The sequence below is a fragment of the Pseudomonas sp. GM48 genome (assembly GCF_000282335.1).
In the GTDB taxonomy this organism is placed as follows: Bacteria; Pseudomonadota; Gammaproteobacteria; order Pseudomonadales; family Pseudomonadaceae; genus Aquipseudomonas.
Map to the genome: position 1 here is coordinate 1 of NZ_AKJM01000109.1, position 53750 is coordinate 53750.

Annotated in this window: 47 protein-coding genes and 1 pseudogene; 28 read left to right on the forward strand and 20 right to left on the reverse strand. The window is 59.4% G+C overall.

Annotated elements, in window-relative coordinates:
* Positions 1–127 precede the first annotated feature (127 nt).
* Genes recC through recD form a run of 3 tightly spaced genes read left to right on the forward strand, consistent with a single transcriptional unit; the run spans position 128 to position 9356 of the window.
* Complete coding sequence (gene recC, locus PMI28_RS09770) at positions 128–3577, forward strand: exodeoxyribonuclease V subunit gamma (RefSeq protein WP_007988967.1); 3450 nt, start codon at positions 128–130, stop codon at positions 3575–3577.
* The gene (gene recB, locus PMI28_RS09765) at positions 3577–7266 is read left to right on the forward strand and encodes an exodeoxyribonuclease V subunit beta (protein WP_007988968.1); all 3690 of its coding nucleotides are present in this window, start codon (positions 3577–3579) and stop codon (positions 7264–7266) included. Before recC ends, recB begins: the two co-directional genes overlap by 1 nt.
* Positions 7263–9356: an exodeoxyribonuclease V subunit alpha gene (recD, locus tag PMI28_RS09760; protein WP_007988969.1), complete on the forward strand. Its 2094-nt coding sequence runs from the start codon at positions 7263–7265 to the stop codon at positions 9354–9356. Before recB ends, recD begins: the two co-directional genes overlap by 4 nt.
* On the opposite strand, the gene PMI28_RS09755 is transcribed toward recD, so the two are convergent.
* On the reverse strand, positions 9353–10300 hold the full coding sequence (locus PMI28_RS09755) for a LysR family transcriptional regulator (RefSeq protein WP_033063487.1): 948 nt from the start codon (positions 10298–10300) through the stop codon (positions 9353–9355). The two genes, recD and PMI28_RS09755, sit on opposite strands and share 4 nt — an antisense overlap.
* A 149-nt stretch (positions 10301–10449) precedes the next feature.
* Here PMI28_RS09755 and PMI28_RS09750 point away from each other — a divergent pair, with 149 nt between their 5' ends.
* Together PMI28_RS09750 and mmsB are read left to right on the forward strand one after the other, a co-directional pair.
* Positions 10450–11976, forward strand: coding sequence for a CoA-acylating methylmalonate-semialdehyde dehydrogenase (locus PMI28_RS09750; protein WP_007988972.1), 1527 nt, complete (start codon positions 10450–10452; stop codon positions 11974–11976).
* A gap of 10 nt (positions 11977–11986) precedes the next feature.
* Positions 11987–12874: a 3-hydroxyisobutyrate dehydrogenase gene (gene mmsB, locus PMI28_RS09745; protein ID WP_007988974.1), complete on the forward strand. Its 888-nt coding sequence runs from the start codon at positions 11987–11989 to the stop codon at positions 12872–12874.
* Positions 12875–13007: 133 nt separating this feature from the next.
* Here mmsB and PMI28_RS09740 read toward each other — a convergent pair whose 3' ends face one another.
* From PMI28_RS09740 to PMI28_RS09710, 7 genes are all read right to left on the reverse strand, one after another.
* On the reverse strand, positions 13008–14105 hold the full coding sequence (locus tag PMI28_RS09740; RefSeq protein ID WP_007988976.1) for a GlxA family transcriptional regulator: 1098 nt from the start codon (positions 14103–14105) through the stop codon (positions 13008–13010).
* A 109-nt stretch (positions 14106–14214) separates the two neighbouring features.
* Entirely contained in the window at positions 14215–15615 is a 1401-nt protein-coding gene (gene gabP / locus PMI28_RS09735) for a GABA permease (protein ID WP_007988979.1), read from the reverse strand.
* A gap of 480 nt (positions 15616–16095) precedes the next feature.
* Positions 16096–16440, reverse strand: a complete 345-nt coding sequence (locus PMI28_RS09730; RefSeq protein ID WP_007988984.1) for a cupin domain-containing protein — start codon at positions 16438–16440, stop codon at positions 16096–16098.
* Between the two features lie 106 nt (positions 16441–16546).
* The gene (locus PMI28_RS09725) at positions 16547–16918 is read right to left on the reverse strand and encodes a MerR family transcriptional regulator (RefSeq protein WP_007988986.1); all 372 of its coding nucleotides are present in this window, start codon (positions 16916–16918) and stop codon (positions 16547–16549) included.
* Between the two features lie 49 nt (positions 16919–16967).
* Positions 16968–17546: an NAD(P)H-dependent oxidoreductase gene (locus PMI28_RS09720; RefSeq protein ID WP_007988987.1), complete on the reverse strand. Its 579-nt coding sequence runs from the start codon at positions 17544–17546 to the stop codon at positions 16968–16970.
* A 42-nt stretch (positions 17547–17588) separates the two neighbouring features.
* Positions 17589–18473 carry a LysR family transcriptional regulator gene (locus PMI28_RS09715; RefSeq protein WP_007988989.1) on the reverse strand — a complete coding sequence of 295 codons (885 nt, stop codon included), beginning with the start codon at positions 18471–18473 and terminating at the stop codon, positions 17589–17591.
* Positions 18474–18707: 234 nt separating this feature from the next.
* On the reverse strand, positions 18708–19052 hold the full coding sequence (locus PMI28_RS09710) for a cupin domain-containing protein (RefSeq protein ID WP_007988991.1): 345 nt from the start codon (positions 19050–19052) through the stop codon (positions 18708–18710).
* 265 nt (positions 19053–19317) lie between these two features.
* Here PMI28_RS09710 and kynB point away from each other — a divergent pair, with 265 nt between their 5' ends.
* Both kynB and kynA read left to right on the forward strand, forming a co-directional pair.
* Complete coding sequence (gene kynB, locus PMI28_RS09705) at positions 19318–19983, forward strand: arylformamidase (RefSeq protein ID WP_007988993.1); 666 nt, start codon at positions 19318–19320, stop codon at positions 19981–19983.
* Positions 19980–20834, forward strand: a complete 855-nt coding sequence (gene kynA, locus PMI28_RS09700) for a tryptophan 2,3-dioxygenase (protein WP_007988995.1) — start codon at positions 19980–19982, stop codon at positions 20832–20834. The genes kynB and kynA overlap by 4 nt, the downstream gene beginning before the upstream one ends.
* A 63-nt stretch (positions 20835–20897) precedes the next feature.
* On the opposite strand, the gene PMI28_RS09695 is transcribed toward kynA, so the two are convergent.
* Genes PMI28_RS09695 through antA form a run of 4 tightly spaced genes read right to left on the reverse strand, consistent with a single transcriptional unit; the run spans position 20898 to position 25265 of the window.
* Positions 20898–22301, reverse strand: coding sequence for an amino acid permease (locus tag PMI28_RS09695; protein WP_007988997.1), 1404 nt, complete (start codon positions 22299–22301; stop codon positions 20898–20900).
* A 43-nt stretch (positions 22302–22344) separates the two neighbouring features.
* Positions 22345–23364, reverse strand: coding sequence for an anthranilate 1,2-dioxygenase electron transfer component AntC (gene antC / locus PMI28_RS09690; RefSeq protein ID WP_007988999.1), 1020 nt, complete (start codon positions 23362–23364; stop codon positions 22345–22347).
* A gap of 18 nt (positions 23365–23382) precedes the next feature.
* The gene (antB, locus tag PMI28_RS09685; protein ID WP_007989001.1) at positions 23383–23874 is read right to left on the reverse strand and encodes an anthranilate 1,2-dioxygenase small subunit; all 492 of its coding nucleotides are present in this window, start codon (positions 23872–23874) and stop codon (positions 23383–23385) included.
* Positions 23874–25265 carry an anthranilate 1,2-dioxygenase large subunit gene (gene antA, locus PMI28_RS09680; RefSeq protein WP_007989003.1) on the reverse strand — a complete coding sequence of 464 codons (1392 nt, stop codon included), beginning with the start codon at positions 25263–25265 and terminating at the stop codon, positions 23874–23876. Before antA ends, antB begins: the two co-directional genes overlap by 1 nt.
* A 385-nt stretch (positions 25266–25650) precedes the next feature.
* Here antA and PMI28_RS09675 point away from each other — a divergent pair, with 385 nt between their 5' ends.
* Complete coding sequence (locus PMI28_RS09675; protein WP_007989005.1) at positions 25651–26664, forward strand: AraC family transcriptional regulator; 1014 nt, start codon at positions 25651–25653, stop codon at positions 26662–26664.
* 14 nt (positions 26665–26678) lie between these two features.
* Here PMI28_RS09675 and PMI28_RS09670 read toward each other — a convergent pair whose 3' ends face one another.
* A complete protein-coding gene (locus tag PMI28_RS09670; protein WP_007989007.1) occupies positions 26679–27152 on the reverse strand; it encodes an Lrp/AsnC family transcriptional regulator in 474 nt (157 codons plus the stop codon).
* Between the two features lie 221 nt (positions 27153–27373).
* Between PMI28_RS09670 and kynU the strand changes: the two genes are divergently transcribed.
* The 3 genes from kynU to PMI28_RS09655 all read left to right on the forward strand — a co-directional run bounded on the left by kynU (position 27374) and on the right by PMI28_RS09655 (position 31540).
* A complete protein-coding gene (gene kynU / locus PMI28_RS09665) occupies positions 27374–28624 on the forward strand; it encodes a kynureninase (RefSeq protein ID WP_007989009.1) in 1251 nt (416 codons plus the stop codon).
* A gap of 104 nt (positions 28625–28728) precedes the next feature.
* Positions 28729–30042: an OprD family porin gene (locus PMI28_RS09660; protein WP_007989011.1), complete on the forward strand. Its 1314-nt coding sequence runs from the start codon at positions 28729–28731 to the stop codon at positions 30040–30042.
* A gap of 88 nt (positions 30043–30130) precedes the next feature.
* Entirely contained in the window at positions 30131–31540 is a 1410-nt protein-coding gene (locus PMI28_RS09655) for an amino acid permease (RefSeq protein ID WP_007989014.1), read from the forward strand.
* Between the two features lie 30 nt (positions 31541–31570).
* On the opposite strand, the gene PMI28_RS09650 is transcribed toward PMI28_RS09655, so the two are convergent.
* Entirely contained in the window at positions 31571–32461 is an 891-nt protein-coding gene (locus PMI28_RS09650; RefSeq protein ID WP_007989017.1) for a LysR substrate-binding domain-containing protein, read from the reverse strand.
* 206 nt (positions 32462–32667) lie between these two features.
* Here PMI28_RS09650 and PMI28_RS09645 point away from each other — a divergent pair, with 206 nt between their 5' ends.
* Complete coding sequence (locus PMI28_RS09645) at positions 32668–33432, forward strand: sulfite exporter TauE/SafE family protein (protein ID WP_007989020.1); 765 nt, start codon at positions 32668–32670, stop codon at positions 33430–33432.
* Here the strand turns inward: PMI28_RS09645 and PMI28_RS09640 are convergent.
* Complete coding sequence (locus PMI28_RS09640) at positions 33422–33736, reverse strand: putative quinol monooxygenase (protein ID WP_007989021.1); 315 nt, start codon at positions 33734–33736, stop codon at positions 33422–33424. The genes PMI28_RS09645 and PMI28_RS09640 overlap by 11 nt on opposite strands.
* A gap of 162 nt (positions 33737–33898) precedes the next feature.
* On the opposite strand from PMI28_RS09640, the gene PMI28_RS09635 reads away from it, so the two are divergent.
* From PMI28_RS09635 to PMI28_RS09595, 9 genes are all read left to right on the forward strand, one after another.
* Positions 33899–34489: an NAD(P)H-dependent oxidoreductase gene (locus tag PMI28_RS09635; RefSeq protein ID WP_007989024.1), complete on the forward strand. Its 591-nt coding sequence runs from the start codon at positions 33899–33901 to the stop codon at positions 34487–34489.
* Between the two features lie 241 nt (positions 34490–34730).
* Positions 34731–35642: a LysR family transcriptional regulator gene (locus tag PMI28_RS09630; RefSeq protein WP_007989026.1), complete on the forward strand. Its 912-nt coding sequence runs from the start codon at positions 34731–34733 to the stop codon at positions 35640–35642.
* A gap of 252 nt (positions 35643–35894) precedes the next feature.
* A complete protein-coding gene (locus tag PMI28_RS09625) occupies positions 35895–37340 on the forward strand; it encodes a SulP family inorganic anion transporter (protein WP_007989028.1) in 1446 nt (481 codons plus the stop codon).
* Positions 37341–37560: 220 nt separating this feature from the next.
* Positions 37561–38910, forward strand: a complete 1350-nt coding sequence (locus PMI28_RS09620; RefSeq protein ID WP_007989030.1) for a GntT/GntP/DsdX family permease — start codon at positions 37561–37563, stop codon at positions 38908–38910.
* A gap of 14 nt (positions 38911–38924) precedes the next feature.
* Positions 38925–39785 carry a MurR/RpiR family transcriptional regulator gene (locus PMI28_RS09615; RefSeq protein WP_007989032.1) on the forward strand — a complete coding sequence of 287 codons (861 nt, stop codon included), beginning with the start codon at positions 38925–38927 and terminating at the stop codon, positions 39783–39785.
* 1 nt (position 39786) lies between these two features.
* A complete protein-coding gene (locus tag PMI28_RS09610; protein WP_007989034.1) occupies positions 39787–41244 on the forward strand; it encodes an N-acyl-D-amino-acid deacylase family protein in 1458 nt (485 codons plus the stop codon).
* A gap of 237 nt (positions 41245–41481) precedes the next feature.
* Positions 41482–41850 (forward strand): glyoxalase superfamily protein, encoded by a 369-nt coding sequence (locus PMI28_RS09605; RefSeq protein ID WP_007989035.1) that lies wholly within the window; start codon positions 41482–41484, stop codon positions 41848–41850.
* A 254-nt stretch (positions 41851–42104) separates the two neighbouring features.
* Entirely contained in the window at positions 42105–42470 is a 366-nt protein-coding gene (locus tag PMI28_RS09600) for a type II toxin-antitoxin system RelE/ParE family toxin (RefSeq protein WP_007989038.1), read from the forward strand.
* Entirely contained in the window at positions 42463–42768 is a 306-nt protein-coding gene (locus tag PMI28_RS09595; protein WP_007989040.1) for an XRE family transcriptional regulator, read from the forward strand. The genes PMI28_RS09600 and PMI28_RS09595 overlap by 8 nt, the downstream gene beginning before the upstream one ends.
* 73 nt (positions 42769–42841) lie before the next feature.
* Here the strand turns inward: PMI28_RS09595 and PMI28_RS31630 are convergent, their stop codons facing one another.
* Positions 42842–43705 (reverse strand): methyl-accepting chemotaxis protein, encoded by an 864-nt coding sequence (locus tag PMI28_RS31630; protein ID WP_405046330.1) that lies wholly within the window; start codon positions 43703–43705, stop codon positions 42842–42844.
* Positions 43700–44761 (reverse strand): annotated as a pseudogene (locus tag PMI28_RS31635) (methyl-accepting chemotaxis protein); the annotation flags it as partial. The gene PMI28_RS31630 and the pseudogene PMI28_RS31635, both read right to left, overlap by 6 nt.
* Positions 44762–45021: 260 nt before the next feature.
* On the opposite strand from PMI28_RS31635, the gene PMI28_RS09585 reads away from it, so the two are divergent.
* The 3 genes from PMI28_RS09585 to PMI28_RS09575 all read left to right on the forward strand — a co-directional run bounded on the left by PMI28_RS09585 (position 45022) and on the right by PMI28_RS09575 (position 47824).
* Positions 45022–45693: a histidine phosphatase family protein gene (locus PMI28_RS09585; protein WP_007989045.1), complete on the forward strand. Its 672-nt coding sequence runs from the start codon at positions 45022–45024 to the stop codon at positions 45691–45693.
* A 34-nt stretch (positions 45694–45727) separates the two neighbouring features.
* On the forward strand, positions 45728–46561 hold the full coding sequence (locus PMI28_RS09580; protein WP_007989047.1) for a phosphatase PAP2 family protein: 834 nt from the start codon (positions 45728–45730) through the stop codon (positions 46559–46561).
* Positions 46562–46882: 321 nt separating this feature from the next.
* On the forward strand, positions 46883–47824 hold the full coding sequence (locus PMI28_RS09575) for a metallophosphoesterase (RefSeq protein WP_238540704.1): 942 nt from the start codon (positions 46883–46885) through the stop codon (positions 47822–47824).
* Positions 47825–48003: 179 nt separating this feature from the next.
* Here the strand turns inward: PMI28_RS09575 and PMI28_RS09570 are convergent, their stop codons facing one another.
* On the reverse strand, positions 48004–49410 hold the full coding sequence (locus PMI28_RS09570) for a DUF2252 domain-containing protein (protein ID WP_007989050.1): 1407 nt from the start codon (positions 49408–49410) through the stop codon (positions 48004–48006).
* Positions 49411–49552: 142 nt separating this feature from the next.
* Between PMI28_RS09570 and PMI28_RS09565 the strand changes: the two genes are divergently transcribed.
* Genes PMI28_RS09565 through PMI28_RS09555 form a run of 3 tightly spaced genes read left to right on the forward strand, consistent with a single transcriptional unit; the run spans position 49553 to position 51968 of the window.
* Positions 49553–50473, forward strand: coding sequence for a YeeE/YedE thiosulfate transporter family protein (locus PMI28_RS09565; protein WP_007989052.1), 921 nt, complete (start codon positions 49553–49555; stop codon positions 50471–50473).
* A gap of 47 nt (positions 50474–50520) precedes the next feature.
* Positions 50521–50772, forward strand: a complete 252-nt coding sequence (locus PMI28_RS09560; protein WP_007989054.1) for a helix-turn-helix domain-containing protein — start codon at positions 50521–50523, stop codon at positions 50770–50772.
* Positions 50769–51968 carry a type II toxin-antitoxin system HipA family toxin gene (locus tag PMI28_RS09555; protein ID WP_007989056.1) on the forward strand — a complete coding sequence of 400 codons (1200 nt, stop codon included), beginning with the start codon at positions 50769–50771 and terminating at the stop codon, positions 51966–51968. Before PMI28_RS09560 ends, PMI28_RS09555 begins: the two co-directional genes overlap by 4 nt.
* Before the next feature lie 65 nt (positions 51969–52033).
* On the opposite strand, the gene PMI28_RS09550 is transcribed toward PMI28_RS09555, so the two are convergent.
* Together PMI28_RS09550 and PMI28_RS09545 are read right to left on the reverse strand one after the other, a co-directional pair.
* On the reverse strand, positions 52034–52282 hold the full coding sequence (locus tag PMI28_RS09550) for a hypothetical protein (RefSeq protein WP_007989057.1): 249 nt from the start codon (positions 52280–52282) through the stop codon (positions 52034–52036).
* A 1-nt stretch (position 52283) separates the two neighbouring features.
* Positions 52284–52646, reverse strand: coding sequence for a DUF6124 family protein (locus PMI28_RS09545; protein ID WP_007989059.1), 363 nt, complete (start codon positions 52644–52646; stop codon positions 52284–52286).
* Between the two features lie 622 nt (positions 52647–53268).
* On the opposite strand from PMI28_RS09545, the gene PMI28_RS09540 reads away from it, so the two are divergent.
* Positions 53269–53532, forward strand: a complete 264-nt coding sequence (locus PMI28_RS09540) for a hypothetical protein (protein ID WP_007989062.1) — start codon at positions 53269–53271, stop codon at positions 53530–53532.
* The last annotated feature ends 218 nt before the right edge of the window (positions 53533–53750 follow it).

Here is a 53750-nt window from a genome sequence, read left to right on the forward strand (position 1 = left end):
GCAGTTGGGGTTTTGTTTTTGCCTGCAAGAAAGTTCGTACAGCAATACCGGACAGGTCCACGCTGTCACAGTCTCCCGACAATGCTAAGGTTTGGCCCTAGCGTTTGTATTTTCCAAGGAAGCCTTTATGCCGGACGCGACGTCCCTCAGTGCTGGTTTTATGGTGGTTCACGGCAACCGCCTGGACGAGTTGCGCAGCCTGGTGGTCAGCTGGATGCGGCGCTACCCGCTGGCTCCCCTGGAGAATGAAATCGCCTTGGTGCAAAGCAATGGCATCGCCCAATGGTTGAAGCTGGCACTGGCGGAAGACTCCGAGGACGACGACATGGGAGGCTGTGGCATCGCTGCCGCCATCGATGTCCAATTACCCGGCAGTTTCATGTGGCAGCTTTATCGCACGGTCCTTGGTCGTGACGAAATTCCGGTCAAGTCCCTGCTTGATAAAGCCCCGCTGACCTGGCGTCTGATGCGGCTGCTTCCGCAATTGATCAACCAGCCGCACTTCGAGCCACTGCAGCGTTTCCTGACCCATGACACCGACCTGCGCAAACGCTATCAACTGTCGGAACGTCTGGCGGATCTGTTCGACCAGTACCAGGTGTACCGGGCTGACTGGCTCGAAGACTGGGCCGAAGGACGTCATCAAATCAGAAGCGGCAGAGGCGAGGCCAAGCCTCTCAGTCCGGCCAATTGCTGGCAGGCAGAATTATGGCGCGCACTCTTGCTGGATGTGGGAGAAGAGGGCATGGCGCAAAGCCGTGCCGGAGTCCATCAGCGATTTATCGAACGCATCAACAATATCGAAACCGTCCCTAAAGGATTACCCTCACGAGTGATCGTTTTCGGGATTTCTTCCCTGCCTGCTCAAGCCCTGGAGGCACTGGCGGGATTGGCACGATTCAGTCAGGTCCTGCTCTGCGTACACAACCCGTGTCGTCATCATTGGGCGGACATCGTCGCCGATAAAGACCTGTTGCGGCATCAATATAAGCGTCAAGCCCGCAAAAACGGCACGCCGGTAGTGATCGATCCGCAAACCCTCCATCAGCATGCCCACCCATTGCTGGCCGCATGGGGTAAACAGGGGCGGGACTATATCAACCTGCTTGACAGTTATGACGATCCAAATAGCTATCGATCAGCATTCCGAGACGGACGCATCGACCTGTTCAGCGACGGTCAGCCGCTGAACGTGCTCAACCAGTTGCAGGATGACATCCTCGAGTTGCGCCCCCTCAACGAGACTCGGGAGCGTTGGCCGGCTATCGATCTGCAGAAGGACGGATCGATCCGTTTTCACATCGCTCATAGCGCCCAGCGAGAAGTGGAGATCCTCCACGATCAATTACTCGCGCGCTTCAGCGCCGACCCGCAATTGCGGCCCCGGGACATCATCGTGATGGTTCCGGACATCGACAGTTACGCACCGCATATTCGTGCCGTATTTGGTCAGCTTGACCGCCAGGATCCACGCTTCATTCCATTTACTCTGGCCGACCAGGGCCAGCGTGGTCGCGATCCATTGCTGATTGCTGTCGAGCACCTGCTCAAGCTGCCTGACAGCCGATTCCCCGTCAGTGAGATTCTCGATCTGCTGGACGTTCCGGCACTGCGTGCTCGCTTTGGCGTCGAGGAGCGTGACTTACCGACGTTGCACCGCTGGATCGAAGGTGCCGGCATTCGCTGGGGCATGAATGCCGAGCAACGTGCCGGGCTCGGGCTACCACATGAACTGGAGCAAAACAGCTGGCGTTTCGGGCTGCGACGGATGTTGCTCGGTTATGCCGTTGGCAGCGCCGATGCTTATGAGGGTATCGAGCCCTACGACGAAATCGGTGGTCTGGACGCCGCGCTCATTGGTCCGTTGGTTGCGTTGCTGGACGCGCTGGAGGTGGCTCACCACGAACTCTCTCAGCCTGCACCACCGGGGCAATGGGGCTTGCGCTTGCAGGCTTTGGTGCAGTTGTTCTTCCTTGCCGGTAACGAACACGATGACTACCTGCTGGCTCAGCTCGAAGAGCTGCGTGAAACCTGGCTCGAGACCTGCGAGTCCGTCGGGTTGCAGGACGAGTTGCCACTGACCGTCGTCCGCGAAGCCTGGCTTGCAGGTCTGGATCAGGGGCGTTTGTCCCAACGCTTTCTGGCCGGTGCGGTCAACTTCTGCACCTTGATGCCCATGCGCGCTATCCCGTTCAAACTGGTCTGCCTGCTGGGCATGAATGACGGCGATTATCCGCGCGCGCAGCCGCCGCTGGATTTCGATCTCATGGGCAGTGATTACCGTCCAGGTGACCGCTCCCGGCGCGAAGATGACCGCTACCTGTTATTGGAGGCCTTGTTGTCGGCACGGGACCAGCTCTATATCAGTTGGGTGGGCCGGAGCATCCGCGACAATAGCAAGAGACCTGCGTCAGTGTTGATCGGCCAGTTGCGTGACCACTTGGCCAGCGGTTGGCGATTGTCGCAAAGCGACAAGGATCTGCTTGAGGCCATGACCCGGGAGCACCCGTTGCAACCCTTCAGCGCTCGCTACTTTCACGAAGGGGATGAGTCGTTCAGCTACGCCACCGAATGGCAGGTCCTTCATCAAGCAACAGAGCAACAGACAAGAGCCGAAGTGCTTGAGGCTCACGTTCAGGTCGAACCACTCAGTCTTGGGCAACTGCAGGATTTCCTGCGCAATCCGGTACGGCACTTTTTCAGCCAGCGGCTGAAGGTCTTCTTCGAGGCGGCTGAAGTACCGTTGGCCGATGAAGAGCCTTTTGTCCTTGATGCATTGCAGCGTTACAGCCTCAGCGACCGTTTGCTTGAAGCGGCGCTGGCAGACCCGGGAAATACCGGGCAGGCACTGGAGTCTCAGGCGAAACGTCTGCAAAACAGCGGGCTGCTGCCCATGGCCGGATTCGGTGAGTGCTTGCAACGCGAGTTAATCGAGCCATTGCCTGACTTGCTGCAACGTCATCAACAGCTACTGGCATTGTGGCCAACACCGCTTGGCAGCGCATTGCCAGTCAATCTTGAACTGCAAGGCCTGCACATTGAGGGCTGGCTCAGCGGCCTGCATCAGCGCGCTGATGGTGGTTTGCTGTCCATCACTACGATCCCCAACAGTATCGGCTCGATCAAGTCGCGCAAATGGCATCGTCTGACACGCCCGTGGGTCAATCATCTGGTGGCTTGTGCCTGTGGAATGGCGCTGACCACCGCATTGGTGGCCAGCGACGACAGCCTGTTGCTCGGTCCGCTGGACAGGGCTGAAGCACAGAAAATTCTGGGCGATCTGCTGATGGCCTGGCACTCGGGCATGCGCCAGCCACTGCCGATCGCGGTCAAGACAGCCTTCGCGTGGCTGGGGCAAACCGACCCGGTCAAAGCCGGGGCCGCTGCGCGCAAGGCCTATGAAGGTGATGGACTGACGACGGATGGAGAGCGTCGTGAAAGCCCAGCACTCGCCCGCCAATTCGCCGATTACGAAGCCTTGATCGCCGATGAGACGTTCCCCCAATGGTGTGACGCCCTCTATCGCCCGCTTCTTGAAGCACCCTGGCGTTCACTGTCCAGTGAGGAGGCGCGCTGATGAGCAAGAAGACGCCTCTGGCCCTGGCTTTCCCGTTGCGTGGCAGTCAACTGATCGAAGCCAGCGCCGGAACTGGCAAGACATTCACCATTTCCGCGCTGTATCTGCGTCTGGTCCTTGGCCACGGTGACGAGGGCTCGGGGTTCGGGCGAGAGCTGTTGCCGCCGCAAATCCTCGTCGTGACGTTCACCGATGCAGCCACTAAAGAGTTGCGCGAACGCATTCGCACGCGGCTCGCCGAGGCTGCACGATTTTTCCGCGATGAAACATCGGCCCCCGACAGCCTGATTGCCGAGCTGCGTGATCAGTACCTGCCCGAGCAATGGCCGGGGTGCGCAAACCGTCTGGACATCGCCGCCCAATGGATGGACGAGGCAGCGGTGTCGACTATCCACAGTTGGTGCCAGCGCATGTTGCGCGAGCACGCATTCGACAGCGGCAGCCTGTTTACCCAGACCCTGGAAACCGACCACAGCGACTTGCTGGGGGAAGTCCTGCGCGATTACTGGCGGCTGTTCTGTTACCCGATGCAAGGTGATGCGCTGAATTGGGTGCGCAGCAATTGGGGCGGGCCGGCGGCGCTGCTGCCGCAGATTCGTGCGTTGTTCGCCAGTGAGCGGGATACGCTTCAAGGGAAAGAGCCCGCCGAAGTGATTTCACAATGCTTGCAAGAGCGGCGGGCGGCCCTGATCGAACTCAAGAAGCCCTGGCTCCAGTGGGCAGATGAGTTGCTTGTCATCTGTCATCAGGGCGTTGCCAGCAAGAGCGTCGACGGTCGCAAGATGCAGGCACGCTATTTCGAGCCCTGGTTCGAAAAAATCAAAGCCTGGGCCGAAGACGAGTCCCTTGAGCAACTGGATATCGGCACCGGTTTCACGCGCCTGACCCCTGATGGCATGGCCGAAGCCTGGAAGGGCGACGCGCCTCGACATCCAGGGCTCGATGCGATGGCCGGCCTTAAGGCCTGTCTCGATGGGTTGCCAACGCCCGATGCCGCCGTACTGCAACATGCTGCCCGCTGGGTCGGGGCACGATTCGAGGAAGAGAAACGCCGCCGGGCGGAAATGGGCTTCGACGACATGCTGCTACGCCTTGATGCTGCCTTGCAGTCCGATGGCGGCGAGCGACTGGCAACCCTGATTCGTGAACAGTTTCCGGTCGCACTGATCGATGAGTTCCAGGATACCGACCCGGTGCAGTACCGGATCTTCGAGAGTATCTACCGGATTGAAGAGAACAGCCCCGAGTGCGGTCTGTTCCTGATCGGTGACCCGAAGCAGGCGATCTACGCTTTTCGTGGCGCCGACATCCATACCTACCTTCGCGCCCGTCAGGCCACAACTGGCCGCCTGCACACCCTGGGCACCAACTTCCGCTCAAGCCATGGCATGGTCAACGCGGTGAACCATGTGTTCGAACGTGCCGAAGCCCGTGAGTCAGGGCGTGGTGCTTTCCTCTTCCGGGAAAAAGATGGCGAAAACCCGGTTCCGTTCATGCCCGTTGTCTCCCAGGGCCGCAAAGAAGTCCTGTGCATAAATGATCAGGCAGTTCCTGCCTTGAACATCTGGCACTTGCCGGCCGAACAACCGTTGTCCGGTGCGGTGTACCGGCAGCATCTGGCGGCTGCCTGCGCCAGTGAAATCACCGCGTTACTCAATGGCGGACAACAGGGGCGAGCGGGGTTCACCCAGGACGACAAGGACTTCAGGGGCCTGCTGCCGGCGGACATCGCTATCCTGGTACGCGATGGCAAGGAAGCACAGGCGGTTCGTTCCGAATTATCCGCCCGTGGCGTGTGCAGTGTTTACCTGTCGGACAAGGACTCGGTGTTCGCCGCTCAGGAAGCTCATGACGTACTGACCTGGCTCAAGGCCTGCGCCGAGCCGGATGTCGAGCGACCGCTGCGGGCCGCGTTGGCCTGCATCACGTTGAACCTTTCGTTGACTGAGCTGGAGCGGCTGAATCAGGACGAGTTGGCCTGGGAATCCCGGGTCATGCAGTTCCGGGGCTATCGCGAAGTCTGGCGCAAGCAGGGCGTACTGCCGATGTTGCGACGCTTGCTGCACGACTTCCGTCTGCCCCAGGCATTGATTGCACGCAGTGACGGCGAGCGGGTGTTGACGAATCTGCTGCACTTGTCCGAGTTGCTGCAACAGGCGGCGGCTGAACTCGATGGCGAGCAAGCACTGATCCGGCATTTGTCCGAGCATCTGGCGTTGTCCGGTCAGGCTGGCGAAGAACAGATCCTGCGTCTGGAAAGTGATGAGCAATTGGTCAAGGTCGTGACCATTCACAAATCCAAAGGCCTTGAGTATCCGTTGGTGTTCCTGCCGTTCATTTGTTCGGCGAAACCGGTGGATGGCAGCCGGCTGCCGTTGCACTACCACGATGAATCGGGCAATGCCCAGGTCACGTTGAAGCCGACGGCAGAATTGATTGCCCTGGCTGACGATGAGCGTCTGGCCGAGGATTTGCGCTTGCTCTATGTCGCCCTGACCCGGGCGCAACACGCCTGCTGGCTGGGGGTGGCTGACCTCAAGCGCGGCAATAACAATGGCTCGGTACTGCATCTATCGGCATTGGGTTATCTGCTGGGGGGCGGTGCGCCATTGGCCGAGCCCTCGGCGTTGCAGCTTTGGTTGCGGGATCTGCAGCAGGACTGCCCGGCGCTGGCGTGTGCCGAGATGCCTGAAGCGACAACAGAGCATTACCAGCCACCACAAAACGAAGCGGCGCTGTTGGTTCCGCTGGTGCCGAAACGCAAGGCCAGTGAAAACTGGTGGATCGCGTCCTACAGCGCGTTGCGCATTGGCGACACCCTGAGTGTCGGTACGGATGAGGCCCCGGAGAGCCCGCAGGCGCAAAAACTGTTCGATGACGAACGACTCGATCCGCAGTCGCCCAGAGAAGTGGTTGCTGGTGGCGCCGATATCCATCGCTTCCCGCGGGGTCCGAACCCCGGCACTTTCCTCCATGGTCTGCTCGAATGGGCAGGGGGCGAGGGGTTTGGTGCGGCACCACAAGTTGTGAAAGACGCCATTGCCCGTCGTTGCAATCGCAGAGGCTGGGAGGGCTGGATCACCACGTTGAATGACTGGCTGCAGCATCTGCTCACGTTGCCATTGCATCTGGGCGCCGGTCAGGCTCCGGTAGTGTTCGGGCAACTGACCCGGTACCAGGTCGAGATGGAGTTCTGGTTCGCCAGCCATAAGGTCGATGTGCTCAAACTCGATGCGCTAGTGTGCCAATACACCCATAACGGCTTGGCACGGGTGGCCGCAGAACCGGTGTTGCTCAACGGCATGTTCAAGGGCTTCATCGACCTTGTGTTCGAGCACAACGGCCGCTATTACGTTGCCGACTACAAATCCAACTGGCTCGGCGTCGATGATGCCGCCTATACCGGGCAGGCCATGGAACAATCGATTCTCGACAATCGCTATGACCTGCAATACGTGTTGTACCTGTTGGCCCTGCATCGCCAGCTCAAGGCGCGGCTCGCTGATTACGACTACGACCGGCATGTCGGCGGGGCGTTGTACCTGTTTTTGCGTGGTACGCGTGCGGCCAGCCAGGGTGTGTTTTTTGCCCGTCCGCCAAGAGAGTTGATCGAGCGTCTGGACAGGTTGTTCCAAGGCAAGCCAGAGCCCAAGGCTGAACCTGCCTGGGAACAGGGAGTTCTGTTATGAGTCGTACATTCGCCGATTTGTTGCCCTCATCGCTGGCAGCCGAAAGCCTGGCCGATCTGGCGCCGCTGAGCCGTGCCGACGATTTGCTGTTATTGCTCACGCGTTGGGTCGAACGCGGCTGGTTGCGAGCGCTGGACAAAGCCTTTGTTGCGTTCCTGCATGAGCTGGCTCCGAATGACGATCCGCTGGTGTTGCTGGCAGCGGCGCTGACCAGCCACCAGTTGGGCCACGGGCATGTCTGTCTCGATCTGTTCGAGACGCTGAAAGAACCGGACTTCGCCCTGTCATTACCACCCGAAGGGGACGTGCAAGGCGGCGCGCTGCTGTTGCCGTCGCAATTGCTCGGATCGCTGGACGGTGCTCATTGGTGCAAGGTGCTGGCCGCCAGCACCCTGGTCGCACTGGCCGCTGACAGCCGTGACAACGTGCGCGACCGACCTTTGGTTTTATCGGGCAAGCGCTTGTACCTGCGCCGCTATTGGACCTACGAGCGACGGATCGACATTTCGCTACGCGAGCGACTGACAGAACACGAATCCACGCCGAACGACTTGCTCCAGCGCCTCACCGGTTTGTTTGGTCCTGCCCGGTCCGGTGAAGTGATCGACTGGCAGAAACTGGCCTGTGCCCTGGCGACCCGCAGCGCCTTCAGCATCGTTACGGGGGGACCGGGAACCGGCAAGACCACGACCGTCGTGCGCTTGCTGGCGTTGCTCCAGGCGCCAGCGGTCGAGGCCGGCATGCCCCTGCGCATTCGCCTCGCCGCACCTACCGGCAAGGCCGCGGCGCGTCTGACAGAATCCATCAGCCAGCAGGTCCGGACCTTGAAGGTCACGGAAGACATACGAGAAAAGATCCCGTCCGACGTCACCACCGTTCACCGCCTGCTCGGCAGCCGGCCCGGGACTCGTCATTTTCGGCACCATGCAGGCAATCGCCTGCCGCTGGATGTGTTGGTGGTGGACGAGGCCTCGATGATCGACCTGGAAATGATGGCCAACCTGCTCGATGCATTGCCGGCCCACGCGCGTCTCGTGCTGTTGGGTGACAAGGATCAATTGGCTTCGGTAGAGGCCGGTGCGGTATTGGGGGATCTGTGCCGCGACGCAGAGGCTGGCTGGTATAGCCCACAGACACGCGAGTGGCTGGAAGCCGTCAGTGGCGAAAACCTGCAAGCCAGCGGATTGCAGGAGGACGCACAGGGCGCTCATCCATTGGCCCAGCAAGTTGTGATGTTGCGCCATTCCCGGCGATTCGGTGAGGGCAGCGGTATTGGTCAACTCGCTCGATGGGTCAACCAGCAGCAGCCCGAGGAAGCACGCAAGCTGTTGTCTGCGCGAAGCCATGAGGATGTGTATTCCTTGTCCCTCAAGGGGGAGAAGGATCGGGCGCTGGAACGCTTGCTTCTCGATGGTCATGGTGAGGGTCCGCAGGGTTATCGACATTACCTCAGCGTACTGCGCCATCAGCGGCCGCCGCTCGACAGCCCTCCTGATGATTTGTGCTGGGTTGATTGGGCTCGACAAGTGCTGCAGGCTTTCGACGCGTTCCAGTTGTTATGTGCCGTGCGCAAGGGGCCGTGGGGTGTTGAGGGCTTGAACCAGCGAGTGACGGACGCGTTGCTAAGGGCACGCCTGATCGACAGCGACCAGCAGTGGTACGAAGGTCGCCCTGTCCTGATGACCCGCAACGATTACGGGCTGGGGTTGATGAACGGCGATATCGGCATTGCCCTAAAGCTTCCGGAACGGGAAGGTCACGAGACTGGAAAAATGGTCCTGCGTGTGGCATTCCCCAGGAATGATGGCCAGGGTGGCGTGCGGTTTGTTCTGCCAAGTCGCCTTAATGATGTCGAAACCGTGTACGCCATGACCGTGCATAAATCCCAGGGCTCGGAGTTTGCGCATACTGCGTTGATTCTTCCTGATGCCTTGAATCCCGTGCTGACCAAGGAACTGATCTACACCGGGATCACCCGGGCCAAGAACTGGTTCACCTTGATCGAGTCGCGTGCAGGCGTGTTTGAAGAGGCGGTGAAACGCAGGGTCAAGCGCTTGAGCGGGCTGATGCTGGAGCTCGGCACCGACTAATCGGCAAACAGCATCTCCCGGCTGTCCCCCATCAACAGGCCCTGATTCTGTTCGGTGACTGCGCGGATGTAATCCCACAACAGGGTGATCCGCTTGAGCTTGCGCAGGTCCTCCCGGCAGTACATCCAGAATTGTCGAGTGATATTGATTTCCTGCGGCAACACCGGCAGCAGGCGAGGGTCCTGAGTGGCGAGGAAGCACGGCAGGATGGCCAGTGAACGCCCCTGCTGCGCCGCCACGAACTGCGCGATCACGCTGGTGCTGCGCAGATTGGCACTGGCGCCCGGTAGCACGTTGGCCAGGTACAGCAGCTCCGAGCTGAACGCCAGGTCGTCGACGTAACTGATAAACGAATGTTTCGCCAAGTCTGCCGGGCGGCGGATCGGCGGGTGGTTGTCCAGATAATCCTGGGTCGCGTACAGCTGTAACCGGTAGTCGCACAGCTTGCAGCAGACGTACGGGCCATGCTCGGGACGCTCCAGGGCGATGACGATGTCGGCCTCGCGCTTGGACAGGCTGATGAAGTGCGGCAGCGGCAGGATGTCTACCGAGATCGCCGGGTAGGTGTCGACGAAGTGGCTCAACTGCGGCGTGATGAAAAAGCTGCCGAAGCCTTCGGTGCAGCCCATGCGCACATGACCGGACAGCGCCACGCCGGATCCGGAAACCTGCTCGCACGCCATGTGCAAGGTGCTTTCGATCGATTCGGCATACCCCATCAACCGCTGGCCTTCGGCGGTCAGGACAAAGCCGTTGGTCCGGGATTTCTCGAACAGCAATGTGCCCAATGCCGTTTCCAGGGAACTGATGCGCCGCGACACCGTGGTGTAGTCCACCGCCAGGCGTTTGGCCGCGGTGCTGGCCTTGCGTGTGCGGGCGACCTCAAGGAAAAACTTGAGGTCATCCCAGTTCAGTGAGCCGAGGGAGGTGATGTTTTTTTGCATGTTGGACCGGTTTTTATGTGCGTTCTTATTAGAAGTTTGCACATCTATACTCCAAAAACAGTCCGATAACCAATTCGCGACACACGCCTCAATTCAGGGCGACTATCTCGCCTTGGCTCCTAAGATAAAAACAAATTCTGGAGACCCACATGAACGTATCGCTCACGCCCAATGACACCACCGTGCAAAAGGTCAAACTGTTGATCGACGGCCAGTGGGTCGAGTCCAAATCCACCGAATGGCACGACATCGTAAACCCGGCGACCCAGCAAGTGCTGGCCAAAGTGCCGTTTGCCACCGCCGAAGAAGTCGATGCTGCCATCAGCGCCGCTCATCGTGCTTTCCAGACCTGGAAGCTGACGCCAATCGGCGCGCGGATGCGCATCATGCTCAAGCTCCAGGCGCTAATCCGCGAACATTCCAAGCGCATCGCCGTGGTCCTGAGCGCCGAGCAGGGCAAGACCATTGCCGACGCCGAAGGCGATATTTTCCGTGGCCTGGAAGTGGTCGAGCACGCCTGCTCCATCGGCAGCCTGCAAATGGGCGAATTCGCTGAAAACGTCGCTGGCGGTGTCGACACCTATACCCTGCGCCAGCCCATCGGCGTGTGCGCCGGCATCACCCCGTTCAACTTCCCGGCGATGATTCCGCTGTGGATGTTCCCGATGGCCATCGCCTGCGGCAACACCTTCGTACTCAAGCCGTCGGAACAGGACCCGATGTCGACCATGCTCCTGGTAGAGCTGGCGATTGAGGCGGGTATTCCGGCTGGCGTGCTCAACGTCGTGCATGGCGGCAAGGATGTGGTGGACGGGCTCTGCACCCATAAAGACATCAAGGCAGTTTCCTTCGTCGGCTCGACTGCCGTCGGTACTCACGTCTATGACCTGGCGGGCAAACACGGCAAGCGTGTGCAATCGATGATGGGCGCCAAGAACCATGCGGTGGTGCTGCCGGACGCCAATCGCGAGCAAGCGCTGAATGCGCTGGTGGGTGCCGGCTTCGGTGCCGCCGGTCAACGTTGCATGGCCACTTCTGTGGTGGTGCTGGTAGGCGCGGCCAAGCAATGGCTGCCGGATCTCAAGGCACTGGCGCAAAAACTCAAGGTCAATGCCGGCAGCGAGCCGGGCACTGATGTCGGTCCGGTGATCTCGAAAAAAGCCAAGGCGCGGATTCTCGATCTGATCGAAAGCGGCATCAAGGAAGGCGCCAAACTGGAGCTGGACGGTCGCGAAATCTCGGTTCCCGGTTACGAGAAGGGCAACTTTGTCGGCCCGACTCTGTTCTCCGGCGTGACCCCCGACATGCAGATCTACACCCAGGAAATCTTCGGCCCGGTGCTGGTGGTACTGGAAGTCGACACCCTCGATGAGGCCATCGCCCTGGTCAACGCCAACCCGTTCGGCAACGGCACGGGCCTGTTCACCCAGAGCGGTGCCGCGGCGCGTAAATTCCAGACTGAAATCGATGTCGGCCAGGTTGGTATCAACATCCCGATTCCGGTGCCGGTGCCGTTCTTCAGCTTCACCGGTTCGCGCGGTTCCAAGCTCGGCGACCTTGGTCCGTACGGCAAGCAAGTGGTGCAGTTCTACACTCAGACCAAGACCGTCACCAGCCGCTGGTTCGATGACGACAGCGTCAACGACGGTGTGAACACCACGATCAACCTGCGTTAAGGAGCCGGACATGAAAATTGCTTTTATCGGTCTGGGCAACATGGGCGCGCCGATGGCGCGCAACCTGATCAAGGCCGGCCATGCACTGCGCCTGGTGGACCTGAACAAAGCCGTGCTCGCGGAGCTGGAACAACTGGGCGGCAGTATCAGCCCTTCGGCCCGCGAAGCGGCAGAGGGCGCCGAACTGGTCATCACCATGCTGCCCGCCGCGGTACATGTGCGCAGTGTGTGGCTGGGTGAAGACGGGGTGCTCGCCGGTATCGGTAAAGGTGTACCGGCCGTGGATTGCAGCACCATCGATCCACAGACCGCGCGGGACGTAGCCGCTGCCGCCGCCAAACAGGGCGTGGCCATGGCCGATGCGCCGGTTTCTGGCGGGACCGGTGGCGCAGCCGCCGGGACGCTGACCTTCATGGTCGGTGCCACCCCTGAACTGTTCGCCACCCTGCAACCGGTACTGGCACAAATGGGCCGCAACATCGTCCATTGTGGTGAGGTCGGCACCGGACAAATCGCTAAAATCTGCAACAACCTGCTGCTGGGGATTTCCATGGTCGGCGTCAGCGAAGCCATGGCGCTGGGCGATGCCCTGGGCATCGACACCAAGGTGTTGGCGGGCATCATCAACAGCTCTACCGGGCGTTGCTGGAGTTCGGAGATGTACAACCCATGGCCTGGCATCGTCGAAACGGCGCCGGCGTCGCGCGGTTATACCGGCGGCTTTGGGGCTGAGCTGATGCTCAAGGATCTGGGGCTGGCCACTGAAGCGGCGCGTCAGGCGCACCAACCGGTGGTGCTCGGCGCGGTGGCCCAGCAGTTGTATCAGGCGATGAGTTTGCGTGGGGAGGGTGGCAACGACTTCTCGGCGATCATCAACAGCTATCGCAAGCCTGTGTAGGAGCAGCCGGTCGACGCTCTTACAGGTAAGGCATGTGCGCATCAACATTTACCGGGAGTCCGCGTCGGGCGGGTTCCCGGTTTTTTATTCGGAAAAAGATCGCAGCCTGCGATCTTTTGCTTGGTGAGGGGCGTTACCAGGAATGATCGTTCATCCGGACGCTGGCAAATGTCGACTCATTTCGCGCCTGCTCCAGCGTCGTCACCGGCCTGGTCGATGGCTGCTGAACAGTCGTAAGCGTTGCCGGTTTTTGACTCATTTCAGAGCCGGCGCGCTCGTCGCTAGGTGGGACGCCGAAGTACTCGCGATAGCATTTGGAAAAGTGGGGCGTGGACACAAAACCGCAGGCGGCCGTCAACTCAATGATCGACATCGACGTTTGCTTGAGCAACTGCCGCGCTCGAATGAGGCGTAACCTTAAGTAGTAACGGGACGGCGTGCAGTTCAGGTATTTCTGGAATAGCCGCTCCAACTGCCGACGTGACAGATCAACGTAATCTGCCAGATCATCCAGGTCGATCGGCTCCTCCAGGTTGGCCTCCATCAACGCAACGATTTCCTGCAGCTTGGGTTGATGAGTGCCCAGCACATGCTTGAGCGGTACGCGCTGATGGTCCTGTTCGTTGCGTATGCGCTCGTAGACAAACATCTCAGAAATGGCGGCGGACAATTCACGGCCATGATCGCGGCCGATCAGGTGCAGCATCATGTCCATGGGCGCCGTTCCGCCGGAGCTGGTGAACCGGTTCCGGTCAAGGGTAAACAGACTCGCGCTCATGCTGACCCGCGGGAAAGCTTCCTGCATGGCGGCCAGGAACTCCCAATGCACACTGCACTCGTAGCCATCGAGCAGGCCCGCTTTGGCCAGTGCCCAGCTACCTGTGCATATGCCTCCCAGCCGCCTGGATTGACGCGCCAGGGCTTTGAGCCAGGCAATGTGCTCGCGGGTGACCACATTCTGGATACCTACGCCACCGCACACGATCACAGTGTCTGTCACCCAGGGATCGTTCCACGAGGCGTCCGGGGTGATCGGCACGCCGTCACTGGCCCATACTGGCTCGCCACCGGGGCTGAACGTGTGCCAGCGGTATAGCTCTTGCCCTGACAATTGATTGGCCATACGCAATGGCTCTACTGCGGACGCCAGGGAAATCAGCGTGAATTGATCCAGCAACAGAAAACCAACGGATTGAGTCGTACCGACGGACACGCTGGAGCTCGATGACATTGTGGTCATGTCCTCACGAAGAGAGATGGCGGCCCGAGGCACGGTAGCGTGTAACGCCCCTGCCTCGGGTACGCGCAAGTATCAGGTTCTCGCAGGTATCTCTCTTGTGTTATCCCACTGACGTCGCCCTTGCGGATTGCGCAGGTTGACGCGATGTGACCAGGCCGATAAAGGAAATCGCCAGCGCCAGGCCAATGGTTGTGCTCACTTCGGTACGGTGTTCAGGGGTGACCATCATCACCGCCAGCGCTGCGCAAATGAACGCGATCACCAGCCACGTCAGCCATGGAAACAGCCACATGCGAAAGGTAAGCTCGACGTTCTGTCGGCGCAGCATCCGGCGCATGCGCAGCTGCGACACCGCAATGGCCAGGTACACCAGCAAGGCAATCGCACCGGAACTGGCCAGCAGGAAGTCAAACAGTCCGGCGGGCATGAAGTAGCTCCACACGGTGATCGCCGCGCCCAACACGGTGCTGGCGATGACTGCTGCCCGCGGCACGCCTTCGGAGGAGGTCGCCTTGAGCGCCTTCGGCGCATCGCCACGACGGCCCAGCGAGTACAGCATGCGCGAGGCAATGTAGATCGAGGAGTTCATGCAACTGGCCACGGCGATCAGCACCACCACGTCCACCATGAACTTGGCGTGGGGAATGTTCATGATTTCCAGTGCGCGCTGGTAGGAACCTACCGAGGCCAACAGCGGATCGTTCCAGGGCACCACGGAGATGACCACGAAAATCGACAGCAGGTAAAACACCCCGATGCGCCAGATCACCGAACGGGTGGCCTTGGCAATGTTCTGTGCCGGGTTGTTGGATTCGGCGGCGGCGATGGTGACCGCCTCGGTACCGATGAAGCTGAACATGATGGTGATGAAGGCGCCGACTACCGCCGACAGGCCGTTGGGAGCAAACCCGCCGTGCTCGGCCATCAGGCCGCTCAATCCGCTGACTTCCCGGTCGGGAACCCAGCCCATCAACACGGCAAAACCTACGGCGATAAAACCAATGATCGCTACGACCTTGGCCATGGCGAACCAGAACTCGAACTCGCCGTACTTGGACACACTGAACAGGTTGGTCACCACCAGTGCAATGATCGACACCAGGGCAAACAGCCAGGCATCGATCTGGGGAAACCACTGGTTCAACACATGGCCGGCGGCCAGCGCTTCGATAGGAATCACCAGCACCCAGAACCACCAGTAGAGCCAACCGATGGTGAAGCCCGCCCAACGGCCGATTGCCTGGTCGGCATAGGTGGAGAACGAGCCGGTGTCCGGGTTGGCCACCGCCATTTCACCGAGCATCCGCATGACCAGAACGACCAGCAGGCCAGAGAATAGATACGCCAGCAGGACGGCCGGGCCAGCAGCCGCAATGGCATGTCCTGAGCCAACGAATAAACCTGCGCCGATAATCCCGGCGATAGACAACATGGTGACGTGACGAGGCTTGAAGCCCTGCGCCAATTGGCCACTCGAATCCTTGGAGCTCGGGCTAATCATTATTTTTTTTCTCTGGTGAACGACATTTAGGCGTGCTGATGGGGGGCAGCGATCATCACGGGTTGTCTGTTGCCCTTTCTGAAAGCGGCGCCCTCCAGGCGCTGCTGTTCTTGTCAAACCCATCATCGCGATGTGGTTATTACGATGAAAAGCAGCGCCACCTTACCCGGCTTGTCCGCCGCTCCAGTTCTCTGATCGCGTCACCTCTGTGTCTGAAATCGACACGAGCAAGCTTTGCGTTCGCGATTAAAACCAGTCGGTCACGGAATGGCAATAAGCAACCATTTTGTTTTGTTGGGAGATCTGCCAGGTCCGCAGCGAATGGGGGGGGGCATTATGAGCGTGCAGGACGTTTTCGGGACGGGCCGATTGCAGGCGCAGGTGATTTTGGAGGGCTTGTGCCACAGCGAGTAGTTACTTCGGTAGCCACTCGCTGCGGCAGGGTACTGCGAACGTCGATAGTGGTTTTAGCGGGGGTGTTCAGGCAAACACGAAATATTTGCGCACGGTTTCCACCACTTCCCACGTCCCTTTCATCCCGGGCTCGATGACGAAAATGTCGCCGGCGCGCAGGTGGATCGGCGCCATGCCTTCCGGGGTGATGACGCAGTAGCCTTCCTGGAAATGGCAATATTCCCACTTCACGTATTCCACGTACCACTTGCCCGGCGTGCAGATCCAGGTGCCCATGATCTTGCTGCCGTCTTCACTGGTGTAGGCGTTGAGGTTGACAGTGTGCGGGTCGCCTTCGAGTTTTTCCCATTTGCAGGCGTCGAGCACAGGCAACGGGTGGGTGTCGCGAAGAACGGTAATCGGTGCGGTCATGATGACTCCGGGCAGTGGGCTCAAGAACTGAAGTCGCACCCTATAGCGCCCGTCCATTGGTCAGTTGTCTGTAGTCGACACTGAGCTGTCCAGAAACGCACGGCTCTCAAAGGCTGGTCAGTGGGCAGTCGAGCCTGGATTGTTCCAGGCTGTTCTCGAACTCGACCAATTGCGAGTGCTGTTGCGACAGGGCTGCTATCCGTGCGCCGATTTCCTGTTTTTTTCTGGCGATGACCTGATGTGCCTGTTCCCAAGGCAACTGCGGGCCCGGATGTCCGGCGAAGATTGACTGCAGTTCCTTGAGCCTGAAACCCAGCTGCTGCGCACATTTGATGAACATCAGCAGATCGACGCTGTGCTGGTCATAGATGCGGTACTTGCCCTGACGTCGAGCGGCAGGCAGCAGGCCAATCGACTCGTAGTGACGGATGCTTTTGACAGTGGTTCCGGAACGTTGCGCGGCTTGGCCGATGTACATGGGAAGTTCCTTTTCTCCAAGGGTAACGCTCGGTGCATTATCGACAGACTCAACCGCCGGCGATAGCTTCGGCTTGCCGTAGCCAAGCCGCATGCCGGTCTGCGCTGGCGCCGAGAATTGGCCCGAAAGTGAGGGTTCGGGTTGGCTTGATACCACAGAATTCCAGCGTGGTTTTGCGGACCTGATGCAAACCGGGCATGCGGTAGATCCATCGGTAGTACCAGGGTGGTGTGTCCATGGTCACCAGCAGGTGGGCGGTTCGGCCGCGCAGGAGTTTGTCGGGGAAGGCTTTGCCCTGGCGATACTTGAAGGCAAAACCGGGCAAGAACACCCGGTCGAAAAAGCCCTTGAGCAAGGCCGGTACGCCACCCCACCAGATCGGATAAACCAGCGTCAGTTGTTCGGCCCACAGGATATCGGCCTGGGCGTTACCCAAGTCGGCTTCAAGCAGCTGGACCTGCTGATAGCCTTCGCGCAACACCGGGTCAAAATCCATTCTGCCCAGAAACAACTGCCGCACCTCATGCCCGGCGCGCATTGCCGACTGTGTGTAACGCTCGGCAAGGGCGGCGCAGAAGCTGTTGCTGGACGGATGCCCGAGGATCACCAGTATTCGTTTGCCCATCATCGCTGTCCTTGAAGATGAAACCTCAAGGATAAAGTCTGCCCCTCAGGGGAGAGTCAAGGCGTGCAGCAGGGCCTTGGCATAGCCGGGTAATGCGGCAAAGTCCCGGGCACAAAGCAACAGTTTGCGTTGGCCCCAGGGTTCTTGCAGGGCGAGGCTTTTGAAAGACAGCCCACCGGACCCGCGTTCGACGGCGGCCAGCGGTACGATTGCCAGTCCCGCCCCGCGGGCGACCATGCGCATCACGCCATCGAAACCGTCGGCGCGGATGCGAACCTGCATGCGCAGGCCGGTGTGAAGTGCCTGTTCTTCCAGGTACACCGCCAATGCGCTGTTGGCATTCAGGCCGACATAGTCGTGATGCAGCGTGTCGGTGAAGCTCACTGACGTCGCCTGCGCCAAGGAGTGTTCACGGGGCATGATCAGCACCAGCGGATCGTCGCGGAACGGTTGGGTCTGCAAGTCATCGGTGTCCACCGCGTCGGAAACGATGCCGAGGTCCGCTGCACCCTGGCGCAAGGCGTGGGTGATGCGGGCGCTGGGCAATTCCTGCAGGTCGATGTCGAGGTTGGGATGGCTGTGCAGGAAGTCCGCGAGCAGCTCTGGCAGGTACTCGGTGATCGCCGTGGTATTGCACAGCAGGCGCACCTGACCTTTGACACCCTTGGCGTACTCGGCCAGTTCCTGTTGCAGGCGTTCGGCCTGTTGCAGCAGCACCCGGGCGTGTCGGGCCAGGGCATTGCCGGCCGGCGTCGGGCTGACTCCGCGACGATTGCGCTGAAGAAACTCGACGCCCAGCGACGCTTCCATGGCACGAATGCGCGCGCTGGCCGCGGCCAGGGACAGATGACTGCGTGCGGCGCCGGCGGTGATGTTGCCGGTGTCGAGGATGTTCAGGTACAGGCGCAGGTCGGTCAGGTCGAAGTGCATTACAGCAACCTCTGGATGTGTGTTGTCTGGAAGGGCGCCTTCGCGAGCAAGCCCGCTCCCACAGGTGACGCGATCCGCTGTGGGAGCGAGTTTGCTCGCGATGGGGACGGCACATTCAACATTGGCAGTGATTGATCCACCGCTATCGCGAGCAAGCTCGCTGCCACAGGGGTTGCATGTACTCAAAGATATTTACCGGGAGATCACGTCGGGTGATCCCCCGGTTTTTTTGTATCAGGCAAACACAAAATATTTGCGCACGGTTTCCACTACCTCCCAGGTGCCTTTCATCCCCGGTTCGATGACGAAAATATCGCCGGCGCGCAGGTGGATCGGCGCCATGCCTTCCGGCGTGATGATGCAGTAGCCTTCCTGGAAGTGGCAGTATTCCCACTTCACGTATTCCACGTACCACTTGCCCGGCGTGCAGATCCAGGTGCCCATGATCTTGCTGCCGTCTGCACTGGTGTAGGCATTGAGGTTGACGGTGTGCGGGTCGCCTTCGAGTTTTTCCCATTTGCAGGCGTCGAGTACGGGCAGCGGGTGGGTGTCGCGAAGAACGGTAATCGGTGCGGTCATGATGACTCCGGGCATGAGGGAGAGCTGAAGTCGCACCCTATAGGGCCTGGCCGGGCATCAGTTGTTTGTACTCGACATTGATGTATCCAGAAACGCAGCGGCCATTGCTTGGCCGCGTTACCCAAGGCGGTTGAAATTTACCCTCGATAATTGATCGATTTCCGGCGGTTTCTGCGAAAGACCCGAGCATTACCGAAAGTTTTCGCAAGAACATGCACAGGTATCACTCGTATCATTCACTTCGGAAAAGGCCGAGAGCTTTGCTATGAAAAAAACAATGTCGTGGTGGGACATCAGCCCGCCCCTGAGTACCGCAACCCCGACCTGGCCGGGTGATACGCCGTTTCAGGAAGAACGCGTCTGGAGCTTGGGGCCCGAGTGCCCTGTGAATGTCGGGCGTATCACGCTGTCGCCGCACACCGGCGCCCATGTCGACGCGCCACTGCACTACAGCGCGGATGGCAAGGCCATTGGCGAAGTGTCGCTGGACGTCTATATCGGGCCTTGCCGGGTGTTGCACTGCCTGGACAGCGGCCAACTGGTGCAGCCGGAGCAACTGCGGGGGCGCCTGGACCATCTCCCTGAGCGCGTCCTGCTGCGTACTTATCGAAACGCACCGCTGACCACCTGGGACCCGAATTTCACCGCCGTCGCCAAAGAAACCGTCGATCTGCTGGCCAGTCTCGGCGTGCGGCTGATCGGCATCGATACGCCGTCGCTGGACCCGCAGCAATCCAAGACCATGGATTCGCACAACGCGGTGGCGCATCACGGCATGGCCATTCTCGAAGGCATCGTGCTCGATGAAGTCCCCGAAGGCGATTATGAACTGATCGCGCTGCCGTTACGTTTTGCCAATCTCGATGCCAGCCCGGTCCGGGCCATATTGCGTCCACTGAATTCACCGCCACATGAGGAGCCTGCTCAATGAGCCAATGTCCGTATTCGCCTGCCAATCAGACAGAGGAATGGCATAACGCCGAGCTGAATTTTTCCGACTCCATGAGCTACGGCGACTACCTGGACCTGGGGCGTATCCTCAGTGCCCAGCACCCGTTGTCGCCGGACCACAACGAGATGCTGTTCATCATCCAGCACCAGACCTCCGAGCTGTGGATGAAGCTGATGCTGCACGAGCTCAAGGCCGCCCGCGAACACGTTCGGCTGGGTGAGTTGCCGCCGGCCTTCAAGATGCTGGCGCGGGTCTCGCGGATCTTTGATCAGCTGGTGCATGCGTGGACGGTGCTGGCCACCATGACGCCCACCGAGTACCACTCGATCAGGCCTTTCCTGGGGCAATCGTCGGGCTTCCAGTCGTTTCAGTACCGTGAAATCGAGTTCATCCTGGGCAACAAAAGCGCAACGCTATTGCGCCCCCACGCCCATCGGCCGGAGCTGTTGCAGGAGCTCGAAAAAGCCATTGCCACCCCTTCGCTGTATGACGAAGCCATTCGCTTGATGGCCAGCGCCGGCCTGGCGATCGACCCGCAGCGTTTCGAGCATGATCCGACCGCCCCTACGCAGCATGACGCCTCGGTCGAAGCGGCCTGGCGTGTGGTCTACAAGGATCCGTCGCGTTATTGGGATCTCTATCAACTGGCCGAGAAATTCATCGATCTCGAAGACTCGTTCCGCCAGTGGCGCTTCCGCCATGTCACCACGGTCGAGCGGATCATCGGCTTCCAACCCGGCACTGGCGGCACTGAAGGGGTGGGTTATCTGCGCAAGATGCTCGATACCGTGCTGTTCCCGGAGTTGTGGCGGGTGCGTTCGACCCTTTGACCTGACAGGCATTAAAAAGCCCCGGCATTCAATGAATGCCGGGGCTTTTTGTTGCACGCAGGATTATTGAGCGACTGGCAAGCCGCGATCCCGCGCCACACGTATCCGGTAGAACAGGTAGATGATCGCCACCCACACCGGGATGGCGATGACCGAGGCGCGTATGCCCGGAATCATCCACATCACGCAGATGATCATGGCCATGAACGCCAGGCACAGGTAGTTGCTGTAGGGAAACCAGAACGACTTGAAGCCCGGCACGATGCCTTGCTGGCCCATGATCTTGCGAAACTTCAGGTGGGTCAGGCTGATCAGCGTCCAGTTGATCATCAACGAGGCGACCACCAGGGCGAACAGCAATTCCAGAGCTTCATGGGGCGCCAGGTAGTTGACCAGCACGGACAGCATGGTGATCAGCGCCGAGATGCCCAGCGCCCGCAGTGGCACGCCCTGTTTGTTCAGTTTCATCAGCGACTTCGGTGCGTCGCCCTGTTCGGCCAGGCCGTAGAGCATGCGGCTGTTGCAGTAGACGCCGCTGTTGTAGACCGAGAGCGCCGCGGTGAGCACCACGAAGTTGAGGATGTGCGCGGCGGTGTCGCTGCCGATCAGCGAGAAGATCTGTACGAACGGGCTGCCGCTGTAGGCATCTCCGGACGCGCCGAGGGTCTGCAACAGTTGATCCCAGGGGTACAGCGACAGCAGCACGGTGAGTGCGCCGACGTAGAAGATCAACACGCGATAAACCACCTGGTTGATCGCCTTGGGAATCACCTTCCTCGGCTCGCTGGCTTCAGCGGCGGTGATGCCGACCAGTTCCAGGCCGCCGAAGGAGAACATGATGAACGCCATCGACATCAGCAAGCCGGTGGTGCCGTTGGGGAAGAAACCGCCGTGGCTCCACAGGTTGCTGACCGACGCCTGCGGGCCGCCGGTGCCGCTGAACAGCATGTAGCAGCCCAGGACGATCATGCCGATGATTGCCACGACCTTGATGATCGCGAACCAGAACTCCATTTCGCCGAAGACTTTGACGTTCATCGTGTTGATCAGGTTAACCAGGACGAAGAACACCGCGGCGCTGACCCAGGTCGGGATCTCCGGCCACCAGAACTGCACGTACTTGCCGACGGCCGTCAGCTCGGCCATGCCCACCAGCACGTACAGCACCCAGTAATTCCAGCCGGACAGGAAGCCGGCATAACCGCTCCAGTACTTGTGGGCGAAGTGACTGAACGAACCGGCCACCGGCTCCTCGACAATCATCTCGCCCAACTGGCGCATGATCAGGAAGGCGATGAACCCGGCAATCGCATAACCGAGGATCATCGACGGGCCGGCCGACTTGAGCACGCCTGCAGAGCCGAGGAACAGCCCGGTGCCAATAGCCCCGCCCAGGGCGATCAGTTGAATATGGCGATTTTTCAACCCCCGCTTGAGCGTTCCCTGTTGCAAGATTTCATCCGCCATCTCGTTCCCTTCTGGTTATTGTTGTCAGGCCTGATTTGAAAGATCAGATATTACTCTCGGTGAACTTTTCGTAGTACAGGTGAACGCTGTCCAGTGCCTGGGTCTGCAACCAGTCCTTGATCGACTCGACCATCGGCGGTGGACCGCAGACGTACATGTCGACCGGCGCGTCGCGCAGTTCACTGATGTCGAAATGCTCGGCAATGTAGCCGCGCTTGCCCGTCCACTGTGGCGATGGATCGCTGACGACTTCGGTGTAGCGAAACCCCGGAAGGCGTTCGGCATAGGCCTCGATCCGTGCGCGTTCGCACAGATCGGCAGCGTCGCGCACGCCGTAGTACAGGTGCACCGGCTGCGCGCAACCGCGTTCGGCGAGGTCGTCGAGCATGCCCAGCAGTGCCGACAGCCCGGTTCCGCCCGCCACCAGAATCAGCGGTTTGGCCACATGCCGCAGATAGAACGCACCCAGAGGCGCCTCCAGCATGATTTCGTCGCCCACCCGGCAACGTTCACGGATGTAGTTGCTCATCACCCCGTCGGGCAACAGGCGAATCAAAAATTGCAGTTGATTGTGTTCACTCGGCCGATTGGCAAACGAGTAGGAACGCTTGCTTTCGGTCCCCGGAATCGACAACCGGGCGTATTGCCCCGGCAGAAAATCCAGTGGGGTCGTCGTACCGAGTTCCAGGTGCAGGATCGCGGTGCCGGCTGAAATCTGGCTGACGTCAGTCACCGTTGCGCTCAGTTGTTCCGGACCCGAGGCGTTGCACAGGCTGGAGGCGAAGTCGAAATAGAACGCCGCGTCGGACTTCACGCGGGTCTGGCAGGTGAGCATCTTGCGCTGCTGCAGGTCCAGGCTCGAGAGGGCTTCCTCGTCCACATAATCCTGGCTGTAGTCGCCGGATTCACAGCGACCCTGGCAGGTTCCGCAGACGCCTTCGCGGCAATCCAGGGGAATGTTGATACCGTTGCGCAGGGCGGCGTCGAGCAGGATTTCGTTGGGCTGTACCGGAAAGAACAGGGTTTTACCGTCGGCAAAGCTGAACGCTACTTTGTGATTCATGCCTCGGTCTCCATGGGTTCAGAGGTGGTAGAAGTCGAGTACCGAGTTGATGGTGTCGTTGAGCAGCAGCACATGCTTGCGGCTGATCAGCCAGCTGTCGGCATGAGGCTTGAGATGATAGGTCGCACGGCCAAAGAACTGCTCGGCCGTGGCCAGTCGATAGAACAAGGTGTGCCAGTTCAGGCGCACCTCCAGCTCGCCGTTCTCCAGTTCGTCGATCTGCACGTTGTTGATCAAATGCAAGGTGCGCGGCATCGGCGTCGAAGACGCGGACTTGCCTGTGCGCAGACGGAACACGCGGTCTTCCAGGCCGGAACGGTTGGGGTAGTAGATCAGCGACATTTCGCGTTTTGGGTCGCGGGTGTAGACGTGTTCCGAGTCCCATTGCGGCAGGTGGAACTCACTCTGTTCGTCGAACAACTGGAGATAGGCGTCCCAATCCTGGGCGTCACACAGTTCGGATTTGCGATAGAAAAACTGTTCGATCTGGTACTTCAATTGCGCATTCATCATTGCACCTCACGGAGTTTCAGGGATTTCGCGTCCAGGCCATCGAGCAGGAATTTCTGCCAGTTGCTGTGCTGGTTGACGTACAGCCCTTCGTGGGTGAATTCAGTGCCGGTCATGGCCGGGGCAATGCCGATCGCTTCGCTGTTGGGCGTGGCGCCGGTGGCCCATTGGTGACTGCCTCGGGAAATGTCGCTCCAGCGCTCCAGGCGCGCCTGGAAACCGCGTTGGGCTTCACGGAATTCCACCAGGTCATCCGGTGTACCCAGGCCCGAGACGTTGAAGAAATCCTCGAACTGGCGAATGCGGTTTTCGCGGTCGGCGTCCGACTCGTTTTTCACCCCCAGGCACTGGCTGATGATCTCGGTCTTGTTCCAGGCCACCGGGCGGATGATGCGCAGTTGCGAGCTGATCTGATCGAGGAAAAACAGGCTTGGATAGATGTTCAGGTTGCGCAGGCGATGCATCATCCATTCGGCTTTTTGCTGGCCGTGTTCTTCGACCAGGCGCGGCATGATCGTAGCGTAGCCGGAGCGCACCGTCGGGTTCGGCATGTCGCTGAATAACACGCTATGACCATTGTTGAAGGCGAACCAGCCGTCATCGGTATTGGCGTCGCCGGCACCGAGTTTGCTGTAGTCGAGGGTACTGCCGCTGCTGGTGCCGTTCTCGCTGTTGACCTGCTGGCGGTGTTGCACCGTGGCCACGTAGTTATAGTGAACAGTGCTGACGTGGTAGCCGTCGAGGCCGTTTTCGTTCTGCAGTTTCCAGTTGCCGTCGTAGGTGTAGGCCGACTTGCCGGGCAGTACTTCAAGCTCACCGGTGGGTGACTGGGCAACCATCATGTCGAAGAACACCTTGGCGTCGCCGAGGAAGTCTTCGAGGCTGTTGTCGGCGTGCACGTCGAGGCTGATGAACACGAAGCCCTTGTAGCTCTCGATACGGGCCTTTTTCAGGCCACGGGTGGCCTTGTCGAAACCTTCCGGGTACTCACCGGGCGCCTTGACCTTCACCAGGCGGCCGTCGCTTTTGTAGCACCAGGCGTGGAACGGGCAAGTGAAGGTCGACTGGTTGCCCTTGCCGACGCGGGTCAGGGTTGTGCCGCGATGCTGGCAGGCGTTGATCAGGGCGTTGAGTTTTCCTTCACCGTCGCGGGTGATGATCATCGGCTGACGGCCGGCGCGCATGGTGACGAAGTCGTGATTGTTGGCCAGCTCGCTTTCGTGGCAGGCATAGATCCAGTTCTTCTCGAAGATCAGTTCCATCTCCAGATCGAACAACTGCGGCTCGGTGAAAATGTCCCGGGCGATGCGGAACACGCCCTCTACCGGACGGAAATCCAGGCAGCCTTCGATAAACGCTTTCCACTGCTCGACGTTTTTTTCGCCACTCATGGGTGTGTACCTGTTTTTATTGGGGCTAATCGTGGGCTCATTAGAGGGGGCAGGGCGGGTAGGGGTCTATCCGGTTAGTCGGCGAAGGCAGTCCATAAAATTGGTGCGGTAACACCTACCCGGTATCAGGCTGGGCAGCGACGACTCAAACGGCGCACCAGGCGATGAACGGCTGCCCCTGTTTGCAGCAATCAGGTACTGTTTTGTCCAGCGTCGAATGCGGTTTGATAGCGATTGTCTGCCTCTGGCCGGCGGCGTTATCCGCTTAGTTGAGGATTGCTATCCGCTAAGTTGGCGCTGGTGTTTTGTGGCTTGGAACTTGCCTTTCCAATCCGGAGACGCGCCGTCAGAGCGCGCCGAAAAAATAGCCCGTGAGTGCGCCGTGATGAACAGCAAAACTGATCCGCAGTGTCGCGACATTCGTGTCGACAGCGATGACCTTGAGGCCGCGAGGCGCTGGATGTCCGGTATCTGCGGGCCGCATCGACTCGTCACCACGACGCCCGAACGGATCCGTTTTCATCACAGCGCCAATATGTTCAAGTCGATGGCCACGACCCTTGGAACCATCGAGTACGGCACCGATGTCACCATCGATATCGAAGACGCCGAGCACTTCAGCAGTTACAGCCTGAGTCTGCCGCTGGTGGGCGAGCAGGAGTTGAGCAAGAACGGCAGCGTGATGAAGTCCGACCGCGATCAAGGGGTGATCATTTCCCCGAATGAAAACCAGCTGCTGGCGATCTCCGGCGATTGCCGCAAGGTCCAGGTGGTGATTACCCGAGTCGCCATGAGCGAGTCTCTGGAGGGGCTTCTACAGCGGCCTCTGGATACGCCGCTGCGGTTCGAGCCGGTGATGGACGCGGTCGACGGAGCGTCGGCCTCATGGTGGCGCATGGCGCGCTATTTCATCGCCGAACTGGAGCGCAGCAGCGAACTCTATGAGCAGGTGGCCTTCACTCGGGACATTGAAAGTTCGCTGATCAAAGGCTTGATCCTCGCTCAGCCGAACAACTATTCAGAAGAGCTGCGAAACGTGCTGGGCGTGAAGTTGCCGCACTACCTGATCAGGGCCCGGCAGTACATCCATGCAAACGCCCGCGAAGCCCTGCACCTGGAGGACATCGAGGCCGCCGCCGGAGTCTCGCGCTTCAAGTTGTTCGAGGCGTTCAAGAAGTACTTCGCCTTGTCGCCGATGGTCTACCTGAAGAAATACCGCTTGAACGCCGTGCGTCAGGAGATTCTTGAGCACGGTTCTGCGCGCAATATTTCCGCGATCGCCATGGGCTGGGGTTTCACCCATCTCGGGCGTTTTTCCGCCGAGTACCGCAAGTTGTTCGATGAAACACCGACCATAACTTTGCAGCGCAACGAAGCCCGCCGCATGCGTGGCTTCTGAGGGGCAGGGCGCCCTTACCTGCGCACCACCAGGTCCAGCAATTCGTCGCGCTCCTTGATTTTCTGCAGGACGATTTCCGAGCGGATGTCGGTGACGCCCACCGTGCGGTTCAGGTGATTCACGATGAAATCCGAGAAGTGTTTCAAGTTGCGCGCCTGTACTCGCAACACATAGTTGCTCGCCCCGGTAATCACATACGCGGTGACCACTTCCGGCCATGACTGGACCTTCTTGATGAAGGTCTCGTGCCAGTCCGCGACGTCCTGTCGCAACGACACATGGACGATGGCTTCCAGTTCGATTCCCAGCCGTTCGGCATTCAGCACCGCGCGATAGCCGGTGATGATTCCCTCGCTTTCCAACAGGCGTAATCGACGCAGGCAAGCTGACGGCGACAGCGCGACTTTCTCTGCCAATTCCTGATTGCTGATACGACCATCCTGTTGCAGTTGATGGAGGATTCGCAGGTCTGTCGAGTCGAGATTCATGGTTGAAATAAATCCGTGTTTATTAGCGTTGGAATCGAATTTTCTGCGAGATAAGTACTATAGCGTCGCTCACTTTGCACGAAAATTCTCCAAGGCTTAGTTCATTATCTCTCCACCAAAAAGACGCAAATAGCGCCTGAAACAGGGCGCTGGGCGCTCTGCTCGCCTCGACTTTCACGATGTGCCCGGACGGCATGTCATCAAAAAAAACAGGACATCCAATGACTACAAGAAACGATTGCCTGGCGCTTGATGCACAGGACAGTCTGGCGCCTCTGCGTCAGCAGTTTGCGCTTCCTGAAGGCGTGATTTATCTCGACGGCAACTCCTTGGGCGCACGCCCTGTCGCGGCATTGGCTCGCGCTCAGGCGGTGATCGCCGAGGAGTGGGGCAATGGCCTGATCCGCAGTTGGAACAGCGCTGGCTGGCGCGATCTGTCCGAGCGTCTGGGCAACCGATTGGCCACATTAATAGGTGCCCGCGACGGCGAAGTGGTGGTGACCGACACCACCTCGATCAACCTGTTCAAGGTGCTCAGCGCCGCGTTGCGTGTGCAGGCCACCCGGTCTCCAGAGCGCCGGGTGATCGTCACCGAAACCAGCAACTTCCCTACCGACCTGTACATCGCCGAAGGCCTGGCCGACATGCTGCAGCAGGGGTACACCTTGCGTCTGGTCGACAGCCCGGAAGAGTTGCCGCAAGCGATTGACCAGGACACGGCAGTGGTGATGCTCACCCACGTCAATTACAAGACCGGCTACATGCACGACATGCAGGCCCTGACCGCACTGAGCCACGAGTGTGGCGCGCTGGCTATCTGGGATCTGGCGCATTCCGCCGGGGCGGTGCCGGTTGATTTGCATCAGGCGGGCGCCGACTACGCCATCGGTTGCACTTACAAATACCTCAATGGCGGTCCGGGTTCACAGGCGTTTGTCTGGGTCTCGCCGCAGCTGTGCGATCTGGTGCCGCAGCCCTTGTCGGGCTGGTTCGGCCATTCGCGGCAGTTCGCCATGGAGCCTCGCTACGAGCCGAGCAGCGGCATCGCCCGCTACCTGTGCGGCACCCAGCCAATCACTTCATTGGCGATGGTCGAGTGTGGGCTGGATGTTTTCTCCCAGACCGATATGGCCAGCCTGCGCCGCAAATCCCTGGCCCTGACCGACCTGTTCATTGAACTCGTCGAGCAGCGCTGCGCCGCTCATGAGCTGACCCTGGTCACGCCACGCGAACACGCCAAGCGTGGCAGCCATGTCAGCTTTGAGCATCCCGAGGGTTATGCCGTGATCCAGGCCTTGATTGACCGCGGTGTAATCGGTGACTACCGCGAGCCGCGGATCATGCGCTTCGGCTTCACCCCGCTGTACACGACGTTCACCGAGGTCTGGGATGCCGTGCAGATCCTCGGCGAAATCCTCGACCGGAAAACCTGGGCGCAGGCGCAATTCCAGGTCCGCCACAGCGTCACCTGAGTTAACCGATGTCCGCGTCTTGCTGCCGGGTTTTCCTGGCAGCAGGGCTTCGGGTGCCGTCAATCAAAAGTTCTGTGCAAACACAATAATAAGGAGCACGCAGAATGAAATTGTCCCTTTGGCCAGCCTTGCCGCTCGCCATCAGCAGTTGCGTCGGTCATATGGCTTATGCCGCAGCCGACAATGGATTCGTCGAAGACAGCAGCCTGGTCCTGACCAACCGCAACTTCTATTTCTACCGCAACAACCTCAACAACCCGGGTGGTCAGAACTATCGGGACGAATGGGCCCACGGGATCATGCTCGATTACCGTTCCGGGTATACCCGGGGCGCGGTGGGTTTCGGCGTCGATGCCTATGCGCAGTTGGGCCTCAAACTCGACAGCGGCAAGGGACGAACCGGCACCGGTTTGCTGCCGGTCGATTCCGACGGTCGCCCCGAGGATGAGTATTCCGAAGCAGGTGGTGCGCTCAAGGCGCGGATCTCCAACACCGAACTCAAGTACGGCAACCTGACCCCGTTCAACCCGGTGTTCGGCACGGGCAATGCGCGACTGTTTACCAGCGTGGCCACCGGCTTTCAGCTGACCAGTAATGAACTCAAGGCGCTGCAAGTGGACATCGGCCACTTCACAGCCGGCAACGACAGTAACTCCACCAACGCCGATGGCGCCCTGAAAGCGTTGTATGCCGGGGTGGAAACCCGCAGCGTCGACTATCTGGGCGGTAGCTATGCAGTGAGCGATCAACTGAGCGTCAGCCTGTACGGTTCGCAGTTCACCGACATCTGGCGGCAGTATTACGCCAACACCAACTACACCTTTGCCTTGAGCGAAGGGCAGTCGCTGAACCTGGATTTCAATATTTACCGTACCAACGACGATGGCCAGAGCCTGGCCGGCAAGATCGATAACACCACCTGGTCGTTGGCCACAGCGTACAAGTTCGGCGCCCATCGTTTGACCCTGGCGTATCAACGCGTGGATGGCGATGAGCCGTTCGATTACCTGGGGTTCGATCAACAACCGGGGACTTCGATTTTCCTTGCCAACTCGATCCAGGTCCTCGATTTCAACGCCCCCAACGAACGTTCCTGGCAACTTCGCTACGACCTGGACATGGCGCCATTCGGCGTGCCAGGCCTGAGCTTCATGTCGCGTTACGTCCGCGGTGACCATATCGACGACAGCCACTACGACGGCGGTCCCAACGGCGCTTACGGGCGTTACGGCGATGACGGCAAACGCTGGGAACGCGACCTCGAAGCGCGCTACGTCGTGCAGTCGGGCAAGGCCAGGGATCTGTCGGTGCGGGTGCGTCAGGCCAGTGTGCGTTCGACCGCTCAAGTGGCGCGCGCCGACACCACGGACAACAACGAAGTCCGCGTCATCATCGAGTATCCACTGAGTATTTTCTGATCCGTGTCCTGCTGTGCGTGGCTGATCCCCACGAGACCATCCAACCACGTGCTCACTTCAAGAAAGACAATATTCAGAGGACAGACAAATGACCGATAACTCCGGTTTTGAAACGATATCCAACCGTGAACACGGCTTGCGGCGTCAACTGACGTCGGGGCAGATGAGCATGATCGCCATTGGCGGTGCGATTGGCACCGGGCTGTTTATGGGCAGCGCCTACGCCATCGGCTATGCCGGGCCGAGCGTGCTGCTCAGCTACGCCATTGGCGCGATCATCACCCTGCTGTTGATGGGCTGCCTGGCGGAAATGACCGTGGCCCATTCGACCTCGGGTTCGTTCGGTGCCTATGCCGAATTCTATGTCAGCCCGCTGGCCGGGTTCCTGGTGCGCTATGCCTACTGGGCGGCGATCGTGCTGGCGGTCGGTACGGAAGTAACGGCGGTGGCGATGTACATGAAGTACTGGTTCGCCAACGTGCCGGAATGGATCTGGATCGTCTCGTTCTCCAGTGTGCTGATCGTGCTCAACGCCATCAGCGTGAAGACCTTCGGCACCTTCGAGTACTGGTTCTCGACCATCAAGATCGGCGCGATTGTCGGCTTCATCATTCTTGCGGTGTATGTGGTGTTCGGCTCCGGTAACCCGGAATACGGCGTGCATAACTACACCTCCCACGGCGGCTTTTTTCCCAATGGCTTGCAAGGGATGTGGGTCGCGGTGATCGTGTCGATCTTCAGCTACTTGAGTGTGGAGATGATCGCGGTGGCCGCCGGAGAGGCGAAGGATCCGGAGCAAGCGGTGAAGAAGGCCTTTCGCGCGACCATCGTGCGCCTGGTGGTGTTCTACCTGCTGACCCTCGCGCTGATGCTGGCGATTGTACCGTGGGTCCAGGCCGGTCAAGCCCAGAGCCCGTTCGTCACGGTCATGCAGTCGATCGGTATTCCCGGTGCGACCGGCGTGATGAATTTCGTGATTCTGATTGCGGCGTTGTCGGCGATGAACAGTCAGTTGTACATCACCACGCGGATGATGTTCAGCCTGTCCCGTGGTGGTTATGCGCCGAAGTCCATGGGCGTGTTGAGCAAGAGCGGGATTCCGCTGAACGCACTGCTGCTGTCGAGCTCGGGTATCGCCCTGGCGACCTTGCTCAACATCCTGTATCCGGAAAGCTCGTTCACATTGATGATGGCAATCTCCATGTTCGGCGCCATTTTCACCTGGTTCATGATTTTCCTGACGCACTACTGCTTCCGTCGTTATCACCAACGCAACGGTGAACGCAAACTGTCGTTCCGCATGCGACTGTTCCCTTACTCGACCCTGTTGGGGCTGCTGCTGATGGGCGCGGTGATGATCACCACCTATTTCACCGACGCCTTCAATATGACTCTGGTCTTCGGTGTGCCTTTCCTGCTGGTACTCACGGTGATCTACGGCATCTTTTTCAGAAAACCCAAGACTGCCGAAGCCTTGCGTCCGTTGCCCAAGGTCTAGTCTGGAAGCAACACGGCGGGGCGACAGTCTTCAAAGGCTGTCGCCCTGCAATGCCTCGAACAGGGCTCTGGCATAACCGGGCAGGTTGTCGAATGAGCGAGCACAGAGCAGCAGTTTGCGCTGCGCCCAGTCTTCCTCCAGCGCGACACTTTTCAACGGCTCATCGAGCGACCCGCGCTGGATCGCCGCCAACGGCACAATCGCCAATCCGGCGCCGTGTGCGACCATGCGCATCAACCCGTCGAAGCCATCGGCGCGGATGCGGATCTGCATCCGTGTACCGGTGTGCAACGCCTGTTCCTCCAGGTACACGGCGAGGGCGCTGTTGGCGTTCAGGCCGACGTAATCGTGACGCAATGTGTCGGTGAAACTAACTGAGGCCGCCTGTGCCAAGGGATGTTCGCGGGGCATGATCAGTACCAGCGGATCATCGCGAAACGGGCGGGTTTGCAGGTCGTGGGTGTCGATGGCGTCGGAGACGATACCGAGGTCCGCCGCGCCCTGGCGCAAGGCGTGGGTGATGCGGGCGCTGGGCAATTCCTGCAGGTCGATATCCAGGTTGGGGTGGTCGCACAGGAAGTCGGCGAGCAACTCCGGCAGGTACTCGGTGATCGCCGTGGTGTTGCACAACAATCGCACCTGGCCTTTTACGCCCTTGGCGTATTCGGCCAGGTCCTGTTGCAGGCGTTCGGCTTGTTGCATCAGAGTACGGGCATGCTGAGCCAGGGCCTTGCCGGCCGGCGTTGGCGCTACACCGCGCCGGCCTCTTTCGAGAAACCCGATCCCCAGTGAGGCTTCCATGGCACGAATGCGCGCGCTGGCCGCGGCCAGGGACAGATGACTGCGTGCGGCGCCGGCGGTGATTTTGCCGGTGTCGAGGATGTTCAGGTACAGGCGCAGGTCGGTCAGGTCGAAGTGCATTACAGCAACCTCAAGATGTGTGTTGTCTGGGAGGACGCCTTCGCGGGCAAGCCCGCTCCCACAGGTGACGCGATCCACTGTGGGAGCGGGCTTGCTCGCGAAGAGGCCAGTAGCCTCGACCCAGATATTCAGCCTCTTGCCTTGCGAGAGGCTGCCTCAGTATATGGCAGATTTTCAATCAACCCTTGCGGGCTCACCATGGCCCCATGAATACACTCTCGGCGTTTTATCAGAATCTCGGCCTGGCCCTTTCGTTGTTGGTTATCGGCACCTTTGTGCTGGCCGGCATGATCAAGGGCGTGATCGGCCTGGGCCTGCCGACCGTTGCCATGGGCCTGCTCGGTGTGGCTATGGCACCGACGCAGGCTGCGGCGTTGTTGATCATTCCGGCGACCCTGACCAACGTCTGGCAATTGGCATTCGGCGGGCATCTGTCGGGGCTGATCAAACGGTTGTGGCCGATGTTGCTGGCGATTTTCATCGGCACCGGGGCAGGCACCCTGTGGGTCGGCATCAGCGGTGGCCATTGGGTGGTGCGGGGGCTGGGGGCGGCATTGTTGCTTTATGCGCTGAGCGGTTTGTTTCTGCCGACTCTGCGCGTAGGGCGGCGCAGCGAACGCTGGCTCGGTCCATTGTGTGGCGTGCTGACTGGCGTCATCACGTCGGCTACAGGCGTATTCGTGATTCCGGCGGTGCCTTATCTGCAGGCGCTGGGTTTGAGCAAGGACGAACTGGTGCAGGCGCTGGGCCTGTCGTTCACCGTCTCGACCCTGGCCCTGGCCGGAGGCTTGCTATGGCGCGGCGCTCTCGGCGGGGGCGAGTTGAGCGCGTCGCTGTTGGCGCTGATCCCGGCAATGCTCGGCATGTGGCTGGGGCAATCGCTGCGCCAGCGGATCAGCGCCGTGTTGTTCAAGCGCGTGTTCTTCATTGGCCTTGGTTTGCTCGGCGGCCATTTGCTGATCAGCGGCTAGCGGACGACGGGCTGATCATTTCGATGGCGCGGATCTCGAAGTCCCGTTCCAGGTATTCATCGCGCTGGTCGAGGAACTGCTTCATGTGCGGCAGGTTCGAGTGCACATCGAGGTGGGCCTGGGACTGCCATATTTCGTAGAAGATGAACAGGGTCGGGTCCTGTTTGTCGCGCAACATGTGGTATTCGATGCAACCGGGTTCGGCGCGGCTCGCTTCCACGTAGCTGCTGAAAAACGCTTCGAAGGCATCGGATTTTTCCGGGCGGGTCTTGGCGTGCAGGATGAAGCCCTGGATTTCACTCATCTACATTTCTCCTCAGATCAGAACTGGCATCAGTCTAAGGCAACAATCGGCCATTGATTCGTGCTTATGGGTCAAATGATATTTGCCCAATCGACGCTTATTCCGCACGAGGCCAGTCGGTACTCTGCCGCCATCCGATTCCCGACCTTCCCGAGACCTCCCATGAAAAAAGTCCTGTTGCTCAATGGCGGCAAAAAGTTTGCGCACTCCGACGGCCGCTACAACACCACCCTGCATGAAACCGCGTTGAGCGTGCTGGATCGCGGCGGTGTGGACGTCAGAACCACCTTCATCGACGAGGGCTACGACATCGCCGAAGAAGTGGCCAAGTTCCTGTGGGCCGACGTGATCATTTACCAGATGCCCGGCTGGTGGATGGGCGCGCCGTGGACCGTGAAAAAGTACATCGATGAAGTCTTCACCGAAGGGCATGGCAGCCTCTATGCCAGCGACGGGCGCACCCGTTCGGACGCGTCGCAGAAGTACGGCAGCGGCGGCCTGATTCACGGCAAGCAATACATGCTGTCGCTGACCTGGAACGCCCCGCAGCAAGCCTTCGACGACCCGACCGATTTCTTCGAAGCCAAAGGTGTGGACGCGGTGTACTTCCCGTTCCACAAGGCCAACGAGTTCCTTGGCATGACCGGTTTGCCGACGTTCCTCTGCGTAGACGTGATGAAGCGCCCGAACATCGAAGCTGATGTGGCGCGTTATGAGCAGCATTTGGCTGAGGTGTTTGGTCTGAAGGCGTAACGCTCGGCTACTATCGATATCAGACACCGACACTGGTTTGTAGCGAGAGAGCTTTTGTGGCGAGGGGGCTTGCCCCCGTTGGTGCGCGAAGCGGACCCATAACCGGTGAGCGCGATGGTTCAGATAAACCGCGTATGTCGATCTTACGACGGCTTCGCCGCCGAACGGGGGCAAGCCCCCTCGCCACATTGGATTTTCGCTGCACAATAGAACGGCGCAGGACTATCGATAAGGGACACACGTGAAAGCCAGATCCGATGAATTGCAGATTTTCGTCTGCGTGATTGAATGCGGGTCGATTTCTGCAGCGGCCGAGCAGGTCGGGCAAACGCCTTCGGCGGTCAGCCGTACGCTGTCGCGGCTGGAGGCCAAGCTCGACACGACATTGATCAATCGCACCACGCGACGCATGGACCTGACCGAAGAGGGCAAGTATTTCTTCGAGCACGCCAAGCAGATTCTCGACCAAATGGATGAACTCGAAGAACGTCTGTCCTCACGCCAGCAAACGCCGTCCGGGCGCCTGCGCATCAACGCGGCATCGCCTTTCATGCTGCATGTCATCGTGCCCTACGTTGATGAATTCCGTCGGCTCTACCCGGACATCCAGCTCGAACTCAATAGCAACGATTTGATCATCGACCTGCTGGAACAGAGCACCGACATCGCCATCCGCATCGGCACCCTGACCGACTCGACATTGCATGCCCGCTCCCTGGGATGCAGCCCGCTGCACATCGTCGCCAGCCCGGCGTACCTGGAAAAGCACGGCACTCCGCAAGCCGTGGCGGACCTGGCCAGCCATACGCTGCTGGGGTTCACCCAGAACGAAGGCCTCAACCAATGGCCGCTGCGTTATGTGCATGGCGATCGCTGGCCGATCCAGGCGTCGATCAGCGCCTCCAGCGGCGAGACCATCCGCCATCTGGCACTGGACGGCCAGGGCATTGCCAGCCTGTCGCATTTCATGACCATTGAAGACATTCGGGCCGGACGCTTGAAAGTGTTGTTGGCCGAATTCAACAGCGGCTATCGCCAGCCGATCAACGCGGTGTACTACCGGAACTCGCAGCTGGCCCTGCGGATTCAATGCTTTCTGGACTTTATCCAGGGCAAATTGGCGGATTATGCGAACGCGAATTTCAAGGGCTGATTTGTGATTCCTGCGTCAGGTTGGGTGGATTCGCGATGAGAGGGTTTGAGTTGGCTTTAGACCGCGTCATCGTTCTTCGCGAGCAAGCCCGCTCCCACAGTTGATCGCGCTCCGTCAGAAGGAATGCGATCGAATGTGGGAGCGGGCTTGCTCGCGAAGACATTTTCGATGACACAGATGATGGCCGGTCGGCCCCCGATTCCGTAACATCCGCACACTCTTTTCTCGTCTCTCCCTGTGTGCGATCCCTCCATGAAAGCAAAACGTCTACGCGCCGATGTCCTGGCCGGACTTACCACTTCCTTCGCCCTGTTGCCCGAGTGCATCGCTTTCGCGCTGGTGGCCCACCTCAATCCGCTGATGGGGCTTTATGGCGCGTTCATCATTTGCACGCTGACCGCGTTGTTTGGCGGGCGACCGGGCATGGTGTCCGGGGCGGCCGGCTCGATGGCCGTGGTGATCGTCGCGCTGGTGGTGCAACACGGCGTGCAGTACTTGCTGGCCACGGTGTTGCTGGGCGGGCTGATCATGATGGCGTTCGGGCTGCTCAAGCTCGGCAAACTGGTGCGCATGGTGCCGCACCCGGTGATGCTCGGCTTCGTCAATGGCCTGGCGATCATCATTGCGCTGGCGCAAATGGAGCACTTCAAGAGCGGTGAAGCCTGGTTGAGCGGTACACCGCTGTACATGATGCTTGGCCTGGTCGCGGTGACCATGGCCGTTGTCTACGTGCTGCCGCGGCTGACCCGCACCGTGCCGCCGGCGCTGGTGGCGATTCTCGGCGTGGGCCTGGCGGTGTATCTACTCGGCCTGCCGACCCGTACCCTCGGCGACATGGCGCACATTGCCGGTGGCCTGCCGACACTGGCGCTGCCGGACATTGCGTGGAACCTGGACACCCTGCGCATCATCGCGCCCTATGCGATCCTGATGGCGCTGGTCGGGTTGCTGGAAACCCTGTTGACCCTCAACCTCACCGACGAAATCACCGAGAGCCGTGGTTACCCGGATCGCGAGTGCGTGGCGCTGGGGGCGGCGAATGTGGTGTCCGGTGTGTTCGGCGGCATGGGCGGTTGCGCCATGATCGGCCAGACCGTGATCAACCTCAGTTCCGGTGGCCGCGGGCGCTTGTCCGGGGTGGTGGCCGGAGTGTCGATCCTGCTGTTCATTCTTTTTCTGTCGCCGCTGATCGAGCGCATTCCATTGGCTGCGTTGGTCGGGGTGATGTTCGTGGTTGCGCAACAGACCTTCGCCTGGGCCTCGCTGCGGGTGATGAACAAGGTGCCGCTGAACGATGCGCTGGTGATCATCGCGGTGACGGTGATTACCGTTTTCACCGATCTGGCCATCGCGGTGCTTTGCGGCATCATCATTGCTGCGCTGAACTTTGCCTGGCAGCAGGCCCGACAGCTGTATGCCGACAGTCACCTTGAGAACGACGGCAGCAAGTTGTACCGGGTGCATGGCACGCTGTTCTTCGCCTCGACCACACCCTTTCTCAATCAGTTCGATCCGGCCAACGACCCGGTGCAAGTGACCCTGGATTGCCGCCACCTGAGTTTTGTCGACTACTCGGCCATTGCCGCGCTGGGCACCTTGCGCGAGCGCTACGCCAAGGCCGGCAAGCACCTGCGAGTGCTGCACTTGTCCGAGCGTTGCAAGAAATTGCTCAAGCGGGCCCGGGTGCATCACGACTGAATCCAGCCATTCGATCTTTCCCACGCTGGGCGGGGGAAAGATCTGTTGTTGGTGATGAAAATTCACACGGCCGACTTTCATAATTCGCGACACGCCATACCCCTGCGCGACATCCCTTACCTCTGCACGAAAATTACTTTCACCTCGTTTGAAAATCTCTATTCGAAATGTTTTAAGAGTTTCACAAATATTTCGACGTGACCCTCTCGAGGAGTACCGCATGACCCTGTCCTTCGGCTATTGGCTGCTGGTGTATGCCGCCATCGCCATCATTGCACTGATCGTTCTGATCGCCCGTTACCGGCTAAACCCGTTCATTGTCATCACCCTGATTTCCATCGGCCTGGCGCTGGTGGCGGGGATGCCGCCGTCGGGTGTTGTGGGCGCCTATGAGGCGGGCGTCGGCAAAACCCTGGGGCACATCGCACTGGTGGTGGCGCTGGGGACCATGCTCGGCAAGATGATGGCCGAGTCCGGCGGCGCCGAGCAGGTGGCCCGGACCTTGATCGACCGCTTTGGCGAGAAGAACGCGCATTGGGCGATGGTGACTATCGCGTTTCTGGTCGGCCTGCCGCTGTTCTTCGAAGTCGGTTTCGTTTTGCTGGTGCCGATTGCGTTTACCGTGGCGCGGCGCGTGGGCGTCTCGATCCTGATGGTCGGCTTGCCGATGGTCGCCGGGCTTTCGGTGGTGCATGCGCTGGTGCCGCCGCATCCGGCGGCGATGCTGGCAGTGCAGGTGTATCAGGCGTCGGTGGGGCAGACGTTGATGTACGCGATCCTGATCGGTATTCCGACCGCGATCATTGCCGGTCCCCTGTACGCCAAATTCATTGTGCCGCGCATTCAGTTACCGGCGGAAAACCCGCTGGAGCGTCAGTTCCTCGAGCGCGAACCCCGCGACAGCTTGCCGGGGTTCGGCATCACCATGGCGACCATCCTGTTGCCGGTGGTGCTGATGCTGATCGGCGGCTGGGCCAATCTGATTTCCACGCCGGGCAGTGGTTTCAACCAGTTCCTGCTGTTCATCGGCAACTCGGTGATCGCGCTGTTGCTGGCCACATTGCTGAGTTTCTGGACCCTCGGCCTGGCTCAGGGCTTTAACCGCGAATCGATCCTCAAGTTCACCAACGAATGTCTGGCGCCGACCGCGAGTATCACCTTGCTGGTGGGCGCCGGTGGTGGCTTGAACCGAATTCTGGTGGACGCCGGCGTCACCGACCAGATCGTCGGCCTGGCCCACGAGTTTCACCTGTCGCCGCTGTTGATGGGCTGGCTGTTCGCCGCGCTGATGCGCATCGCCACTGGTTCTGCCACTGTGGCCATGACCACTGCTTCAGGTGTGGTCGCGCCAGTGGCCATTGGTCTGGGTTATCCCCATCCGGAGCTGCTGGTGCTGGCGACGGGCGCCGGGTCGGTTATCTTTTCCCACGTTAACGACGGCGGTTTCTGGTTGATCAAGGAATACTTCAACATGACCGTTGCCCAAACCTTCAAGACTTGGACCGTGCTCGAGACATTGATCTCGGTCGTCGCCTTCGGCCTGACCGTTGGCCTTTCTTATCTGATTTAGCCGGAGCCACCCGCATGGACATCCTCTACCAGATCCGCGCCCGTCAGGACTCCTTCAGCGCCGGTGAAGGACGCATCGCACGCCTGATGCTCGACGACGTAGGATTTGCCGCTTCCGCCAGCCTCGATGAACTGGCGCTGCGGGCAGAGGTCAGCAGCGCCACGCTGTCACGTTTCGCCCGCACCGTCGGCTGTCGGGATTTGCGTGACTTGCGTTTGCAACTGGCCCAGGCCAGCGGCGTTGGCAGCCGATTTCTCGACCCGGCGGGCACGCCCGAGCAGTCGGCGTTCTACGGGCAAATCGTCGGCGACATCGAATCGACCTTGCGCCAGCACCTGGCGGCGTTCGATGAGTCGCGTTTCGCCGATGCGGCGAAACTGCTGGGCAAGGCGCGGATGATTCACGCTTTCGGCATGGGCGGCTGCTCGACCCTGTGCAGCGATGAACTGCAAGTGCGCCTGGTGCGTCTCGGCTATCCGATTGCGGCGTGCCACGATGCGGTGATGATGCGTGTCACCGCCGCCAGCCTCAGCGCCGAACACGTAGTGATTGTCTGCTCTCTCACCGGCATTACCCCGGAGCTGATTGAAACGGTGGAGCTGGCGCGCAACTACGGCGCACGCATTCTGGCCATCACTCGCGGCGATTCGCCGCTGGCGCAACTGGCCGACATCGTCCTGCCCCTGCAAAGTGCCGAAACCTCGTTCATCTACAAACCCACGGCGGCGCGCTACGGCATGCTGCTGGCCATCGATGTGCTCGCCACCGAGCTGGCCCTGGCCAACCCTGAAGACAATCAAGAACGTCTGCGGCGAATCAAACTCGCCCTCGACGAATACCGCGGCGGCGACGACCATTTGCCGCTGGGAGACTGACATGCAGTACGACACGCTGATTCGCAACGCCCTGATCATCGACGGCAGCAACAACCCCGGTTACCCCGCCGACGTGGCGATTCTGAATGGTCGCATCGAGCGCATCGGCGACTTGTGCGATGCCCACGCCAGCGAAGAAATTGACGCGCAGGGCCATGTGCTGGCGCCGGGTTTCATCGACGTGCACACCCATGACGACACCGTGGTCATTCGCCAACCGCAGATGCTGCCCAAGCTCAGCCAGGGCGTGACCACGGTCATTGTCGGCAACTGCGGGATCAGTGCTTCGCCGGTGAGTTTGCGCGGCGATCCGCCGGATCCGATGAACCTGCTCGGCACGGCCGCTGCGTTCGTCTATCCGAAGTTCAGTGACTACCGCGCGGCAGTCGAAGCGGCGAACACTACGCTGAACGTCGCGGCGCTGGTGGGCCACACGGCGTTGCGCAGCAATCATCTGGACGACCTGTTCCGCACCGCCACGGCGGATGAAATCGCCGCGATGCGCGAGCAGCTGCGCGAGAGCCTTGAGGCCGGCGCGCTGGGCCTGTCCACCGGCCTTGCCTATGCCAGCGCCTTTTCGGCATCGACCGATGAAGTGATGCAACTGACCGAAGAGTTGTCGGCGTTTGGTGCGGTCTACACCACCCATTTGCGCAGCGAATTCGAACCGGTGCTGGAGGCCATGAACGAGGCGTTCCAGATCGGTCGCCATGCGCAAAGCCCGGTGATCATTTCCCACCTCAAATGCGCCGGCGCCGGTAACTGGGGGCGTAGTCCGCAGCTGTTGGCGTCCCTCGAAGAGGCGGCGAAGAGCCATCCGGTTGGCTGCGACTGTTATCCCTATGCCGCGAGCTCATCGACCCTGGACCTCAAGCAGGTGACCGATGCCCACCGCATCACCATTACCTGGTCGACGCCGCATCCGCAGATGGGCGGCCGCGACCTGATGGACATTGCCGCCGAATGGAATGTGCCGTTGCTGGAGGCCGCCCGCCAACTACAACCGGCCGGTGCGGTGTACTACGGAATGGATGAGGCGGATGTGCGCCGGATCCTCGCGCATCCGCTGTCGATGGTCGGCTCCGACGGTTTGCCGGAAGACCCGTTTCCGCACCCACGCTTGTGGGGCGCATTCCCCCGGGTGCTCGGACATTTCAGCCGGGACGTAGGACTGTTCCCGCTGCACACCGCCGTGCACAAAATGACCGGACTGTCGGCGGCACGCTTCGGTTTGAAGGCTCGCGGGGAAATCCGCGAAGGCCATTGGGCGGACCTGGTGTTGTTCGATCCGGCGACCATCCGTGATGTCGCCGATTTCAACGATCCGCAGCGGGCAGCGCAAGGCATCGAGGGCGTATGGGTCAACGGAGTGTTGAGTTACCGCGATGGCCAGGCCAACGGGCGCAGGGAAGGGCGGTTTCTGGCCCGGGAAGGGGATTTGCGCACAGGGTTTCAGTGACGTTTCGAGGACTGCGTCACAGTGATGGCATTTTGAGACTAAAGAATGGCGTTTCCGCGCCGAAGGACTGATATCAAGTCCGACTATCATTGCTGTTCGGTTACGTATTTTGTAGGAGCGAGCTTGCTCGCGATGGACAAAAGAGCGCAGCGTTTACCCAGTAGACACGCGTCATCATTAACGACCATCGCGAGCAAGCTCGCTCCTACAGGTCTTTCACAGTCTGGGAGCAACCCGATGAGCTTCGGCAAAACCACTCCGATCCTGCGTATTTTCGACGAAGCCCAGGCAGTGGAGTTTTACGTCGATTTTCTCGGTTTCAAGATCGACTGGCAGCATCGTTTCGAAGCCGGTTTCCCGTTGTACCTGCAAGTCTCGCGAGGTGAGTGCGTGCTGCACCTGTCCGAACACAATGGCGACAGCACGCCAGGCTCGGCCTTGCGCATCGAGACCGATGAACTGGAAGCCTTCCAGCAGCAACTGCTGGCCAGGGAGTACGCGTTTGCGCATCCACAGATCCAGGCCATGCCCTGGGGCAGCCAGGACATGACCATCAGCGATCCGTTCGGCAATCGGTTGGTGTTTACCAATGCGATTTGTGTCTGAGGTTTAGCCTGCCATTGATTGATTCCCACGCACTGCGTGGGAACTGGCCTTGCCCATATCCAGGCTGATGCCACCCGCCTGCAACGCCATCCAGTAATCCGCCAGCGCCCGTACCTCGCTCAAAATTCGGCGACATCCAGGTTCCTCCAGCAATCATCATTAACAATTGCGTGGGGGCTCAAGGGTATTCGAAGGGCCGCTGGAGCTCATACAGTTATTCCCTTGAGGTTATATTCCGCGGGTGGCATATTTGTATGAAATGGGACGTTGAATACACGGATGAATTTGAGGCCTGGTGGGATCGACTCAATGAGGCGGAGCAGGACTCAGTGCAAGCCTCAGTCACGTTGCTCGGAGATGAGGGACCGCACTTGGGATTCCCGTTTACCAGCGATATCAAGGGCTCGCGGCACGGAAATCTGCGCGAATTGCGGGTGCAACATGCAGGCAAGCCATATCGAGTGCTGTATGCCTTTGATCCCAGACGTTGTGCGATTCTGCTGATTGGCGGCGACAAAACCGGCAAGGACCGTTGGTATCAGGAGCATGTGCCGCTGGCTGAGCGGCTGTACGACGAGCACTTGGAAACATTGAAGACAGAGGGCTATGACAATGGCTAAAAAATTTTCTGAGTTGGTAGCGCGTCGCTCTCCCGAGTCTCAAGCGCGTGTCGAGGCCTTGGTTAAAAAACTGCGAGCAGAAATGCCGTTGCACGAGTTGCGTCAGGCTCAGGCATTGAGCCAGGACACGTTGGCCAAAGCACTCCACGTCAACCAGGCAGCAATCTCAAAAATGGAACGACGCACGGACATGTACATCAGCACATTGCGCAACTACATCCGCGCCATGGGTGGCGAGTTGGAAATCATCGCCACCTTTCCTGAGGGCCAGGTAAAGATCGAAAACTTCGCCAAATAAGCAGCTCGACGGCCTGAAATGAGAGAAGCCCTTTGTTCAAAGGGCTTCCTGTCAACTCACTGAAGTGCGCGGCCTAGACCCTGAAATGACTCACCATCATCTGCAACTGATTGCCCAGCCGCGCCAGTTCAACACTCGACGCCGCCGTTTCATCGCTGGCAGCAGCAGTCTGTTCGGACACGTCACGCACGTTGATAATGCTGCGGCTGATCTCTTCGGCCACGGCGCTTTGCTGTTCGGCGGCGGCGGCGATTTGCTGGTTCATCGACTGGATGTTGGACACTGTGCGGGTGATGTTCTCCAGTGACTCGCCAGCCTTGCGGGTCAGGGCCACGCTGCTGTCGGTGAGGACGCGGCTGTTATTCATCACCGCCGACACTTGCTGCGTGCCGTTCTGCAGGCCGGCCACCAGGCCTTCGATTTCCTCGGTGGATTTCTGCGTGCGCTGGGCCAGGCCACGAACCTCGTCGGCCACCACGGCAAAACCACGACCGGCCTCACCGGCGCGGGCTGCTTCAATGGCGGCATTGAGCGCCAGCAGGTTGGTCTGTTCGGCCACGGCCTTGATCACGTCCATGACGCTGCCGATCTTGTCGCTTTCCTGTTGCAACACGCTCATGGCTTCGGTGGAGCGCACCACTTCGCTGGCCAGGCGTTCGATCTGGGCGATGGCTTCGTTGACCACTTTGTCACCCTCACGGGCTTCGCCGTCCGCCGCGGCAGCGGCTTGCGAGGCTTCTTCAGCGTTGCGCGCGACTTCCTGCACGGTGGCGGTCATCTCGTGCATGGCGGTCGCGACCTGATCGGTCTCGACTTTCTGGCTGTTGACCCCGGCGCTGGTCTGTTCGGTCACGGCCGACAGCTCTTCAGCGGCGCTGGCGATCTGGGTCACGCCGTCGCGGATGCCGCTGATCAAGTCGCGCAGGGTCACGCCCATGCGCGCGATGCCTTGCTGCAACACGCCGAGTTCGTCGCGGCGGGTAACCAGGACGTTTTGGGACAAGTCACCGCTGGCGATGCGATCGACCACCGCCAGGGTTTCACGCAATGGGCGGGTGATCTGGCGAGTGATGACCACGGCGGCAATGATGCCCACCAGCAACGCCAGTAACGTACTGATCAGTTGCAGAGTGCGCGCCCGGGCGCTTTCGGCGTCACGGCGGTCGAGCTGGATCTGGTACAACTGATCGCTCTGGGACACGATGGCGACGCCCTGGTCGGTCATTTCCTTGCGCGCCTGCACCGCGTCATTGTTGGCGGCCTTGTAGGCCTGCAAGGCACTGCGGTAGTTGCCCAGTGCAGCTTCCAGCCGATGCAGGGCGTCTTGCTGGGTATCGGCGAACTGTGCGTTCAACAGTTTCAGGCTGGCGATGGCCGCGTCCAGTTGGCCGACGGCTTTTTGCTCGGTCTCGGCGTTGGTGGTGGCGGTATAGCCGCGCACTTCGTAGCGGGCCAGCAGGAACGCTTCCTTGGCCGCGGTGATGGCCTGGAACTGCTCGAAGCGCTGGTCGCTTAACGGCATTTGCTGCACGCGGGCGTTGATGTCGTTGATCAGCGTGTTGGCGGTTTCGGCGCTGGTGCTCATGGCATCACGGGCGCTGTTACCGGTGCGATAGGCGTTGCGCATTTTGTCGAGGGACGTCTTGTAGGCATCGATGACGGCGCCCTGCTCCCTGAGCAGCTTGAGGTTTTCCGGGCTCTTGAACTTCGCCAGCAGGGCTTGCTGCTGAGCCGAGAAGGCGTCGAGGGTGGTCTGCACGGTCTGCGCGGCGGTTTCGTCGCCGTTGGTCAGCATGTACTGCAGGCGAACCACGCGCAGCTTGGTCAAGCCGCCATTGAGCTGGGTGATGTCGCTCATCCAGTTGCTGCGGTCAATCAACCCGCCCAGGCTGGTCCAGCCGGTCAGGGCGAGGACGCAGGTCAGTGCCAGAACCAGGCCAAATCCCAGGCCCAGTTTCAGGTTCACGCTGATGTTGCCGAACCAGCTATTCATCAAATTCCTCCAGGAACGTAGTGCTTCTTGTTTGTCGGTTGGCTGGAAGATTGTTTTTTTTGGGGGCCGCCAAGCTGTGTAAGCAGGATGTATCGGCCGCAATCCCTGGAGCTGAAAGGATTTTGTCGAACGGATTCTGTAACAAAATTTTTACAGCGTTTTTAAGCTTTTTTTCACATGCGTTTCACCAGTCACCGACGCATGTTTCTCTAACCTTGCGGGATCTAATGGGGTGGTGTTTGCCGGCGAGGCGGCTTGATGTGGAATTAAGACTGAGTCTTTTCGGGATAAAACGCTCGATCGATCTGAACCGTTTCGCCCGCTATCGCAACGCTGCTGTGGTGTTGGCCTCGGCGCTGCTGGTTATCCCGCTGACCGTGTTTTTGCTGCGTCCCGCCACCGCGCCGGACCTGGCTCACGGCAATGTGGCCGGTGCACAGGCGCTGATGACGGGATGGGCCAAGGGCGACGTGATCGTACTGGTGCGCCACGTCGAGCGCTGCGACCACTCCTCTGCGCCGTGCCTGGTTGGTAACGATGGCATTACCGAGCGCTCTCGCCGTGTTGCCGAGAGCCTTGGGGCTCAGTTCAAACACCTGGGCCTGGACAAGGCCGATATCTACAACAGCCCGATCCTGCGCACGGCACAGACCGCCAACTTCATGTTCAACAAGGTCGGCACGGGCGAAGACTGGCTGATCATTTGCAAGGGCACCATGCTGCGCGACGCGTTGGCGCACAAGGTTGCCGGACGTAACCTGGTTCTGGTGACCCACAGCGAATGCATGGAGCAACTGGAAATAGACCTCAAGTTACCGCCTTCGACCCTGGGGTATGGCGCTTCACTGTTTATTTCCGCCGAAACCCCGCAAACTCCGCGCATGCTTGGTTTCATCGATGCTTCTGACTGGAGCTCGGTGAGTACTCATTGAGTTTCTCCCTCTTCTTTTTGAATCAGGATTCACAATGCTGACCGCTTCTCGCTACCGCTTTTACTGGGTGAATTTCGGTATTCCTCTGGCCTGCGCGGTCGTGGTGTTCCTGATGTTCGACATGACCAAAATCGACATCGCGTTCAACAACTATTTTTTTGATCCGCTGACGCAGACGTACCCGCTGGACCAGGTTCATCTGTTCGAAAAAATTACCCATAAGTGGGCGCGGATCATCCCGAACTGGACGGGCGAGATTGCGATTATCGGGGCCTTGCTGTCATTTCTCTGGCCGCGCCTGAAGGCCGAAAAGCATTCGAAAATCATCGCCTTCCTGGAAAAAATCAAAGTCGCACCGGTGCTGCGCTTTGCCACCCGGCACCGTCGCGATTTTCTCTACGTGGTGTTCGCGTTCTCCATCAGCACCGGGGTAATTCACTACCTCAAGGGCCACACCAGCGTGTACTGCCCGATCGAGACCACCCTGTACGGCGGCAAAATGGAGCACGTCGAGTGGTACGAGAATTTCGACCTGCTGAAAGTTGCCGGTCCGGGGCGCTGCTGGCCGGGCGGGCACGCGTCGGGCGGGTTCACCATGCTGGCGTTGTACTTCGTGGCTCGTCGCTACCGCTGGCGCTATTCGAAAGCGATCATGTACGGCTCGCTGACCCTCGGTTTCATCTATGGCACCACGCGGGTACTGCAAGGCTGGCACTACATGTCCCACACCTTATGGGCCGGGATCTTTGTGTGGCTGGCGTGTTTGCTGACGGCGCTGGCGTTTTACGGGCGGGCACGGCTGGAAATGCCGGTGCTCAAGAGCAGGGAAAAAACGGTGTTGCCGGCTCAGCCTCAGTCTGTGAATTGAGCTGACGATTGAACCGCAAAACCCGCAATCCGAAAGGGCTGCGGGTTTTTTGTTGTCCGGGATTCCGTGAAGAACCAAAAAACAGGCCGAGAAAAAGTATACGGAACGATTTCTTAACAAAATGTGAACAAATACTGTGATCCATTGGGGGTGTAGATCGCTCTTCATTTCGCCACCCTGCCTGGCTTTCCAAGCCCTGTGAGCCCCTGATTGAAACGCACAGTTTCCCCCTCGATTTCTGCAAAACGTTCGGTGCCTGTAAGGATCGTGCTTTGCTCCGGCGTCGCTCTCGTTGTTCTGTTATTCGTCGGTGGTTTTTGGTTGTTCACGCCACCATCGCCCTATGTTCCGCTGAGCGGTCTGGACCCTGCATCGGTTTCGATGATCGCGGTGGGTGACCAGGGCAGTGGTGACTTGCAGCAGTGGCGGGTGGGGCAAGCCATGGAGCGGGTTGCGTCCAGAGAGGGGCGCCTGGACATGGTGGTGTTCCTGGGCGACAACTTCTACGGCAAGCCATTGACCAGTACCCACGACTTCCACTGGGAAACCCGATTCGAGCGTGTCTATTGGGGACACTGGCTTAGCCATGTGCCGTCTTACGCGGTGCTGGGTAACCACGATTACCCGGTGTCGCAAAAATACGAAATTGAGTACGGCCAACAGCACAAGGGTTCGGGTCGCTGGCAGATGCCGGCGAATTTCTACGTCAGGGATTTCGGTAACGTCGACGGGCGGCCATTGGTGCGGATGGTGTTCCTCGATACCTCGGCGCCACGTGAACGTTTGCAGCAGCAAATCGACTTTATCGATCAGGCGTTCCAGGCACCCGGACCTGCTCCGGTTTGGCGAATAGCCGCGTCCCATCACCCGGTGCGCAATCAAGGCGAGCATGGCGAGGAGTCGGATCTGGTCACCCGGCTCTTGCCAGTGCTGGAACGCAACCACGTCGATATGCTTTTGTCAGGTCATGACCACAACCAGCAATTGCTGTTGCGTGCAGGTGAACCCGCGTGGGTCATTTCCGGGGCGGGTGGCAAGAGGCTGAGTGCTGTGAACGAGCCAACACCGGATAGCACGTTTACTGCTTCGCGGGCTGGTTTTGCCAAACTCGACCTGAGTGCCACTCAATTGCGGCTGGGTTATTACAACGACCGAGGCGAGCTGGAATCCGGCTATCGCTGGGCCAGAGACTGCCAGTGGATGGCCAAAGGCTGTTTGCTGCCCGAGCAATCGGAAGGGAGCGTCGTGCGGTTGGCACAGTGATGGACGGATACAACCGGTGGTGGCTGTCAGGCCAGTTCGCAGGCAAAAAAAAGCCCGCGGGAGGGCGGGCAAACCGTAGTTTCTTGAATGAGCGCGGGCAATGTACAGGTAGCAGCGGAGCAATGGGGTGAAGAAAAATTCATCTCGATCAACGCCCCGCGCCAGCGCTTGCGATACGGCTATGGCAAATGATCCGCGGTAAAGTCGGCTTCCGACCGTGCACGCAATCGACCCTTGCGACAGGCTTGCTGGAACTGCTCGAAATCGCGCTCGTTCTGCTCGGTATAGCCTTGGGCATATTTATAGAACGCGTCGGCCAGTGCGTCGCTCTTGCCGATGTAGCCGCTGATCACCGCCGCGCGCCCGGAAGACTTGGCGTGGGCGCGAGCCAGGGCCCGGCCACAGAGCCGGCCATAGGCCGCGAATGCGTCGCCGTCGAAGGTCTCGAGTTCGGCGGAGATTTTCATATCGCGCAATTGCCGCACATAGAAATGTCGCCCGCTGGGACCGGTGGTCCAGCCTAGGAACAAGTCGCTGGCCGATTGCATCAACCGCTGACCGTCGACCACCCGCTGCCCCTCATGCCGCACCCGTGACTTGGTCTTCACGTAGCCCGTGAGCACCGAACGCCGTGCTTCCTTGAATTGCAGGAACAGCGGGAACTCTTGATCGTCGGTCAACAGCGCCACCAGACAACGGGTGCCGACACTGCCGACGCCCACCACTTTGAACGCCATGTCTTGAACGTGAAACCGCGAGACCAGATCGCGACGGTCCGCTTGCAGGGTGCCGCGATAGTCGCGCATGAAGGTGTCGTAGAGCGGGCGCCAGTCCGAGAGGCGCAACCAGTCATCATCGGCGCCCAGCAGCGTAGTGTTTTTATGCAGGTGGAAAATTTCCGGCAGGTCATCGCGAATGATCAGACGACCATGGGCGTCGCGTTCGCTGATTTTTGGCAGCAGTTCGGCATGGGCGCGACGTTCGGCTTTGGCAATGGCGCGTTCCACATGTTCCAGGGTGCTTTTGTTGGCCTGCGCCAGCAGGTCGTCATAGCTGATGGATTCGTACCAGGTTTCCAGCGCACTCTGTTCGGCGCACTCCAGCATGGTCTGCTGATAGGCTTGCACCACTTCGTGGCAGATCGTTTCCTCAACGGATTCCCCATGGCGCAAGTCGCGGGCGGCCACCAGGAAGCTCGCAACCAGGCGTTTCAAGTCCCACTCCCACGGCCCGGGATGGGCTTCGTCGAAGTCGTTGACGCTGAACAGCAGGTTGCGTTCGGGCGTTGCGAAACCACCGAAATTCATCAGGTGGCAATCACCACAAATCGGCAAAACCAACCCCATGTTCGAAGTGCCCGCCAGGTCGTGGGCCTGCAACAGTGCGTTGCCACGATAGAAGGTGAAAGGCGACACCAGCATGCGCCCGTAGCGCAACTCCACCAGTGATTTGATGCGGCCTTCACTCGACACCTTGATCAGCGGAATTGGGTCGCGGTCAACATTTCCCAGGGTTGCCTGTGAACTGCGCGGGCAGTTCTTGCGCGCATCCCTGCCTTGTTTCAAGCGAGCTGTCAGGGTGGTCATGAGGGCCTATTCGACAGGTGTTGTAGGGCATATGCGGATTGAGTGTAGAAGGGCTTTTCGGGGGCATCCGAAGTGTTTGCGCAGCGGCTACGCTCTCTCTCAGGCATCGGCACGATGTCACTGACCGGAGACAGGGAGGCCTGTGCTTTCACTGCTGATTTCGCTGTTGTTGGCGTTCCTTGTCGGCTGGGTGTCCCAACGCATGGGCATGTGTCTGGTCAACGCCATGGGGCTGCTGCTCAAGCGCCGGCCGACCCTGTTCGTGTCGTTGGTCAGTTGCGGTTTGTTCGGCCTGTTGCTCGCGCCGTTCTACGCCTTGTTTGGCGTCAGTCAGCCGTTGTTCATTCCCGAGGTCGGCTACTTATCGCTGGTCGGTGGCGGGCTGTTGTTCGGCCTTGCCTCGGTGCTCAATGACGGATGCAGCGTCGGCACCCTGACCAAACTCGCCAGCGGCAACCTCAACAAGGTCTTCACCATCCTCGGCTGGGTGCTGGGCATCGTGCTGTGGCATCACCTGAACATGCTGACCGAACACCGGGCGCTGCAAATGCCGATGATTACTAGCCGCCATTACTGGCTGGTTATCGGCATCGTGCTGCTGATTTTGCTGTTTTTAATCCGGATCCACGGCGACAAACACCTGGTGCTGTCGAGCCTGCTGCTGGGCGCACTGACCAGCGCCCTCTACACCTTCGAACCGCAGTGGACGCCCAGCGTGTTCTTTTACGATCTCTCGCAAATGTTCTGGTTGCCGGGCGAAAACATGCTGACCCGGCAACGTGTCGCGGTGTTCAGCCTGTTGCTGGGGGGCATGCTCTGTTACACATTGCATCGTCGTACGTTCAACTATCAACGGTTCGAAGCGATGACGGCAGGCAGGCATTTACTGGCCGGCGTACTCATGGGGACCGGTGCCTCGATGATGCTGGGTGGAAATGACTCGCAGATATTGTTGGTGTTTCCGACGCTGACCTGGGTGGGCGCTGTGCCGTTGGTGTCGATTGTGTTGGGGATATTGGTGGGGGTTTGGGTGAGGCGGGTGAGTAAGGCATATTCGCAATAATGTTCTGTATACGATACATTTAAAAATAAATGTCACGGTAGCTGAACATGGAATACGTCCTGCTGATCTCTCGACTCGGTAGCCAAATACGTGAAACCCGTATCAGGCGCGGCCTGACACAAGCTCGACTTGCTGAGCTCGCCGGTTTGACGCGGCAGAAAGTCATTGCTGTCGAGAAGGGTACCCATAGTGTTGCCATGAACGCTTATGCAAGAGTCTTGAGCGCTTTGGACTGCGAGCTCGCCGTTGTTCCGGCGACGATGCCGACCCTTGAAGAGCTTGGGGAGTTGTTCGAATGAAAATGGCCTCCCTCAAAGTCAGTACGCCAGAGGGCCATAGCGGCCGAATCCTCACCAGCGGCGATGATTTTATTTTCCGCTATCAAGAAGACGCATTGCCCAACACGGCCGTCAGTCTGTCAATGCCTGTGCGTGCTGACGAGTTTCGTAGACGGGATCTGCATCCCGTATTCCAGATGAATCTCCCTGAAGGCTATATGTTGGAGCAGTTGCGCAATCGCCTGGCGAAAACCGTAAACGTCGATCCAATGTTGCTGCTTGCTCTTTCTGGCAGCAGTTCGCCTATTGGCAGGGTTCAGGTGCATTCCGAAGCCGTTGATGCCTTGTTGGGTGAGCAGCAGTTCCCTGGAGAAAAACTCGAAGAAATTCTCACGTGGGATGGTACGGAAGATATCTTCGCCGACTTGCTTGATCGCTATATTTTGAGGGCCGGTATTTCGGGTGTTCAGCCAAAGGTGCTGGTGCCGGAGCAGCAGGATTTCGAGTTACGACGAGCCACCTCGAAAACCTCGGACTTGATTATCAAGAGTGGCCGCGAAGAATTTCCAGGACTGGCCATCAATGAGTTCCTTTGCATGTCCATTGCCAGGGAAGCGGGTATTTCCGTTCCGGAGTTTTACCTGTCCGACAATGCCAAGCTGTTTGTCATGCGTCGCTTTGACCGGGATGACCAACTCAACCCGATTGGTTTTGAGGACATGGCAGCCTTGATGGGGCTTTCGGCCGATCAGAAGTACAGCAAAAGCTATGCAGCCATTGCCAAAGCGATTCGGCTGTTTTGTCCGGCAAACAATCAACGAACGTCTCTTGATCAACTTTTCGATTGCGTAGCGCTGAGCTGCATCGTTGGGAACGGCGATGCTCATTTGAAGAACTTCGGCTTGCTCTATTCGGAGCCGACCCAACGTGACGCCCGCCTCGCGCCGGCATACGACATCGTTAATACAACGGCCTACATTCCTGAAGACGTATTGGCGCTGGACCTGGTGGGTAACAAGTCGTTGTTTGCTTCCCGCCAGGGACTGTTGGAGTTTGCACTGACGTGTGAGGTCGACCGTCCCAAGGAGCGAATTCAGAGTTTACTGGCTGCGGTTGAGGTAGTGCTTGAACGCTACTCACGGTTTCGGGAACTAGCGCCTGATGTGGTGCGGGCAATACAACACGCGGCAGCACCTTTCGCCCTGACGTTTGGCTAATTTCAATGCCATAGGCAGGTGATGAAAATGGGAAATCTCAATGAGATCGCCCATTTTTTCAAGGATCAAATTTGCATCTGCAGCCGCCGTCCAACCACATCCAGCAAGTCGCAACCATCGCGCAGGGACGTCACCAGCACCCGCGCCAGTTCGCTGTAAACGCCTTCGTTTGCTGCGAGGTTCTCCAGCAGTTGCGTCGCGGTGCGAATGCGATAGGCAGCTGTTTCGTGCAGCACATCCAGTGGAGCCTCGGTGTCGATCAGCAGCGAAGCAATAGTGCAGTCGATGCCGGTAATGGGCATGAATCTATCCATCTCAAGCCTCCGCTTCATCGAGTGGCGCGATGTTGTCCAGCGCCCGGTTCACCAGTAATTCAGCCAACACTGCCAGTTGCTGGATCGCCAACGCGATGTTGCGACGTGAGCTCTCAAGCTCACAGGCCAGGTCAGTGCTCATGACGTTGAGCGAGGCGAGGGTTTCGCTGGCGTGGGTGAGCAGGGACGGTGTGTCGATGTTGGGGCGGATGGTGAAGACGTGGCTGACGGGGTCGAGGTGATTGGGGTTACGGAAGCGGGCGCTGATGGCGGGCTCGGTGGTTTCGGAGAGGTTGGATAAGTCGATATTGTCTTCAGCTAAATTAGTTGGGGATTCCGGGGGATTAGGGCTGTTCTTCTTCAAGATGGCATTCCTCACACTGTTTAGAGAAGCTGCCATTACCTGCTGTCAAACAGGATTGGGTGGCAGCTATACGCGGGTTGACAGACCGGAAGTGTGAGAACCCGGTGCACCCGAAGATGCCCCGCGCACAGCCGCCATAATCGTGACTACATGCGCGAAAGCACGTCGCCGGATCTGGAGATGTGAAGGGTACACTTTTCAGCCTGTCAAAGCCGATCGCTGATTTGCAGCGACCCCTGAAGGCTATCCGCGAGGAGCAGCCTGCGCCAGTTCATGAAAGGCGATGCGTTTTGCGGGAAATTTCCTAGGACGTGGTGAAGTCGGCGCAAGTGCTGGGTGCGACTTGTTAGCTTCGAATGGCGGGGCATGCCGGGTGCTCGATGCTGGACTGATTTTGCTATGTGTCACCGCGCACATACGCAAAAGCCTGGTCGTTACCGATATCCATTTTGCAATCATGCACATAACAGCCTTGCCCGACTGCCTGTGTGGCCCTATCGTCAGATTTCACGTACCGCAAAGTGCTTTAGTGAGTTGTGAGCGTACGATGTAATGCACGTTTTCGCTGAATTCTTGGGTGGGCGAACGAAGCGACTGAGCGATTGGGAACTGGAGAAAAATCATGATTCGTAAGCACTACTTGAAAGCCCTGGCGATGCTGCTAATCGCCACTGGCGTGCAGTGGGTGACGCTACCTGCCTACGCGACCGAGCAGGGTGAACAGCGGCGTGAAGCTCGCGATACCAGGCAGGAAGGGCGCTCCACTGCCCGGCAAACCAAGGATGATTGCAGAAAGGGCAATGACAAGAGCAATGCAGACTGTCGCCAGGACAAGCGCAGTACCAAGCAAGATACCCGTCGCACAGCCCGGGACATCAAGTACTGATCGTTAACGGGAATAGCTCAATCGTTCCACGCCTCGTGTCGCCACCTGGGCCATGCGCTCTCCAAAGCGCTGCTTTTCATGTGCGAACCGGTAAGCCCACAGCCCTAATGCCGATCAGCTAGGCGAACCCAGACGCTACGCCTTCCTTGTAGCAGCTGCCGAAGGCTGCGTCCGGCTGCGCAGCAGTCGTAAATCTGGCTTGCACGATCTCTCTGACG

Coding starts and splice junctions, on each gene's coding strand:
- recC (WP_007988967.1), top strand. CDS start 128: ATGCCGGACGCGACGTCCCTCAGTGCTGGTTTTATGGTGGTTCACGGC.
- recB (WP_007988968.1), top strand. CDS start 3,577: ATGAGCAAGAAGACGCCTCTGGCCCTGGCTTTCCCGTTGCGTGGCAGT.
- recD (WP_007988969.1), top strand. CDS start 7,263: ATGAGTCGTACATTCGCCGATTTGTTGCCCTCATCGCTGGCAGCCGAA.
- PMI28_RS09755 (WP_033063487.1), bottom strand. CDS start 10,300: ATGCAAAAAAACATCACCTCCCTCGGCTCACTGAACTGGGATGACCTC.
- PMI28_RS09750 (WP_007988972.1), top strand. CDS start 10,450: ATGAACGTATCGCTCACGCCCAATGACACCACCGTGCAAAAGGTCAAA.
- mmsB (WP_007988974.1), top strand. CDS start 11,987: ATGAAAATTGCTTTTATCGGTCTGGGCAACATGGGCGCGCCGATGGCG.
- PMI28_RS09740 (WP_007988976.1), bottom strand. CDS start 14,105: ATGTCATCGAGCTCCAGCGTGTCCGTCGGTACGACTCAATCCGTTGGT.
- gabP (WP_007988979.1), bottom strand. CDS start 15,615: ATGATTAGCCCGAGCTCCAAGGATTCGAGTGGCCAATTGGCGCAGGGC.
- PMI28_RS09730 (WP_007988984.1), bottom strand. CDS start 16,440: ATGACCGCACCGATTACCGTTCTTCGCGACACCCACCCGTTGCCTGTG.
- PMI28_RS09725 (WP_007988986.1), bottom strand. CDS start 16,918: ATGTACATCGGCCAAGCCGCGCAACGTTCCGGAACCACTGTCAAAAGC.
- PMI28_RS09720 (WP_007988987.1), bottom strand. CDS start 17,546: ATGATGGGCAAACGAATACTGGTGATCCTCGGGCATCCGTCCAGCAAC.
- PMI28_RS09715 (WP_007988989.1), bottom strand. CDS start 18,473: ATGCACTTCGACCTGACCGACCTGCGCCTGTACCTGAACATCCTCGAC.
- PMI28_RS09710 (WP_007988991.1), bottom strand. CDS start 19,052: ATGACCGCACCGATTACCGTTCTTCGCGACACCCACCCGCTGCCCGTA.
- kynB (WP_007988993.1), top strand. CDS start 19,318: ATGAAAAAAACAATGTCGTGGTGGGACATCAGCCCGCCCCTGAGTACC.
- kynA (WP_007988995.1), top strand. CDS start 19,980: ATGAGCCAATGTCCGTATTCGCCTGCCAATCAGACAGAGGAATGGCAT.
- PMI28_RS09695 (WP_007988997.1), bottom strand. CDS start 22,301: ATGGCGGATGAAATCTTGCAACAGGGAACGCTCAAGCGGGGGTTGAAA.
- antC (WP_007988999.1), bottom strand. CDS start 23,364: ATGAATCACAAAGTAGCGTTCAGCTTTGCCGACGGTAAAACCCTGTTC.
- antB (WP_007989001.1), bottom strand. CDS start 23,874: ATGAATGCGCAATTGAAGTACCAGATCGAACAGTTTTTCTATCGCAAA.
- antA (WP_007989003.1), bottom strand. CDS start 25,265: ATGAGTGGCGAAAAAAACGTCGAGCAGTGGAAAGCGTTTATCGAAGGC.
- PMI28_RS09675 (WP_007989005.1), top strand. CDS start 25,651: ATGAACAGCAAAACTGATCCGCAGTGTCGCGACATTCGTGTCGACAGC.
- PMI28_RS09670 (WP_007989007.1), bottom strand. CDS start 27,152: ATGAATCTCGACTCGACAGACCTGCGAATCCTCCATCAACTGCAACAG.
- kynU (WP_007989009.1), top strand. CDS start 27,374: ATGACTACAAGAAACGATTGCCTGGCGCTTGATGCACAGGACAGTCTG.
- PMI28_RS09660 (WP_007989011.1), top strand. CDS start 28,729: ATGAAATTGTCCCTTTGGCCAGCCTTGCCGCTCGCCATCAGCAGTTGC.
- PMI28_RS09655 (WP_007989014.1), top strand. CDS start 30,131: ATGACCGATAACTCCGGTTTTGAAACGATATCCAACCGTGAACACGGC.
- PMI28_RS09650 (WP_007989017.1), bottom strand. CDS start 32,461: ATGCACTTCGACCTGACCGACCTGCGCCTGTACCTGAACATCCTCGAC.
- PMI28_RS09645 (WP_007989020.1), top strand. CDS start 32,668: ATGAATACACTCTCGGCGTTTTATCAGAATCTCGGCCTGGCCCTTTCG.
- PMI28_RS09640 (WP_007989021.1), bottom strand. CDS start 33,736: ATGAGTGAAATCCAGGGCTTCATCCTGCACGCCAAGACCCGCCCGGAA.
- PMI28_RS09635 (WP_007989024.1), top strand. CDS start 33,899: ATGAAAAAAGTCCTGTTGCTCAATGGCGGCAAAAAGTTTGCGCACTCC.
- PMI28_RS09625 (WP_007989028.1), top strand. CDS start 35,895: ATGAAAGCAAAACGTCTACGCGCCGATGTCCTGGCCGGACTTACCACT.
- PMI28_RS09620 (WP_007989030.1), top strand. CDS start 37,561: ATGACCCTGTCCTTCGGCTATTGGCTGCTGGTGTATGCCGCCATCGCC.
- PMI28_RS09615 (WP_007989032.1), top strand. CDS start 38,925: ATGGACATCCTCTACCAGATCCGCGCCCGTCAGGACTCCTTCAGCGCC.
- PMI28_RS09610 (WP_007989034.1), top strand. CDS start 39,787: ATGCAGTACGACACGCTGATTCGCAACGCCCTGATCATCGACGGCAGC.
- PMI28_RS09605 (WP_007989035.1), top strand. CDS start 41,482: ATGAGCTTCGGCAAAACCACTCCGATCCTGCGTATTTTCGACGAAGCC.
- PMI28_RS09600 (WP_007989038.1), top strand. CDS start 42,105: ATGAAATGGGACGTTGAATACACGGATGAATTTGAGGCCTGGTGGGAT.
- PMI28_RS09595 (WP_007989040.1), top strand. CDS start 42,463: ATGGCTAAAAAATTTTCTGAGTTGGTAGCGCGTCGCTCTCCCGAGTCT.
- PMI28_RS31630 (WP_405046330.1), bottom strand. CDS start 43,705: ATGGGCGTGACCCTGCGCGACTTGATCAGCGGCATCCGCGACGGCGTG.
- PMI28_RS09580 (WP_007989047.1), top strand. CDS start 45,728: ATGCTGACCGCTTCTCGCTACCGCTTTTACTGGGTGAATTTCGGTATT.
- PMI28_RS09570 (WP_007989050.1), bottom strand. CDS start 49,410: ATGACCACCCTGACAGCTCGCTTGAAACAAGGCAGGGATGCGCGCAAG.
- PMI28_RS09560 (WP_007989054.1), top strand. CDS start 50,521: ATGGAATACGTCCTGCTGATCTCTCGACTCGGTAGCCAAATACGTGAA.
- PMI28_RS09555 (WP_007989056.1), top strand. CDS start 50,769: ATGAAAATGGCCTCCCTCAAAGTCAGTACGCCAGAGGGCCATAGCGGC.
- PMI28_RS09550 (WP_007989057.1), bottom strand. CDS start 52,282: ATGGATAGATTCATGCCCATTACCGGCATCGACTGCACTATTGCTTCG.
- PMI28_RS09540 (WP_007989062.1), top strand. CDS start 53,269: ATGATTCGTAAGCACTACTTGAAAGCCCTGGCGATGCTGCTAATCGCC.